This is a genomic window from Snodgrassella sp. CS2, from assembly GCF_050310315.1.
In the GTDB taxonomy this organism is placed as follows: Bacteria; Pseudomonadota; Gammaproteobacteria; order Burkholderiales; family Neisseriaceae; genus Snodgrassella; species Snodgrassella alvi_E.
In genome coordinates this window covers 1-57,671 of the sequence record NZ_JBNPBA010000003.1, presented here as the reverse complement: position 1 = coordinate 57,671, position 57,671 = coordinate 1, and the positions used below count along the sequence as shown (strand labels likewise).

General features: G+C 42.3%; 54 protein-coding genes (1 of these 54 running past the window's edge). 29 read left to right on the top strand and 25 right to left on the bottom strand.

Annotated elements, in window-relative coordinates:
• Together metW and metX are read right to left on the bottom strand one after the other, a co-directional pair.
• Positions 1–222, bottom strand: partial view of a methionine biosynthesis protein MetW gene (gene metW, locus ACQP6D_RS05580; protein ID WP_100141529.1) — the start only. It extends 375 nt beyond the left edge of the window; only the first 222 of its 597 coding nucleotides appear in the window; it begins with the start codon at positions 220–222; the stop codon falls past the left edge of the window.
• Complete coding sequence (gene metX / locus ACQP6D_RS05575) at positions 219–1,358, bottom strand: homoserine O-succinyltransferase MetX (protein ID WP_267408822.1); 1,140 nt, start codon at positions 1,356–1,358, stop codon at positions 219–221. Before metX ends, metW begins: the two co-directional genes overlap by 4 nt.
• Before the next feature lie 80 nt (positions 1,359–1,438).
• On the opposite strand from metX, the gene ACQP6D_RS05570 reads away from it, so the two are divergent.
• Entirely contained in the window at positions 1,439–1,615 is a 177-nt protein-coding gene (locus tag ACQP6D_RS05570) for a protein MIGRI (protein WP_416384666.1), read from the top strand.
• Positions 1,616–1,673: 58 nt separating this feature from the next.
• Here the strand turns inward: ACQP6D_RS05570 and ACQP6D_RS05565 are convergent, their stop codons facing one another.
• Positions 1,674–2,651, bottom strand: coding sequence for a malate dehydrogenase (locus ACQP6D_RS05565; protein WP_267389975.1), 978 nt, complete (start codon positions 2,649–2,651; stop codon positions 1,674–1,676).
• 223 nt (positions 2,652–2,874) lie between these two features.
• Here ACQP6D_RS05565 and ACQP6D_RS05560 point away from each other — a divergent pair, with 223 nt between their 5' ends.
• The 11 genes from ACQP6D_RS05560 (at position 2,875) to ACQP6D_RS05510 (ending at position 15,216) form a co-directional block, all read left to right on the top strand.
• Positions 2,875–3,642, top strand: a complete 768-nt coding sequence (locus tag ACQP6D_RS05560) for a GntR family transcriptional regulator (protein ID WP_267389977.1) — start codon at positions 2,875–2,877, stop codon at positions 3,640–3,642.
• A gap of 139 nt (positions 3,643–3,781) precedes the next feature.
• Entirely contained in the window at positions 3,782–4,162 is a 381-nt protein-coding gene (gene sdhC / locus ACQP6D_RS05555) for a succinate dehydrogenase, cytochrome b556 subunit (protein ID WP_427857654.1), read from the top strand.
• Entirely contained in the window at positions 4,159–4,506 is a 348-nt protein-coding gene (gene sdhD / locus ACQP6D_RS05550) for a succinate dehydrogenase, hydrophobic membrane anchor protein (RefSeq protein WP_267389978.1), read from the top strand. The genes sdhC and sdhD overlap by 4 nt, the downstream gene beginning before the upstream one ends.
• A gap of 2 nt (positions 4,507–4,508) precedes the next feature.
• Entirely contained in the window at positions 4,509–6,278 is a 1,770-nt protein-coding gene (gene sdhA / locus ACQP6D_RS05545) for a succinate dehydrogenase flavoprotein subunit (RefSeq protein ID WP_100141523.1), read from the top strand.
• Positions 6,279–6,290: 12 nt separating this feature from the next.
• Entirely contained in the window at positions 6,291–6,995 is a 705-nt protein-coding gene (locus ACQP6D_RS05540; protein ID WP_100141522.1) for a succinate dehydrogenase iron-sulfur subunit, read from the top strand.
• Positions 6,995–7,252: a succinate dehydrogenase assembly factor 2 gene (locus ACQP6D_RS05535; RefSeq protein ID WP_100152102.1), complete on the top strand. Its 258-nt coding sequence runs from the start codon at positions 6,995–6,997 to the stop codon at positions 7,250–7,252. Before ACQP6D_RS05540 ends, ACQP6D_RS05535 begins: the two co-directional genes overlap by 1 nt.
• Before the next feature lie 73 nt (positions 7,253–7,325).
• Entirely contained in the window at positions 7,326–8,609 is a 1,284-nt protein-coding gene (gene gltA, locus ACQP6D_RS05530) for a citrate synthase (RefSeq protein WP_100141520.1), read from the top strand.
• Positions 8,610–8,807: 198 nt separating this feature from the next.
• Positions 8,808–11,630, top strand: a complete 2,823-nt coding sequence (locus ACQP6D_RS05525) for a 2-oxoglutarate dehydrogenase E1 component (protein WP_427857653.1) — start codon at positions 8,808–8,810, stop codon at positions 11,628–11,630.
• A gap of 66 nt (positions 11,631–11,696) precedes the next feature.
• Positions 11,697–12,920, top strand: a complete 1,224-nt coding sequence (gene odhB / locus ACQP6D_RS05520) for a 2-oxoglutarate dehydrogenase complex dihydrolipoyllysine-residue succinyltransferase (RefSeq protein ID WP_427857652.1) — start codon at positions 11,697–11,699, stop codon at positions 12,918–12,920.
• 147 nt (positions 12,921–13,067) lie between these two features.
• A complete protein-coding gene (gene lpdA, locus ACQP6D_RS05515) occupies positions 13,068–14,480 on the top strand; it encodes a dihydrolipoyl dehydrogenase (RefSeq protein WP_100141517.1) in 1,413 nt (470 codons plus the stop codon).
• 175 nt (positions 14,481–14,655) lie between these two features.
• Positions 14,656–15,216 carry a TIR domain-containing protein gene (locus ACQP6D_RS05510; protein WP_267389982.1) on the top strand — a complete coding sequence of 187 codons (561 nt, stop codon included), beginning with the start codon at positions 14,656–14,658 and terminating at the stop codon, positions 15,214–15,216.
• 46 nt (positions 15,217–15,262) lie between these two features.
• On the opposite strand, the gene ACQP6D_RS05505 is transcribed toward ACQP6D_RS05510, so the two are convergent.
• The 5 genes from ACQP6D_RS05505 to ACQP6D_RS05485 form a co-directional block, all read right to left on the bottom strand.
• Entirely contained in the window at positions 15,263–15,673 is a 411-nt protein-coding gene (locus ACQP6D_RS05505) for an RNA-binding S4 domain-containing protein (protein ID WP_267403326.1), read from the bottom strand.
• A gap of 108 nt (positions 15,674–15,781) precedes the next feature.
• Positions 15,782–17,011 carry a nicotinate phosphoribosyltransferase gene (gene pncB / locus ACQP6D_RS05500; protein WP_427857651.1) on the bottom strand — a complete coding sequence of 410 codons (1,230 nt, stop codon included), beginning with the start codon at positions 17,009–17,011 and terminating at the stop codon, positions 15,782–15,784.
• Between the two features lie 83 nt (positions 17,012–17,094).
• On the bottom strand, positions 17,095–18,006 hold the full coding sequence (locus ACQP6D_RS05495) for a PaaI family thioesterase (RefSeq protein ID WP_427857650.1): 912 nt from the start codon (positions 18,004–18,006) through the stop codon (positions 17,095–17,097).
• Between the two features lie 83 nt (positions 18,007–18,089).
• Positions 18,090–18,896 (bottom strand): segregation and condensation protein A, encoded by an 807-nt coding sequence (locus ACQP6D_RS05490; RefSeq protein ID WP_427857649.1) that lies wholly within the window; start codon positions 18,894–18,896, stop codon positions 18,090–18,092.
• Between the two features lie 8 nt (positions 18,897–18,904).
• The gene (locus ACQP6D_RS05485) at positions 18,905–19,681 is read right to left on the bottom strand and encodes a tRNA threonylcarbamoyladenosine dehydratase (protein ID WP_427857755.1); all 777 of its coding nucleotides are present in this window, start codon (positions 19,679–19,681) and stop codon (positions 18,905–18,907) included.
• A 102-nt stretch (positions 19,682–19,783) separates the two neighbouring features.
• Between ACQP6D_RS05485 and ACQP6D_RS05480 the strand changes: the two genes are divergently transcribed.
• Positions 19,784–20,254: a universal stress protein gene (locus tag ACQP6D_RS05480; RefSeq protein ID WP_100141511.1), complete on the top strand. Its 471-nt coding sequence runs from the start codon at positions 19,784–19,786 to the stop codon at positions 20,252–20,254.
• Between the two features lie 175 nt (positions 20,255–20,429).
• Here the strand turns inward: ACQP6D_RS05480 and ACQP6D_RS05475 are convergent, their stop codons facing one another.
• The 4 genes from ACQP6D_RS05475 to trkA all read right to left on the bottom strand — a co-directional run bounded on the left by ACQP6D_RS05475 (position 20,430) and on the right by trkA (position 25,911).
• The gene (locus ACQP6D_RS05475) at positions 20,430–20,972 is read right to left on the bottom strand and encodes an isochorismatase family protein (protein WP_267389988.1); all 543 of its coding nucleotides are present in this window, start codon (positions 20,970–20,972) and stop codon (positions 20,430–20,432) included.
• A gap of 109 nt (positions 20,973–21,081) precedes the next feature.
• Positions 21,082–22,965, bottom strand: coding sequence for a transglycosylase SLT domain-containing protein (locus ACQP6D_RS05470; RefSeq protein WP_427857648.1), 1,884 nt, complete (start codon positions 22,963–22,965; stop codon positions 21,082–21,084).
• A gap of 32 nt (positions 22,966–22,997) precedes the next feature.
• Positions 22,998–24,503, bottom strand: a complete 1,506-nt coding sequence (locus tag ACQP6D_RS05465) for a TrkH family potassium uptake protein (protein ID WP_100152094.1) — start codon at positions 24,501–24,503, stop codon at positions 22,998–23,000.
• Positions 24,504–24,513: 10 nt separating this feature from the next.
• Positions 24,514–25,911 carry a Trk system potassium transporter TrkA gene (gene trkA, locus ACQP6D_RS05460; RefSeq protein WP_267389990.1) on the bottom strand — a complete coding sequence of 466 codons (1,398 nt, stop codon included), beginning with the start codon at positions 25,909–25,911 and terminating at the stop codon, positions 24,514–24,516.
• 367 nt (positions 25,912–26,278) lie between these two features.
• On the opposite strand from trkA, the gene ACQP6D_RS05455 reads away from it, so the two are divergent.
• The 5 genes from ACQP6D_RS05455 (at position 26,279) to ACQP6D_RS05435 (ending at position 32,792) form a co-directional block, all read left to right on the top strand.
• Complete coding sequence (locus ACQP6D_RS05455; RefSeq protein WP_427857647.1) at positions 26,279–27,181, top strand: M48 family metallopeptidase; 903 nt, start codon at positions 26,279–26,281, stop codon at positions 27,179–27,181.
• A gap of 260 nt (positions 27,182–27,441) precedes the next feature.
• Positions 27,442–30,027, top strand: a complete 2,586-nt coding sequence (gene acnB / locus ACQP6D_RS05450) for a bifunctional aconitate hydratase 2/2-methylisocitrate dehydratase (RefSeq protein WP_100152092.1) — start codon at positions 27,442–27,444, stop codon at positions 30,025–30,027.
• A gap of 334 nt (positions 30,028–30,361) precedes the next feature.
• Entirely contained in the window at positions 30,362–31,294 is a 933-nt protein-coding gene (cysK, locus tag ACQP6D_RS05445) for a cysteine synthase A (protein WP_100141505.1), read from the top strand.
• 434 nt (positions 31,295–31,728) lie between these two features.
• Entirely contained in the window at positions 31,729–31,947 is a 219-nt protein-coding gene (locus ACQP6D_RS05440) for a DUF2867 domain-containing protein (protein WP_427857754.1), read from the top strand.
• Between the two features lie 347 nt (positions 31,948–32,294).
• On the top strand, positions 32,295–32,792 hold the full coding sequence (locus tag ACQP6D_RS05435; RefSeq protein ID WP_100141503.1) for a prokaryotic membrane lipolipid attachment site family protein: 498 nt from the start codon (positions 32,295–32,297) through the stop codon (positions 32,790–32,792).
• A gap of 134 nt (positions 32,793–32,926) precedes the next feature.
• Here ACQP6D_RS05435 and ACQP6D_RS05430 read toward each other — a convergent pair whose 3' ends face one another.
• The 3 genes from ACQP6D_RS05430 to ACQP6D_RS05420 form a co-directional block, all read right to left on the bottom strand.
• Positions 32,927–33,418 carry a peptidylprolyl isomerase gene (locus ACQP6D_RS05430; RefSeq protein WP_267389994.1) on the bottom strand — a complete coding sequence of 164 codons (492 nt, stop codon included), beginning with the start codon at positions 33,416–33,418 and terminating at the stop codon, positions 32,927–32,929.
• Positions 33,419–33,471: 53 nt separating this feature from the next.
• Positions 33,472–34,452, bottom strand: a complete 981-nt coding sequence (locus tag ACQP6D_RS05425; RefSeq protein WP_427857646.1) for a class 1 fructose-bisphosphatase — start codon at positions 34,450–34,452, stop codon at positions 33,472–33,474.
• Positions 34,453–34,525: 73 nt separating this feature from the next.
• Complete coding sequence (locus ACQP6D_RS05420; protein WP_427857645.1) at positions 34,526–35,374, bottom strand: 23S rRNA (adenine(2030)-N(6))-methyltransferase RlmJ; 849 nt, start codon at positions 35,372–35,374, stop codon at positions 34,526–34,528.
• 187 nt (positions 35,375–35,561) lie between these two features.
• Between ACQP6D_RS05420 and ACQP6D_RS05415 the strand changes: the two genes are divergently transcribed.
• Positions 35,562–36,248, top strand: a complete 687-nt coding sequence (locus tag ACQP6D_RS05415; protein WP_427857644.1) for a glutathione S-transferase family protein — start codon at positions 35,562–35,564, stop codon at positions 36,246–36,248.
• Between the two features lie 54 nt (positions 36,249–36,302).
• On the opposite strand, the gene ACQP6D_RS05410 is transcribed toward ACQP6D_RS05415, so the two are convergent.
• From ACQP6D_RS05410 to ACQP6D_RS05385, 6 genes are all read right to left on the bottom strand, one after another.
• On the bottom strand, positions 36,303–37,364 hold the full coding sequence (locus tag ACQP6D_RS05410; RefSeq protein ID WP_427857643.1) for a hypothetical protein: 1,062 nt from the start codon (positions 37,362–37,364) through the stop codon (positions 36,303–36,305).
• Between the two features lie 214 nt (positions 37,365–37,578).
• Complete coding sequence (gene mscL, locus ACQP6D_RS05405) at positions 37,579–38,028, bottom strand: large conductance mechanosensitive channel protein MscL (RefSeq protein ID WP_267403350.1); 450 nt, start codon at positions 38,026–38,028, stop codon at positions 37,579–37,581.
• A gap of 154 nt (positions 38,029–38,182) precedes the next feature.
• Positions 38,183–38,995: an enoyl-ACP reductase FabI gene (gene fabI / locus ACQP6D_RS05400; RefSeq protein ID WP_100141497.1), complete on the bottom strand. Its 813-nt coding sequence runs from the start codon at positions 38,993–38,995 to the stop codon at positions 38,183–38,185.
• A 149-nt stretch (positions 38,996–39,144) separates the two neighbouring features.
• A complete protein-coding gene (gene trxB / locus ACQP6D_RS05395) occupies positions 39,145–40,101 on the bottom strand; it encodes a thioredoxin-disulfide reductase (RefSeq protein WP_100141496.1) in 957 nt (318 codons plus the stop codon).
• Positions 40,102–40,209: 108 nt separating this feature from the next.
• The gene (locus ACQP6D_RS05390; protein ID WP_427857642.1) at positions 40,210–40,401 is read right to left on the bottom strand and encodes a zinc-finger domain-containing protein; all 192 of its coding nucleotides are present in this window, start codon (positions 40,399–40,401) and stop codon (positions 40,210–40,212) included.
• Between the two features lie 88 nt (positions 40,402–40,489).
• Positions 40,490–41,413 carry a branched-chain amino acid transaminase gene (locus ACQP6D_RS05385; RefSeq protein ID WP_100152085.1) on the bottom strand — a complete coding sequence of 308 codons (924 nt, stop codon included), beginning with the start codon at positions 41,411–41,413 and terminating at the stop codon, positions 40,490–40,492.
• Between the two features lie 328 nt (positions 41,414–41,741).
• Between ACQP6D_RS05385 and ACQP6D_RS05380 the strand changes: the two genes are divergently transcribed.
• The 3 genes from ACQP6D_RS05380 to pyrF all read left to right on the top strand — a co-directional run bounded on the left by ACQP6D_RS05380 (position 41,742) and on the right by pyrF (position 44,136).
• Entirely contained in the window at positions 41,742–42,092 is a 351-nt protein-coding gene (locus ACQP6D_RS05380; protein WP_100141493.1) for a lipopolysaccharide assembly protein LapA domain-containing protein, read from the top strand.
• Positions 42,085–43,269: a lipopolysaccharide assembly protein LapB gene (lapB, locus tag ACQP6D_RS05375; RefSeq protein WP_100152083.1), complete on the top strand. Its 1,185-nt coding sequence runs from the start codon at positions 42,085–42,087 to the stop codon at positions 43,267–43,269. Before ACQP6D_RS05380 ends, lapB begins: the two co-directional genes overlap by 8 nt.
• Before the next feature lie 138 nt (positions 43,270–43,407).
• Entirely contained in the window at positions 43,408–44,136 is a 729-nt protein-coding gene (gene pyrF, locus ACQP6D_RS05370) for an orotidine-5'-phosphate decarboxylase (RefSeq protein WP_427857641.1), read from the top strand.
• 75 nt (positions 44,137–44,211) lie between these two features.
• On the opposite strand, the gene ubiM is transcribed toward pyrF, so the two are convergent.
• Complete coding sequence (gene ubiM, locus ACQP6D_RS05365) at positions 44,212–45,426, bottom strand: 5-demethoxyubiquinol-8 5-hydroxylase UbiM (RefSeq protein WP_427857640.1); 1,215 nt, start codon at positions 45,424–45,426, stop codon at positions 44,212–44,214.
• A gap of 167 nt (positions 45,427–45,593) precedes the next feature.
• Between ubiM and ACQP6D_RS05360 the strand changes: the two genes are divergently transcribed.
• The 4 genes from ACQP6D_RS05360 to prmB all read left to right on the top strand — a co-directional run bounded on the left by ACQP6D_RS05360 (position 45,594) and on the right by prmB (position 48,368).
• The gene (locus ACQP6D_RS05360; RefSeq protein WP_427857639.1) at positions 45,594–46,220 is read left to right on the top strand and encodes a Smr/MutS family protein; all 627 of its coding nucleotides are present in this window, start codon (positions 45,594–45,596) and stop codon (positions 46,218–46,220) included.
• 98 nt (positions 46,221–46,318) lie between these two features.
• Positions 46,319–46,867, top strand: coding sequence for a DUF2062 domain-containing protein (locus ACQP6D_RS05355; RefSeq protein WP_427857638.1), 549 nt, complete (start codon positions 46,319–46,321; stop codon positions 46,865–46,867).
• A gap of 1 nt (position 46,868) precedes the next feature.
• The gene (locus tag ACQP6D_RS05350; RefSeq protein WP_267408846.1) at positions 46,869–47,378 is read left to right on the top strand and encodes a type IV secretion protein Rhs; all 510 of its coding nucleotides are present in this window, start codon (positions 46,869–46,871) and stop codon (positions 47,376–47,378) included.
• 84 nt (positions 47,379–47,462) lie between these two features.
• Positions 47,463–48,368, top strand: coding sequence for a 50S ribosomal protein L3 N(5)-glutamine methyltransferase (gene prmB, locus ACQP6D_RS05345; RefSeq protein WP_427857637.1), 906 nt, complete (start codon positions 47,463–47,465; stop codon positions 48,366–48,368).
• Between the two features lie 51 nt (positions 48,369–48,419).
• Here the strand turns inward: prmB and ACQP6D_RS05340 are convergent, their stop codons facing one another.
• The 3 genes from ACQP6D_RS05340 to clpB all read right to left on the bottom strand — a co-directional run bounded on the left by ACQP6D_RS05340 (position 48,420) and on the right by clpB (position 53,289).
• Entirely contained in the window at positions 48,420–48,890 is a 471-nt protein-coding gene (locus ACQP6D_RS05340) for a CYTH domain-containing protein (RefSeq protein ID WP_427857636.1), read from the bottom strand.
• 87 nt (positions 48,891–48,977) lie between these two features.
• On the bottom strand, positions 48,978–50,138 hold the full coding sequence (locus ACQP6D_RS05335) for a serine hydrolase domain-containing protein (protein ID WP_427857635.1): 1,161 nt from the start codon (positions 50,136–50,138) through the stop codon (positions 48,978–48,980).
• Positions 50,139–50,715: 577 nt separating this feature from the next.
• The gene (gene clpB / locus ACQP6D_RS05330; protein WP_427857634.1) at positions 50,716–53,289 is read right to left on the bottom strand and encodes an ATP-dependent chaperone ClpB; all 2,574 of its coding nucleotides are present in this window, start codon (positions 53,287–53,289) and stop codon (positions 50,716–50,718) included.
• A gap of 811 nt (positions 53,290–54,100) precedes the next feature.
• On the opposite strand from clpB, the gene ACQP6D_RS05325 reads away from it, so the two are divergent.
• The 3 genes from ACQP6D_RS05325 (at position 54,101) to ACQP6D_RS05315 (ending at position 56,483) form a co-directional block, all read left to right on the top strand.
• A complete protein-coding gene (locus ACQP6D_RS05325; RefSeq protein ID WP_143558419.1) occupies positions 54,101–54,403 on the top strand; it encodes a hypothetical protein in 303 nt (100 codons plus the stop codon).
• A gap of 415 nt (positions 54,404–54,818) precedes the next feature.
• The gene (locus tag ACQP6D_RS05320) at positions 54,819–55,811 is read left to right on the top strand and encodes an AfsA-related hotdog domain-containing protein (RefSeq protein WP_427857633.1); all 993 of its coding nucleotides are present in this window, start codon (positions 54,819–54,821) and stop codon (positions 55,809–55,811) included.
• 15 nt (positions 55,812–55,826) lie between these two features.
• Complete coding sequence (locus ACQP6D_RS05315) at positions 55,827–56,483, top strand: HAD family hydrolase (RefSeq protein ID WP_367418533.1); 657 nt, start codon at positions 55,827–55,829, stop codon at positions 56,481–56,483.
• Positions 56,484–57,671 lie beyond the last annotated feature (1,188 nt).

Here is a 57,671-nt window from a genome sequence, read left to right as displayed (position 1 = left end):
TGCTTCCAGATCAGCCTGTATGACATTGATACCACGTTGCATGGCCGCCAGAACGTAGTCTGTGGCAATTTCCAGTCCATAACCCTGACAATTTTTGTGTTTAACCAGTGCAGCCAGCAATTCTCCATCTCCGCAACCTAAATCCAGAACACGGCTATTTGGAGTTATCCAGTCGAAAATTAGTTGTAAGTCACCACGCAATGGCGTAGTAGAAGTGTTCATAATGTAAGTTCGCTAGCTATGTTATTGAAGTAAATGCGGATGGCGGCCTGATAATCCTTGTCTTCCATTAAAAAAGCATCATGGCCGTGAACGGAGTTAAGCGCGATATATTGTACAGGTTTGTTGGCTGCCACCAATGCGTCCAGCAATTCCTGTGATCGTCTGGGTGAAAAACGCCAGTCACTGCTGAAGCTGGCCAGAAATATTTTAGCTTGAATTGTTGAGACTGCGGCTACCAAATTGCCATCAAAATCTTTTGCCGGATCGAAATAATCCAGAGCTTTTGTCATTAGTAAATAACTATTGGCATCGAACATTTCGGCGAATTTGTCACCCTGATAACGTAGGTATGATTCTACTTCAAATTCGACATTGTAATCATATTGATAATTTGGCTGACGCATTTGCCGGCCAAATTTTTTGCCCAAACCGTCTTCAGCAAGGTAAGTGATGTGTCCCATCATTCGTGCAATGCGCAAACCACGACGTGGAATTTTTTGTTGTTGTACGTAGTGACCCTGACAGAAGTCGGGGTCAGTCAGTATGGCTTGTCGAGCGACATCGTTGAAAGCAATATTCTGGGTAGATAAACGGGGTGCTGAAGCGATAATCAGCGCATGGCGTAATCGTTTTGGTTGATCAATGGCCCATTGTAGTGCCTGCATTCCACCTAGACTGCCACCCATGATAGCAGCCCATTGCTGGATACCTAGCCGATCGGCCAGCATAGCTTGGCTTTTCACCCAATCTTTTACAGTAACTATTGGAAATTCAGCACCATAAGCCTGTCCGGTAGTGGGATTGATGCTTAAAGGTCCGGTGCTGCCATGGCACCCACCCAGATTGTTCAGTCCCACGACAAAAAAACGATTGGTATCAACTGGTTTGCCAGGACCAACCATGTTATCCCACCAGCCGGGATGTTTATCATCGCGATTGTGGTAACCTGCAACATGATGATTTCCAGACAACGCATGGCAAATCAGTACCGCATTGCTTTTATCTGCATTTAGACAGCCATAGGTTTCTATCATTAGCTCAAAATGTGGTAAAACGCTACCATTCTGCAGGGTGAGCGGGCAGTCAAAAAACAGCTTCTGAGGGGTGACAAGGCCTATACTGTCTATTTCTTTCATGAGAATATGTAAAAGAATAGAAAATGGGCATTATAACGACTTTACGTTGTTTGCACAGAATTACATGTTTTGGAAAGTAAATGATTGGACGATTACTGCGTCTGTTGATAATTGTTTTGTTTTTGGTGGTGATATACAGATGCGTACTGAGAAAGCGGAATAGAGAATCAATAAATTACTGGGTGAACAGTCTGGCGATAATATTGTTAAGTATGGCAGCGCTGATATGCTTGTTATATGTGCTAAAAGGAGACTGAAGCTTCGCTAAGATAAAACGGCCAGCAATTAGTGCTGGCCGAAAACAGGTTTGAAATGTTAAATTAAATTGCTGACTTCGGCTTTTTCTTCTTCAAGCTCGGCCAGAGTCTGATTAATGCGTTGCTGGCTGAATTCATCTATTGGCAAATCTTTGACGATAGTGTACTCACCATTTTCGCAGGTCATCGGGAAGCCAAATACCATTTCTTCCGGAATGCCATAAGAACCATCAGAAGGCACGCCCATAGTAACCCATTCGCCGTCAGTACCGATTACCCAATCATGAATTTGATCAATGATGGCATTGGCCGCACTAGCTGCAGAGGAAAGGCCACGTGCTTCGATAATTGCTGATCCCCGCTTACCAACTTTAGGCAGAAATTCGTTCTCATACCAGCTTTGGTCATTAATCATCTCTGCTATATTTTCGTTATCAATGGTGGCAAAGCGATAATCTGCATACATGGTGGGACTATGATTGCCCCAAACGCATAATTTACTGATTTTACTTACTGGCTTACCCGTTTTTTCTGCCAATTGACTGAGTGCGCGATTGTGATCCAGACGCATCAGGGCAGTGAAATTTTTAGCGGGTAAATCGGGCGCCGATTTCATGGCAATGTAAGCATTGGTATTGGCTGGATTGCCAACCACTACTACTTTAACATTGCGGCTGGCTACTTTATTTAGCGCCGCACCCTGAGTTGCGAAGATTTCGGCGTTTGCTTGAAGTAAATCGCTGCGTTCCATTCCTTTGCTGCGCGGGCGAGCGCCCACGAGAATGGCAATATCCGCATCTTTAAATGCTACTTCCGGATCATGAGTTGCAAACATATCAACCAGCAGGGGAAATGCACAATCCTGCAATTCCATCATGACACCCTGTGCAGCAGTCTGTGATTGTGGCAAATCAAGCAGTTGAAGAATAACCGGTGTATCGGTTCCAAGCATATCGCCGCTGGCGATACGGAATAGCAGAGCATAACCAATCTGGCCAGTAGCACCCGTTACGGCAATGCGTACAGGTTTTTTCATAACTTGTCCTCTTAATTAATAAATAAACACGACAACAAATAGTTTTTCTTGTCTTTACAAGGTGGTTGATAATGCTGCACCACAAAATTATGGTCGGTATGATAGCAAAATTTTGTTCAAAATTAAATTAATTGACGTAATGGAATGATGTTTTTTGAGAATATTTTAGCAATTTTTGTGATATCTTATGTCTTATATAAGACTTTGTTTACTTGAGTTAGAAATGTCGTACAATAGATTCAAACTTAATCCGCTTAAAAGGCATATTCCTCTATATCAGTCTGTCATGAAGCGGGTAGTACACCTACTTGTGGATGGCGATTTCAAACCTGGCCAGCCTCTTCCAAGCGAATGGAATCTGGCAGAGCAGTGGAAAGTCAGTCAGGGTACGATACGTAAGGGTCTGAGTGAATTGGCGGCGCGTGGTATTTTGCAGCGCCAGCAAGGGGTGGGTACTTTTGTTACTAAGCAAAACTGGGATTGGGGTTGTTTTCCTTTTACGGAAATACCTGCCTTACACAAGGATAGGCTGGAAAAAATCTGGCCTGTGGCTGAAGTATTGAGTCTTGCGGTTGCCGCTGCTGATGAAGAAACGGCTGAGCAGCTGGGTATTAAGGTGTCAGAATCTGTTTGGAAAATTATGCTGCTGTGGCGTACTGGTTATACAGAGGTGGCAGTAGATGAAATGTATTTACCTGTTGCATTATTACCGGATTTAAATGTACGTTTTGTGCGTCGCCGCGGTAGTTTTTATGCTTTTTTGTTGATTGAATATGATGTTCTGGTGGATACTGCGCAACAATGGCTCTGGCAGACTTCGCTGCGTGCAGAAACAGCCAAACTGTTAAAAGCGGATGTGGTTACATCTGCACTTTGTCTGGGGCGCCTAAGTCAGAGTGTTGACGGTGTAGCGTATGAGTGGCGCCGGCGTTATTTACAATTCGGAAGTCAGGCTTTGCAGCTTTCATTAAAAAGCTCAGCAGATTTTTGAAGACTGAATTGTAAATAATTTATCTGTTGTTTTTTGACTGGTTTGTTAAAAACTGGGTCAATTGCAGTAAATTTCGGTTTGAGGCGGCGTGAGTCGCTGGTTTTGAGTTAAATCTTCTAATAATCAAGAGGAGTTACCGATGCAAAAGGAAAGGCCAGTTTATCTGGATATTCAAAAGATACGATTACCCATTCCGGGTATTGTATCTATTTTTCATCGTTTCAGTGGTGTGGCACTGTTTATCTGTATTCCGGTTTTATTGTGGCTGTTTGCAGGTACGCTGTCCCATGAATCTGCGTTTAATACTTATCAGGCATTAGTACACCATCCTTTGGTTAAGTGCATTCTTTTTGTGCTGTTGCTGGCTTACGTTTATCACAGTCTGGCCGGTATTCGCTTTCTGCTTCTGGATATACATAAAGGTACAGAACTGAAAACAGCACGAGCTTCTGCCAAAGCTGTGGTGTTATGTGCAATTGTATTGACCGTTATTATTTATGGAGCGTGTTTATTATCATGATAGACCGTAAATTAGCTGGCGCGCACTATGGCTTGCGCGACTGGATTATGCAGCGCATCACCGCTGTCATCATGCTGGTGTATTCAGTGCTGTTTTTAATCATGATCATCTGTTTACCCCATACTTATCAGGATTGGCGCTGTTTTTTTAGCCTGACTTGGGTGCGCGTGGTAACTCAGATATTTGTGCTGGCACTGGTGATGCATGCCTGGATTGGTATTCGTGATTTATGGATGGATTACATTAAACCGGCGGGTTTACGCCTGTTTTTACATGTGGCTACTATTTTATGGCTGTTAGGCAGTCTGATTTATTCTGTTAAAGTGATTTGGGGGTTAGCATGAGTATGCCCAAGAGTTTGCCGGTACGTCGTTTTGATGCAGTAATTGTTGGCGGCGGTGGTGCAGGGCTTCGTGCGGCTCTGCAATTATCTAAAGCAGGTTTAAATACAGTGGTGCTATCTAAAGTTTTCCCAACTCGTTCGCATACGGTTGCTGCTCAGGGTGGTATTTCCGCCTCGCTGGGTAATGTGCAGGAAGACCACTGGAGCTGGCACATGTACGATACCGTAAAGGGTTCTGACTGGCTGGGTGATCAGGACGCAATTGAGTTCATGACTCGTCGTGCACCTGATGCGGTGGTAGAGCTGGAACACATGGGTATGCCATTTGACCGTGTTGAATCCGGCAAAATTTATCAGCGTCCTTTTGGCGGGCATACTGCCGAATTTGGTAAAAGAGCTGTCGAGCGTGCTTGTGCCGTGGCTGACCGTACTGGCCATGCCATGCTGCATACTTTGTATCAGCAAAATGTTCATGCTGAAACTCAGTTCTTTGTAGAGTGGGCAGCGCTGGATCTGATTCGGGATTCGGAGGGTGTGGTCATTGGTGTCGTTGCCATGGAAATGGAAACTGGTGAAGTTTACATTCTGCATGCTAAGGCTGTGCTTTTTGCAACTGGCGGTGCCGGTCGTATTTATGCTTCCTCTACTAATGCCTATATGAATACCGGCGATGGACTGGGGATTGCAGCTCGTGCAGGTATTCCATTGGAAGACATGGAGTTTTGGCAGTTCCACCCTACAGGTTTGGCAGGTGCTGGTGTGCTGATTACTGAAGGCGTACGTGGTGAAGGTGGAATCTTGCTAAACAGTGAAGGTGAGCGTTTTATGGAACGCTATGCACCTACTGTAAAAGACTTAGCATGCCGCGATGTAGTGTCTCGTGCGATGGCTATTGAAATTCATGAAGGCCGTGGTGTCGGTAAAAATAAAGATCATGTTTTGCTAAAAGTGGACCACCTAGGTGCGCAGAAAATTATGGAAAAATTGCCGGGTATTCGCGAAATTTCCATTCAGTTTGCCGGTGTGGATCCGATTAAAGACCCGATACCGGTGGTGCCAACCTGTCACTATATGATGGGTGGTATTCCGACCAATTATCATGGTCAGGTAGTTATGGCCAAAGGTGATGATCTGGAAGCTCCTGTACCTGGTTTTTATGCTGCAGGTGAGTGTGCGTGTGCATCTGTGCACGGAGCCAACCGTCTGGGTACTAATTCTTTACTTGATTTGGTGGTGTTTGGTAAAGCGGCCGGTGACCACATGATTGAGTATATTAATCAGCAGGTTGCTCATCGTGAATTGCCAGCTGATGCCGGTGAGAAAACCTTGGCACGTCTCAGCCGACTGGAAAATCAGACGAATGGTGAAGAAGTGTCTGATGTTCGTACTGATTTGCAGCGTTGTGTACAGTCGCATGCTGGTGTGTTCCGCACCGATGCCTTGTTAAAAGAAGGCGTAGATAAAATCAATGAGATAGCTACTCGTGTGGCTAAATCTCAGATTCACGATAAGAGTAAGGTTTGGAATACAGCACGACTTGAAGCGCTGGAACTGGATAACCTGATTGAAGTGGCTCAGGCTACACTGGTTTCTGCTGCTGCACGTAAAGAATCACGTGGTGCTCATGCTTCTGATGATCACCCTAAACGTGACGATGAAAATTGGATGAAACACACATTGTATTACGCTGAAGATCAGCATCTGGAATATAAACCAGTACACACTAAACCTTTGAGTGTGGAATATATAAAACCGGCTGAACGCGTTTACTAAGGAACTATCAAGATGGAAAAAATCCGCTTCCAGGTGTACCGCTATAATCCCGATGTGGATGCTAAGCCGTACATGAAAGATTATGAACTTGAAATTGAACCAACCGATGTCAAACTGCTAGATGCGCTGATTAAGCTGAAAGCACAGGACGATAGTCTGTCTTTCCGCCGCTCCTGCCGTGAAGGTATCTGTGGTTCGGATGGTATGAATATCAATGGTAAAAACGGGTTGTCCTGTCTGACGGATATTCGTAGCCTGAAGCAGCCGATTGTGTTGAAACCTTTGCCGGCCTTACCTGTAATCCGAGATTTGATTGTTGATTTTACGCAGTTTTTTAATCAATATCATTCTATTAAACCTTATCTGGTTAATGATACAGCAGCACCAACGCGTGAACGCTTGCAAACACAGGCTGAGCGTAAGGAGCTAGATGGTCTTTATGAATGTATTCTTTGTGCTTGCTGCTCAACTTCTTGCCCTTCATTTTGGTGGAATCCCGATAAGTTTGTAGGTCCCTCTGGTCTGCTCAATGCTTATCGTTTTATTGCCGATACTCGTGATACGCGTACTAATGAACGACTCGATAATCTTAATGATCCATATCGCTTGTTTCGCTGCCATACGATTATGAATTGTGTGGATGTTTGTCCGAAACACCTTAATCCGACTCGAGCCATAGGCAAGATTAAAGATTTAATGTTAAGAAGAGCAATTTGATGCAACACTTTGATGATAATGCCAAACGCCGCATTCGTTGGTTAGCTCGCAGGGGTCTGCTGGAACTAGATATTATTCTAGGCAGATTCATGACACAGGTTTTTGACCATTTGTCGGATAGTGAGCTGGCAGCTTTTGTGGCGTTAATGGATTTGCCGGATCCGGAAATTCTGGCATTAATCAATAAAGCGGAAGAATGTGCGTACCCTGAATTTGAGCCTGTTCTGGAAAAAATCAGACAGGCTGAGAGGTTGTGAAACGCCTTACTTTTGTTAATGTATTTAAGTTTAGATTATTTAAATAGAAAAATTGAAAATTAAGGAGTTAGGGATGACCAAGAACGCTATACTCAACGTCGAGGGGCAAGAGCCTTTTGAAATGCCAGTGTTATCTGGTACGCTGGGACCAGATGTGGTTGATATTCGTAAACTGTATGGTACTACCAACATGTTTATGTTTGATCCAGGTTTTACTTCAACCGCATCCTGTGAATCGAAAATCACCTTCATTGATGGTGAAAAGGGGCAGTTATATTATCGGGGATATCCCATTGAGCAACTGGCAGAACAGAGTGATTATTTGGAAACCTGTTATTTGCTTATCTATGGTGAATTACCTAATGCAGTCGAAAAACAGAAATTTGAACTGGGTGTTTTGCGTCATAACATGGTTCATGAGCAATTAACTTGGTTCTTCCGTGGTTTTCGTCGTGATGCTCATCCTATGTCAATGATGGTGGGGGTTGTAGGTGCATTGGCGGCGTTTTATCAGGATAGTCTGGATATCAGTAATCCTGAGCATCGTCGGATCGCTGAATACCGTATGATTGCCAAGGTTCCGACACTTGCGGCCATGTGCTATCGCTATTCAAAAGGTTTACCTTTCAATTATCCGCGTAACAGTCTGTCTTATACTGGCAATTTCATGCATATGATGTTTGCCAAGCCAACTGAGGATTATGTGGTTAATCCTGTGCTAGAGCGTGCTTTGGACCGGATTTTTATTCTGCATGCTGATCATGAGCAGAATGCTTCCACTTCTACTGTACGTCTGGCCGGTTCTTCCGGAGCCAATCCCTTTGCCTGTATTGCAGCAGGTATTGCTTGTTTGTGGGGTCCGGCTCATGGCGGTGCCAATGAGGCTGTACTGAAAATGCTGGATGAGATTGGTGATGTATCCCGCGTTGAAGAATTTATGCAGGGAGTTAAAGAAAAACGTTATCGTCTGATGGGTTTTGGCCACCGTGTTTATAAAAACATGGATCCTCGAGCCAAAATCATGAAACAGACTTGTGATGAAGTGCTTAATGAGCTGGGTTTACACGATAGTCCTAAATTCAAGCTGGCAATGGCTTTGGAAAAAATCGCATTGGAAGACCCTTATTTCATTGAACGCAAGCTTTATCCAAATGTAGACTTTTACTCTGGTATTGTTCTGAGTGCATTGGGCATTCCTACAACGATGTTTACTGTTTTGTTTGCTCTTGCGCGAACAGTAGGCTGGGTTTCACATTGGCATGAAATGATTGCTGACCCACATCAGAAAATCGGCCGTCCAAGGCAGTTATATACTGGAGCCGGCCGTCGCGATTATCTACCTGTAGATAAACGCTAAATTTAGATGGTGCATTCAGGCAGCTTTTTAGCTGCCTGAAACATACTAATGCTTCATCCCCATGTGTTTGCGTGGTGATCTGGAATCGGTATGTTGATATGCGGTAATCTGGAATCGGCATTCGATTCTCGAGTTGAATATTGGTAGGGGATAGTTATATTCCTGTTTTATAGTTTAAGGTAAAAAAGGGTTTTTACCATGATGGAAGAAAAAACCAGTCTTTCTTATTTATACGGTGCCAATGCTCCTTATATAGAGGAGTTATACGAGAGCTACCTGAAAGATAGAGATTCAGTTGATGAATACTGGAAAGATTATTTTGACAAAGTGGCTGCTTTGCCGGGCTATGTTGCCAAAGATATACCGCAATTACCGATTCAAGAGTCGTTTGTAAATCTGTCCAAACAGCATGGTGCTGCACAGGGCAGTGTTGATTTAAATATGTTGCAAAAGCAAGTATCAGTTTTAAATCTGATGAATGCTTATCGTATTCTGGGCAGCCGTAATGCTAATCTGGATCCGTTGAAACGGCGTCCAAAAGAATATCTGGCTGAGCTGGATCCGGCACAGTACGGTCTGACTGCTGCTGATATGTCTACTAAATTCTATACTGGCAGTGATTTTTCCCGCAGCCAGCAGCTGCCTTTGTCTGAAATTATAAATAAACTGGATCAGACATATTGTGGTACGGTTGGTGTGGAATTTATGCACATTACTCGTCCAGATGAGCGTAACTGGGTGCAAGATCGTGTAGAAAAAGATTTATCTGCCGGTAGTTATACTCCTGAACACAAACGCCGTATTCTGAAGCAGCTTACTGCTGCTGAAACCCTAGAGCGCTACCTGCATACTCGCTATGTGGGTCAAAAACGTTTTTCTCTGGAAGGTGGAGAAAGTACTATTGTTGCGCTGGATTATCTGATGCAGCATTGTGGCAGTCAGGGTGTAGAAGAAGTCATGATTGGTATGGCACACCGTGGCCGTTTGAACGTGCTGGTTAACATCCTAGGCAAAGAACCTCGCGATTTGTTTAGCGAGTTTGAAGGTAAATATACTACGACGCTACCAAGTGGTGACGTGAAATACCATATGGGCTTCACATCTGACTTGGCTACTGGTAATGGTCCGCTGCATGTTTCTCTGGCATTCAATCCATCTCATCTGGAAATTGTGAATCCGGTTGTGGAAGGTGCTGTACGTGCACGTCAGAAACGCCGTGGGGAATCAGGTCGTAAAGCAGTATTACCGGTATTGATTCATGGTGATTCTGCGTTCATTGGTCTGGGTGTGAATCAGGCTAATTTCAACCTGTCTCAAACCCGTGGTTATACCACCGGTGGCACGATTCATATTGTGATTAATAATCAGATTGGTTTTACGACTTCTGATTTACGCGATACCCGTTCTACCGTGTACTGCACTGATTTGGCTAAAATGGTTGATGCGCCGATTTTCCATGTAAACGGTGATGATCCTGAAGCAGTGAGCTATGTAATGGGACTGGCGATGGATTATCGTAAGTCTTTCGGCAAAGATGTTGTTGTGGATATCGTTTGCTTCCGCAAACTGGGCCATAACGAGGGTGATGACCCGATGCTCACGCAGCCTATGATGTACAACAAGATTCATCAGCATCCGGGTACCCGTGCATTGTATTCAGACCGTCTGGTAAATGAAAATGTGATTAGCAAAGAAGCAGCTGATGGAATGATTCAGGCTTATCGTGATGCGCTGGATAAAGGTGAGCATGTAGAACAGACCACGCTGACTGATTACAACCACAAGCATGCTGTAGACTGGACACCATATATTGGTACTCACTGGAATCATCCGGTAGAAACCGGTATTCCTGAGGCTGATATTAAACGTCTTACTGCTAAATTTACTGCGCTGCCTGAGGGCTTTACGCCACATAATACTGTTAAAAGAATGTTGGCTAACCGTGTTGCTATGGCAGAGGGTACTCAACCTGTTGATTGGGGTATGGCTGAAACACTTGCTTATGCAAGCTTAGTAACCAATGGTAATGGTGTACGTATTTCTGGTGAGGATTCCGGTCGCGGAACTTTCTCACATCGCCATGCTGTGCTGCATGATCAGAAACGGGAAAAAAGTGATGCTGGTGCTTACGTACCATTGCGTAATTTGAGTGATAATCAGGCTTCTTTCTTGGTAATTGATTCCATTCTGAATGAAGAAGCTGTATTGGCTTATGAATATGGTTTTGCTTGCAGTGCTCCAGATCGTTTAGTTATCTGGGAAGGTCAGTTTGGTGATTTTGCCAATGGTGCACAGGTTGCCATTGACCAATTTATCACTTCAGGTGAAACCAAATGGGGTCGTCTGTGTGGTCTAACGGTGATTTTACCGCACGGTTATGATGGACAAGGTCCTGAGCACTCTTCTGGTCGTCTGGAACGCTGGCTGCAATTGTGTTCTGAAGAAAATATTCAGGTGGTAATGCCGTCTGAAGCTTCGCAGATGTTCCATGTGTTGCGTCGTCAGGTATTACGTCCGTATCGTAAACCTCTTGTTATTTTCATGTCCAAACGTCTGTTGCGTTTCAATGAGTCTATGAGTCCGCTCAGTGATTTCACTGAAGGCCATTCTTTCCGACCGGTAATCGGTGATCAGGTTGAGGGCAATGAAAATACTGTTAAGCGTGTGATTCTGTGTGCCGGTCAGGTGTACTACGATATCAATAAAGCACGTATGGAACGTGATTTAGGCAAGGATATCGCGATTGTGCGTGTTGAACAGTTGTATCCTTTCCCTTACGAGCAACTGGCTGCTGAACTAAGCCGCTACCCGAATGCTACTGAAATTCTGTGGGCTCAGGAAGAACCGAAAAATCAGGGTGCATGGTTCCAGATCCGTCACCGCATTGAAGCGATTGCCAACAGCAAGCAGAAAGTTATTTTTGCCGGCCGTCCTGCCAGCGCCTCTCCAGCTGTGGGCTATATGAGCAAACATGTTGCTCAGCTGAAACAATTGGTTGATGATGCTCTGGAATTGAAATAATCCGAATCTGTAATGAATAACCGGCCACCTGTGTGGTGGCCTTTGGCCCTTTTTTAGGAGTAATCCATGATTATTGATGTAACCGTTCCCATGCTTCCGGAAAGTGTGACTGAAGCCACCCTGATGACCTGGAATAAAAAAGTGGGTGAATTCGTACAGCGTGATGAGAACCTGATGGATCTGGAAACGGATAAAGTTGTGTTGGAGCTTCCTGCTCAGCAAGCAGGTAAGTTGGTCGAAATTATTGAAGCAGATGGTGCTACTGTGACTGCTGGTCAGTTACTGGCCAAAATTGATACTTCAGCTACTGCTGAAGCATCTGCGCCAGCAGCCGCTGCTGCCCCTGCGGAATCTGCCCCTGCTGCTGCAACTTCTGCTCCTGCTGCTCCGGCAAATCAGTCTCAGGCTGGTGTAGCTATGCCTGCAGCTGCTAAGCTGGCTGCGGAAAAAGGTGTGAATACTGCTACGATCCAAGGTTCTGGTCGTGATGGTCGTGTATTAAAAGAAGACGTTGCTGCTGCAGCCTCTGCATTGGCTGCTGCTCCGACCATGGCTACTACTAAAGCTGCTACACCTGTGGCTGCCGGTGAGCGTGTAGAACAGCGCGTACCGATGTCTCGTCTGCGTTCACGAGTTGCTGAACGTTTGCTGCAGTCTCAGCATGAAAATGCGATTCTGACTACATTTAACGAAGTGAATATGAAGCCGGTTATGGATTTGCGTAACCGTTATAAAGAACAGTTCCAGAAAGAATATGGTATTAAACTGGGCTTTATGTCTTTCTTTGTTAAAGCTGCAGTGGCTGCGTTGAAGAAATACCCTGTGGTTAATGCTTCTATTGATGGCACTGATGTTGTTTATCATGGCTATTTTGATATTGGTATTGCTATTGGCAGTCCTCGTGGTTTAGTTGTGCCTATTTTGCGTGATGCAGATCAGATGAGCATTGCTGACATTGAGCAGGCCATTCATGATTATGCAGTTAAAGCTAAAGACGGTAAGCTGGCTCTGGAAGACCTGACTGGCGGTACATTCAGTATTACCAATGGTGGAACATTCGGTTCTATGATGTCTACACCGATTATTAATCCACCTCAGTCTGCTATTTTGGGCATGCATGCAACCAAAGAACGTGCAGTAGTAGAAAATGGTCAGGTAGTGGTACGTCCGATGATGTATCTGGCTCTGTCTTATGACCATCGTCTGATTGATGGCCGTGAAGCTGTGTTGACACTGGTAGCTATTAAGGATGCGCTGGAAGATCCTGCTCGCTTGTTGCTGGAACTGTAATTTGATTTGCTGGCTGCCGTATTCTCAAATTATGGCAGCTTGATGAAGATAAACCGTAATGCTGGCCACACCGAATCAAATGGCGTTTGTGCCACATTGCGGTTTTATTTTATCAGTCAGAAATATTCATGATTGAAAGGAATTTTAATGTCTCAATTTGACGTTGTGGTAATCGGTGCTGGTCCCGGGGGTTATGTTGCAGCCATTCGTGCGGCTGAGCTGGGTTTTAAAACTGCCTGTATTGATGCTGGTTTAAATAAAAAAGGGGATGGTCCGGCTCTGGGTGGTACTTGTCTAAATGTAGGTTGCATTCCTTCTAAAGCCTTGCTGCAGACCAGTGAGAATTACCATGCCGCGCAATCTGAATTTGCTGAACATGGGATTGATGTTCAGGTTAAGGGCTTTGATGCAAAAAAAATGATTGAACGTAAAGATGCTATTGTTAGTAAGCTGACAAATGGTATTGGTTTTCTGTTCAAAAAAGACAAAGTTGAAAGTATTTTTGGTAAAGGTTCTTTGGTTGGTCAGGCTGATGGTTTATGGCAGATTGAAGTAGATGCCAATGGTAACAAACAGCAGGTTACAGCTAAGCATGTGATTGTTGCTACTGGATCTGTACCGCGCCCGCTGCCAATTACTGAAATTGATAATATTAATGTATTGGATAATGAAGGTGCGCTGAATCTTGAAGCTGTACCAACTAAGCTGGGTATGATTGGTTCTGGTGTGATTGGTCTGGAAATGGGTTCTGTATGGAATCGTCTAGGCTCAGAAGTAACTATTCTGGAAGCAATGCCTACTTTCTTAGCTGCTGCTGACCAGCAGGTGGCAAAAGAAGCATTTAAGGTTTTCACTAAAGAGCAGGGTCTGAACATTCATCTGGGTGTAACGGTGAATGAAATTGTTAAAGCTGAAAACAGTGTGACGGTTAAATATACTGTTGGCGGTGAAGAAAAAACCGAGTCTTTTGATAAGTTAATTATTGCGATTGGCCGTATTCCAAATACCAATGGTTTGAATGCTGAGGGTGTTGGCCTGCAAAAAGACGAACGTGGTTTTATTGTAGTGGACGATGAATGCCGTACTAATCTGCCTAATGTTTGGGCGATTGGCGACGTAGTACGAGGCCCGATGCTGGCTCATAAAGCGTCTGCTGAGGGTGTGGCAGTGGCTGAACGTATTGCTGGTCAGAAACCGTTTGTAGATATGAATACCATTCCTGCTGTGATGTATACTCATCCGGAAATCGCTTGGGTTGGTCAGACTGAGGAGCAGTTGAAAGCTGCTGGCGTGAAGTATAAAAAAGGTCAGTCTAGTTTTGCTGCAAATGGTCGTGCGCTGGGTATGGGGCAGGCAAAAGGTTTTGTTAAGATTCTAGCCGATGCGGAAACTGATCGTGTGCTGGGTGCGCATATCATTGGGCCGGTGGCTTCTGAGCTGATTGCCGAAGCAGTAATGGCTATGGACTTTAAAGCCTCTAGTGAGGATATTACCCGTATTGTTCATGCCCATCCGACTTTGTCTGAAGCTATGCATGAGGCTGCTTCTTCTATTAAATAAATATTAGAAGTAAGTATCAACCGCATCCTCTGGGATGCGGTTTTTTTATCTTAATTATTACATTTGATTATATGTGTTTGTATTTTAAAGTTTTTTAAGTGGGATTTTGTTTATATTTACTGTAATATTTAGCGATGTGTGGTGATGGTCTGGATAATAATTGAGGAGAAATGTTATGCCCAGTAATTACAGTATTTTTTATGTTGATGAACCATTTAATGAGTATGCGGCGGGGGCGTTAATACAAAGAGACTATTTTTTTTATAATCAGCTGAAAACGTGGAAAACTCAGGATGAGCAATTTCTGTTTGATGATATTCATGCTAAAAAATATGATGTACGCGACGGTAGCGATTGGGAAGGGGTGTTAAAGCCACGTATTAAAGAGCGTTTAAACCGTGCAGATAATATTATTTTAATATTAAGTGAGGATACTTTTCAGTCACGCAGTTTGAAAGAGGAACTTGAATATGGAATCGGGCGTTTGAGGCTACCGGTAATTGTGATTTATACAGAAATACGCGAAAAGAAAGATATGCTGGTTAGTGGTAAAAATAATATGAACTTTAAGGTTCACTATTTCTGGAATAAGTTACCGCTTTTTAAAAAGTTAAAATCACAGGTGCCGGTGTTGCATGTTCCATTCAATAAAGAAATGGTAGCTAAGGCGCTTAAAAAGAGTAATTTTGTTAGGAATACCCACATTAAGCCTAATAATTATATGCTTACTATGTAAGATGAGTAGGGTACTTGCTTTATCCGAGCTGCTGTTGAATTTATATTCAGTCTTCCCAGTGTCTTTTTACCTTATCCAGCGCTCTGCGATCTCGTTTGGTTGGCCGACCATCGGGATAAGCAGCACTTATCTGGCTGGCCTGTTTGAGGGCTTTGAGTTCTGCACGTTTGGTGGCGACGCTTTCGTCTTCATTGTAGAGTAAACGTGCTTCAGAGGCGGGTCGGCGCATGTGATTGAGTTGTTGAACCTCAATTTTATAGGGCAATGAGTTAAGCGTCAGGTCTATACTGTCACCTACCTGAATATTTTTGCTGTTTTTCACTTTGGCTCCGTTTACCAAAACGCGTCCGAGCTCGATGTGTTTCTGAGCCAGAGCTCGGGTTTTAAAAAAACGTGCTGCCCATAGCCATTTGTCCAGTCGCATGCTGTTGGTGCTGGCATCGTTATTTCTGTTCATTTTTGGTGTGTCCTATATAGGTGTGTTTTTTAAATGATTTAAAGCCGGTAAAAAAGTAACTTTTCTATCTGAGTTGCTATTATAAATAATACACTGGCTTTATTTTGTTTAATATTTGTTGATATCTGGTATATCGAATACTTGGCGCAAATAAGCCAGAAATGTGCTGTTATCAGACATGGTTTTGCCAGGTGAATCAGAAATTTTGGCTACAGACTGGCCATTGCATTCTACCAGTTTTAATACGATGTTTAATGGTGTCAATCCCATGTCACAGGTGAAGTTAGTACCAATACCGAAGCTGGTTTTAAAGCGTTTGTTAAAATGGACGTATAGATCCCATGCCCGCTGTAAGTCGAGCCCATCACTGAATGTTAACATTTTGGTACGAGTGTCAATGCGTAGTTTCCGATAATGGTTGTAGGCTTTTTCACCCCAGATATACGGATCGCCGCTGTCATGGCGCAGTCCATCAAACAGCTTTGCAAAGTATAGGTCGAAATCGCGCAGGAAAGCATCCATTCCGACTACATCAGTTAAAGCGATACCTAAATCGCCGCGATATTCATGTACCCATGCTTCGAGAGCCGCTTTTTGGAAATCACGTAAACGTACATCCAGCGCCTGAAAGGCCTGAAGGAATTCATGTGCCATGGTGCCGATAGGTATTAGGCCAAATTCTTTGGCTATGTGAACATTGCTGGTACCGCGAAATACGTTGGGAGCGGCTTCGCGAAGGGTTTTTACGACATGTTTCTGCCATGTATAACGATAGCGTCGGCGGGTACCAAAATCGGAAACAATAAAAGGTGAGCTATATTGTTGCTGTTCATTAGCATATTGGTGTATCAGCTCAGCTTTATTTTTTAATCGACGTTTTCCTTCAGCAATTATTTCAGGAGTTTCTAGACGACGGAAGTAAAGTTCATTGACTATCGACAAAACAAATATCTCAAAAAACATGGCCTGTATGATCGGGCCTTCTATGCGGATATTAAGATAATGATTGTTATCGATACTGGTACTGATAAACCGACGTTTTAACTGAAACAGCTCCATGTAGTCGACAAAATCGCTTTTGATGAAGCGTAGGCTTCGCAGATATAGTAATTCATCTTCGTTGAATTTCATCTGGCATAGACGATCTAATTCCCAGTCAAGCTCTTCCAGAATATCTCCAAGCGGGTAAGCGGTTTCATGGTTATTGCGACAGCGAAATTCATAAACCCCAGTAGCTTGTGGAAACTGGTGCAGGACTACCTGAAGCATGGTGAATTTATACAGGTCTGTGTCCAGTAAGGACTGGATAATCGGCGGGCGGTTGGTATCAATAGCCATAACGCTGGGTCAACTCACTAAAATATTGCTGTTACAGAAATTGAATAACTGAATTTCTGAAATGGACAAACAATTGATTTTCTTTATTCAACTACAGGCATTTGTATCTGTGCCCGAGCAAAAGCTATAGGCTTTTCAATTCGGCTTTGCCACATGGTTGCGGTGACCTGTGAAATGTGCTTACCTGCATGAATGATCTCACATCGGGCATAACTGTCCTCTGGCCTGCCACTCAGTAAATAATCAGTTGAATAGTCAATAATTCGGGCTGGTGAAGAAAGATTTAACTCTTCCATCACATGTAAATTTATACAGCTTTGTAAAAAACCACCAATTAGGCCGCCATGTAATGCCATCTGTATAAAATCACCTATATGGTCTTGAGAAAAAGGTAGACAATATATGCGTCTATTTTCGCTATCTGTACCGATTTTTAGATTAATGGCTTTGCTGTAGGGCATCAACTCATAAGCTCTTCTTTTCAATTCTGCGTCATGATTAATTGTGGCTCTCTTTAATTCGGATCGCTCATTTTTGAGCTGTTTCACTGTTACCTGTAGCTCTGAAAGGGATATTAGTCTGTGAACAAAGGTAGCCATGCCCAGCGCAAAGGGTTGGGTTTCATCTTTTTGATAGCAATGGCTGCGTATATAGGCGATCTGTCCTTCGGTTTTGTAACAATGTGCACGTGCGTGAATAGCTTGTCCGGATACAGGTTGTTTCAGGTAATCGATTCGCATATCTAGTGTTGCTATAGATTCAAACCGTTCGAACTGGGAGGCAAGAGTACAGGCTGAAGCCATATCTACTAGCGTCGTAATAACACCACCATGGATATTGCCACTTTCTTTGTTTTCCAGCAGTTCATCTCTCCAGTCAACAGAGATGACAGGTTCATCGGATGTGCATTCACCATAAATTTTTAGCCAACGGCAATGAGGTAAATCCAGACAAGTATTAAAAGCGGTATTAAATATAGTAGGGTTGACAGCCATGACTTTATCCAGATATATAAATTTATTTATATTAGGGTTTTTCAATAAACTTGTCACTATGTGACTGGTCTCTGATGTGGCGCTTAATTGTCAGTAGATTCATTACTGGCAGCTCTAATTGATATCGGATCATCTGTTTGTTGCTGAGTAATGTACACCAAACCTTCTTTTGCGAGCTCCAGCAGTGCAATGAATGTGGTAACGACCAAAGCCAAACTATCATTACGGCAGAAAAGTTCGGTGAAATAACATTGCTGCCGAGTTTGCAGGTGTCGCAAAACCATGCTCATCTGGGCACGTACTGACAGGGTTTCTTTAATTACATTATGGCTGCGATTGTGCTGTGAACGCGCCAGAATCGCTAACCATGCGCGGGTTAAATCAGCCACCTGTACCTGAGGTGGCTGAGTGACGGCAATGAGTTCTACTGGTAGCCATGCCCAGCCGAAATCTCGTCCAGCACGAGGTAAGGCATCGAGTCCGGCTGCGGCCAGTTTCATCTGTTCATAAGCAAGCAGGCGGCGAACCAGTTCTGCGCGCGGGTCAGCAACTTCTTCTTCCGCGGCCGGTGGAGCAGGAAGGAGCAGGCGAGTTTTGATTTCAATCAGTACTGCTGCCATTAGCAGATATTCAGCCGTTAAATCCAGCTCATGCTGCTCCATCTGCTGAATGTATGAGAGATACTGTTCGGTTATGGTGAGCATTGGAATATCGAGAACGTCGATATTTTGTTTTCGGATCAAATATAACAATAAATCCAGCGGTCCCTCGAAGCTTTGTAAAACTACTTGTAATGCATCGGGTGGGATAAACAAATCCTGAGGAATTTCAGTGACAGCTTGTCCGAATAAAATGGCAACAGTGTGTTCTGCTGGGTTAACGGTATTCATGCTTGAGCTCAGGTATGTCTGCATAGATGATCAAGACACGCCTGTGCGCAACGCAGGCCGAAACTGGCTGTGACCACCATGGAAGCACCATATCCAGCGCAGGAAAGACCCTGTGGAGCGCTTGATTCTGTCTGGCAGCTACCTGCTTGTGGCGGAGTAATATTTTCGCTCGAATAAATGCAGGGTATGTGCATCTTGTTTGCCGGCTGGCGACTGAAACCATGCCGTTTGCGCAAGGTGTAACGCATACTGGCCAGCATGCGGTCATTAGTTACACGGCTTAAATCAGCACTTTGAATTAGGGCGGCATTTTTCTGTCCGCCGGCGCCGCCGGAAACAATAAATGGTTGGTGCTGTGCGATAAAGTAAGTAGCCATGGCTGCCTTGACACGCACCTGATCAATAGCATCAATAACAAAATCAAAGGGTTGTTTGAATATCTGGCTAATATTGTCAACCTCGACGAAATCTTCGATGCAGTTAATCTGACAATCGGGATTAATGTCGGCAATGCGTTCGGCCAGTGCTTCTACTTTTGGCTTGCCAATCAGGCTGATTAAAGCCGGTAGCTGTCGGTTGATGTTGGATTCAGCTACGTTGTCCAAATCAATCAGTGTAAGAGAGCCGATACCACTGCGTGCCAATGCTTCTGCAGCCCATGAGCCAACGCCACCGAGACCAACAATGCATATATGTGCAGAGGCGAATCGTTGTAAGGAGTCTTTGCCGTATAATCGTGCAATACCACCGAAGCGGCGCTGATAATTTACTGAGGAATGGAACATCTGCGACACGTAGTAAAATCCAAAAAGCCGTTTTTAGCAGGTAGTGGTATTATACTGTATCTGCCTGATGATTCGAATTGCAAAAACGATAAGGAGAGTTTCATGTACAAACATTTACTTGTGGCGGTGGATGGCAGCCATACTTCAGAAAATGCTCTGGAGCATGCTATTGGACTGGCTAAAAGTGAAGAAGCAGAATTAACAGTGGTAAATGTGGCCAATCCGACTGAATATATGGCGCTGGCACCTGAGTTTCTGCAGCATGAAAGTTACGAAGCGGCTGCATTGTCTGAAGGGAATACTGTTCTGGACGATGCGGTAAATAAGGCTTTGAAACAATTGCCGCAGGACAGAGTACACCGCCATTTGCTGATAGCTAATAAAGGAGCAAAGGAAATGGCTCAGATGCTGGTGGATTATGCTGACGAAAAAAGTAGTGATCTAATTATTTTAGGTACACATGGCCGCAGTGGTCTAATGCATTTGCTTATGGGTAGTTTTGCTGAAACAGTGATGCGTGAAACTAATTTGCCGCTCTTGATTATCCGGAGTGATACTAATGGGGAAGGTTAAAGGCTAACGCTGGTTTATTCAGAAATTGAGATGGATATATTATCCTTTAAATGAAGCTGAATCTGGGGTGATACGGATTCGGCTTTTTATTTTGTAATATTGTGCTGAGGATGAAAATAAAACTGCACCCATTTTTTATTAAGGGTGCAGTGGTAATGTGAGGACTCAGATTAAATTAACGAATGAATTTTTTGTGAATTTCTCGAAATTGTGGATTATTGGCTGAACCTAGCCATTCAAATGCTATCATTTCTCGGCTAACTATATTGCATCCATTAGACTGCATGCGAGACAGACCCAGCTCCAGATCACGTTGACGGCGAGAACCTACGGCATCGGCTACAACAAATACTTCATATCCTTGCGAACGTAGGTCCAGAGCTGTTTGTAATACACAGATATGTGCTTCTATACCGGATATGACAATCTGGCTTGCATTTTGCAGATTATCAGCTGTAAGTACACCAGCAGAATATACGGAAAAGCTTTGTTTTTGTACAATTTTAGCCTGCGGCGCAGCGGTAATGATTTCTTCACGGGTAGAGCCAATTTTATCGACACAGTGTTCGCTTATGATGGTTGGAATGGCCATATCATTTGCCAATTCGGCCAGCCATACATTGCTGTTTAGTAGTTCATCGGTGTTGCTGATGGCTGGCAGCAAGCGTGTCTGTAAATCAATCATTAATACGGCGGAGCGTTTGCGGTCTAACAACATAATTTGCTTTCCCAAGGGTTGAGTAATTTACATGATAATTATGCATTATTTGTAGGTAGCGGAGAGTAAGTACGGGTTAAGGCTGGCAAGGCTGGTAAGTGCCAGCAGGTTACCGTGCCGGTACGGTACCCATACGTTCTGTCAGCGTGGTACGCTGTTCGCCAAAAAGGTTGGCATAATAAGTGGTATTGGCCATAACATTTTTGACGTAGGTACGGGTTTCGTCAAATGGAATAGTTTCGGCATAAATGGCCCCTTCCAGAGGTGTATTTGCCTGCCATCGGCGAGCGCGGCTAGGTCCGGCATTGTAGCCGGTGGTGGTGAGCACTTCATCGCCAAACTGTTTGCGTACATTGCCCATATACCAAGTTCCCATACGGATATTGCCGCGCATGGTATACAGCTCATTACTATCCATACCTAGCCGGCTGGCGATGTCACGGGCTGTAGCCGGCATCACTTGCATCAGGCCGGCTGCACCAACGTTGGAGCGGGCGCCGATCATAAAGCGGCTTTCTTGGCGGATTAAGCCATATACCCACGCAGGGTCTATACCGGCTTCTTGAGCAAATGGTACGGCGAGCTCTTTAAATGGCGCCGGATAACGCAATTCGTAGTTGAGGAGGTTATCCGCTTTATCTGCACTGTAAATTCCCATTTCATAAAAACCATTGTTTTCTGCAAGGGTGGCAGCTGCGATTTGGGTGTCGTCGTTGAAGTTACGTGTAGCATAACGCCATTCTTGCTGAGCCAGTCGGCGCATTGGCCAGTTATTTTCTGCTTGTGCGGTTTTAAATAATGTCAGCGCACGGTGGATATTACCGTCCGCTGCTATTCTGTTCTGAACTTGCTGGCTGCTTTTGCCCACAGTGCTGCTGGTGTTGGCTTTGCTGCCCAAAGCTTCTTTAGCTAGCAACGCATAAAAATTATGTCCGCGTTGAGCTGTTTTTTGGAATATGGCGTTCGCCTGACTATTTTGCCCCAATGAGTGGTAACTGCGAGCCAGCCAATATTGCCACGTAACTTGCTGCTGTAGCGCTGTTGGCATGCTGAGGATGATGCTATTAAGTTTTTGCCAGCGCTGCAGACGCAGTGCTGAGCGAGCATACCATTCCCACATTTCGTTATTCATCTGTGATGGGGTGGCTCGGTCAAAATAATTCAGAGCTTTAGCAGAATTGAGATTGTTTGCTTGAGCCAAGCCCAATTGCGCCCAGCCGAAGCCAATTTGTTCTTTGGTGAGACTGGCAGATAGTTGCTCTAGGGTGCTAGCGGCACTGTCTTTGTTACGATTATCCTTATTGATAACTTGATACAGTAAAGCTTCTTGTGCGCCCTGACTTCCACCGGTGCTGCTGCCCAACGGATCTGGTAAGGGACTGCCTAAAGCTTGAGCTAAATTACGTGCATTAGTAATTTGATTCAGTGCCAACAGGTTGCGTACACGTCGCCACCCATTTTGGGCACTAATTTGTTGACGTGCAGCAGCCTGTTCAAGCCAGCGATTGCATCCTAATGGAAGATTGCCGGATTCCATGCTCAAACTGGCTAATAACTCATTGTCATTATCTATGCCTGCTTGTTCGGCATAGCACCGTGTTTCCAGATCGCGGAAATTTTTATCCAGAAAATCATATTGCTGGCGGAATACTGTCCAGTTGCCACGTTTACCTAACTGCTGTAACCAACTATTGCGTATGCTATTGCTCATGGCACTGTCAGGCTGATGAGCCAGAAACTGAGCCGGTAAAATGTCATCGCCATTTTTGGCTGCTTTAAGTGCATTTTGATATTGCTGAAAACTGCTGATGACTTTGTCCGGTGCTTCAGTGGCTTGCGTGCCAGGCAGGATGGCTTGACCACTGTTTTTGTTGATGGGCTGAAGTGCGACTTCGTGCTGATTGCTGCATGCGGTAAGGAGCAGCAAAGTGCCGGAAATGAGATGCTGTTGGTTAGTCAGTTTTGCTTTCAGCATCTTTAAGTGTTTAATCAATTTTTTTCCTTCAAATTTTCTCAAGTTGTATTTTATTTTTTCCAGTAAGCAGGGGTAAACAAGATAAAGACGGTAAATATTTCCAGACGTCCGAGCAGCATGATGATGATGCATAACCACTTCTGAAGGTCTGAAAGAAAAGCAAAATTATTGGCTGGACCCACAGTACCCAGCCCAGGGCCTGCATTGGTGATACAGCTGATTGCGGCTGTCAGGGCAGACAGAAAATCCATTCCACTCATCATCAAGGCAAAGCTGAATAATATAATGGTGATTACGTACACAAACACAAAGGCCATCACTGTTAAAGCTCGCCGGTCGGGAATATGGCTGCCGTTAATTTTAACCATACTTACTGCATTGGGATGCAGCATCAGCAGCATTTCGCGCAAACTGAATTTAAAGAGTACAAGCGCACGCACTGTTTTAATACCACCGCCGGCTGATCCGCCGTTAGAAAGTATGTTGGCCAGAAAAAACATCCATAAGGAGGCGATTAATGGCCATTTGGCAAAATCGGTATCGGAATAACCATTTGCCAGCCCGATGGATATTAAATTGAAAGCCGTATATCGAAATGCTTCACCCAGCGAATAAAAACTATGCCACCACAAATACAAGCTGATGCCAATGATGCTGAACAACAAAACAAATAATAGTACACGTACTTCTTCATCACGCCAGTAATAACGTAATGATTTTTTTTGTAGTGCATTAAAATGATTAGTGAAATTAATAGCACCTAGTATGGTGGCAATGCTAAGAATAATTTCAATCGGTACAGAATTAAAATAGGAAATGCTGTTGTCGTGTGTAGAGAAACCACCAAGGGAAAAAGCAGACATGGCGTGACAAACCGCATCAAACCAGCTCATGCCGGCCAGACGTAAAGCCAGCAGAGTAACGAATGTAAACAATACATACACGCTCCATAAGCGTTTGGCCGTTTCTGAAATACGTGGTGCCATTTTGCTGTCTTTGTTTACACCCGGTATTTCTGCTTTAAATAATTGAGTTCCGCCTACGCCTAGCATCGGCATGACGGCTACGGCCAGCACAATAATCCCCATACCGCCCAGCCAGTTGAGCATATGACGCCAGAAATTCAGTGACGGGGCAAGTGTATCCAGACTGGTGATGATGGTGGCACCGGTGGTGGTGAGACCGGAAATGGCTTCAAAATAGGCATTAGTAAAACCCAGTCCGGGCAAATAAATATAAAAGGGTAGGCAGGCGATCAGGGCAAAACCAATCCATAGCATAAAAACCAATGTATAGCCATCACGCGGGCGCAGTTCACGGTTATAACGCATCGTCAGCAGCCAAGTCAGCGCACACACACTCATGCTAATAGCAGCCGTAACTGCAAATGCTGAAAACACATGATCCATGTACAGTAAAGAGACTACTGTCGGTGCCAGTAGCAATAATGAAAATAAAAAACCGGTTTTGGCCACAATATGAGCAGTGGGCGCAATTTTGTTGACAAAACCTGATGCCTTATGATGCACAGTAAAGCGGTTGCTGAAATGGCTCATAACATGCTGCCTATGCAAAAAAGCCCAGTTTAACCTGAATCATTTTTTCTAGATCCTGCACCGCTTTGCGCCGAGCCACGAAAAAGATTACATGGTCTCCATCTTCTAATACTGTATCCTGATGGTACATAGTGATATTTTCATTACGTACTACTGCGCCAAAATAACACCCCGCGGGCAAACGTAATTGAGACATGGTGCGGCCGATAAGTTTAGAAGTATGGCGGTCACCGTGCAATACAACTTCAATGGCTTCTGCCGAGCCGCGGCGTAATGGATACACTGCCATGATATCGCCCAAATGTACATGAGTCAGAATAGAACCAATAGTAATCAGATGCGGTGAAATTACAATATCGATAGCACTGCCCTGCAATAAATCCACGTAACTGGAACGATTGATAATGGCCATCACGCGTTTGGCACCGAGGTTTTTTGCCAACATGGCCGACATGATATTATTTTCATCATCGTTGGTCAGTGCACAAAATACATCGATTTCATCAATATATTCGTTTTCCAGTAGGCTTTCATCCGAAGCATTTCCTACCAGAACCAGCGAATTGTTGAGGTTTTCAGCAAGCCATTCTGCACGATTTTGTTTGCGTTCGATAATTTTAATATCTAATCTAGCTTCCAGCTGTTTAGCCACGCGGTAGCCAATATTGCCACCACCGGCAATCATAATGCGACGTGTCCGCTTGGTAACTGGACGTAGTTCGCGCATAATGTTTTCCAAATAAGCAGTTGGCGTTAAAACAAAAACTTCATCACCTTCCTGCAGGATAGTGCTGCCAGTGGGAACCAGCAAACGGTTATTGCGGTAGATGGCGCAAATTTGGCAATCCACGCCTTCTTCCAAATGCTGTTTCAGTGCACTAATAGGTTGATTAATCAGCATACCACCATTTTGAGCGCGGATGACAAGTAAACGGATTTTGTCGTTGGCAAATCGCAGTATTTGTAAGGCACTAGAATGCAGTAGCAAATTAACTATCTGTTCGGTTACAAGTTGTTCAGGGCTAATGGCTTCGGTGATGTTAAATAAGTCTAAACTGGTTTTGTATTGATTGTTGCCTGTTTCAAATTCAACGAAATCACTGTAGCGTACTCTGGCAATACGATTTGGCGTATTGAAAAGCGCATAAGCAATTCGGCAGGCAGCCATATTGGTTTCATCATTTTGGGTCAGAGCCAGAATCATGTCAGCATCCTGAGCACCGGCTGTAGACAAGACAGACGGCCACGCGCCGTTGCCGACAATGGTTTGTACGTCTAGTCGCTGATTGATTTTCTGTAAAGCAGTTTCATTGACGTCAATAATAGTGACATCATTATTGGGCATTCTGGCCAGATTGCTGGCAATGGTCGAACCTACTTGTCCACAGCCTAAAATAAGGATTTTCACGTAATTTACATCATCTCTGTGGTAATCAATAGCATTGTAGCCTTTGTGGTGCCGCGTGCAAATATTGGTGTAAAACCGCGACACAAGTATAAAAAAGCTGGCTCTAATCATTTTGTTATATTTGTTCTGTTGCAAAGACGGATGTTACTAATAATTTGCTGAATATTATTAATTTTGATGGATAATCTGAGCCATTTATCTTTGTTTGTATTTTATACGCATAAGTATTGTTATGCGTACATGCTATAAGAGTGGTTTTAAAATTAAATAAACACCATATAATAAAACCATTTTTTACATTTATTACTCAATGTAAGACATTAAAAAGTGATATTTTTTCAACCAGTTGTATTACCGTGGATAAATCATGTATTCAATCAAACGGCAATCTAAACTAATTGCACTGGCTGCCATGCTTATAGCTGTAAGTGGATGTGCGCAGGTGGCTGATGTGATGGGCTATGACACCCAAACTCTTAATAGCAGTGCGGCCAAAAGCTATACTCAGATGATAGGTAAGGCTAGAGCAGAAGGGGTGATTGAAACCAACACACCTGTTGCCAGAAGGGTACGCAATGTATTTCAACGACTGGTACCATACGCCAATCAAGCAAATACTACTGGTGTTCCTTTTGACTGGCAGCTTAATGTTATCCGTAGCAATGAAGCTAATGCTTTTGCCATGCCAGGAGGAAAAATGGTGGTGTATACAGGCATTGTTGATCGTCTGAATTTAACCGATGATGAAATTGCTGCGATTATTGGGCATGAGATGACGCATGCATTGCAGGAGCACAGTAAAAAAGCCGCTGGTCAGCAAATTTTGACTAGCGTGGCATTGGAAGTAGGCAGTGCAGTGGTGCAATCTAAAACCGGTGCCAATGCAGATAATGTCGGTGTGTATAAAGATGTGCTAAGTCAATATGGCTTGACTTTACCTTTTTCCCGTTATCAGGAATCTCAGGCAGATGCAGGCGGTCTGAGGCTAATGGCACAGGCGGGCTACAACCCCAATGCTGCTATAACAGTATGGGAGAAAATGAATAAGGTTTTGGGCAACAATAGTGGTACTAGCCTTTTGTCTACCCATCCGAGCAATAATGCACGCATTAGCTCTCTGAAAAAAATGCTGCCGGAAGTTATGCCGATTTATGAGCAGGCCAGACTAAATCAGCCGGCTTTGCAAAATCCTACCGGTCGCAGCCAGTATAGTCAGGCGGGCTCAAGCTTGCGCAAAAATGCCAGTGGTAAGAAGAGAAATCGTTTCTAAGATTTTTCAGAAAGTTTGAAATATTAAAAATGGTGTAATCAATGTGAAATCACCATGATGGTATTCATTTTTATTACTGTATAGCAGCCTGTAACGGGCTGCTTTTATTTTAATCTTTACATTTTCTAATATTGACTACATCAGACTACAAATTGTTTCAATCGCCCCTGTTTTCGGTTATCATTCATATTATTGCATTAGTAATGCATAATAAATCTACAAGAAAAACTTAAAAAACCATTACATTAAGGATGTTCAAGATGTTAGAAGCCTACCGCGCAGCCGCCGCTGAACGTGAAGCACTGGGTATTCCGCCTCTGCCGCTAACAGCGAAGCAAACAGAAGAGTTGGTTGAATTACTAAAAAATCCTCCCAAAGGGGAAGAAAAATTTCTGGTTGATTTACTGTCACATCGAGTGCCGCCTGGTGTAGATGATGCTTCTAAGGTCAAAGCATCTTTTCTGGGTGCTATTGCGGAGAAAACCGTAAGTAGTCCATTAATCACGCCCGTGTTTGCGGTAGAGCTACTGGGTACCATGTTGGGTGGTTACAACGTTCAGCCTCTGATTGAGTTTCTGGATAATGAAGAGTTGGCGGCTACTGCGGCAAATGCTTTAAAGCATACTTTGCTGATGTTTGATGCTTTCCATGACGTGGAAGAAAAAATGCGAGCCGGTAACCGGTATGCAAAAGAAGTAATAGAGTCATGGGCTAATGCTGAATGGTTTACTTCTCGTGAAAAAGTACCGGAAAAAATCACTGTTACCGTATTCAAAGTAGTTGGTGAAACCAATACTGACGATTTGTCACCGGCACCGGATGCATGGAGCCGGCCAGATATTCCGCTACATGCACTGGCTATGCTTAAAAATCCACGTGAAGGCATACATCCAGATAAACCAGGTGAAGTAGGCCCAATTAAACAATTAGCTGAGTTGAAAGCCAAGGGTAATCTGGTGGCTTACGTTGGTGATGTTGTAGGTACTGGCTCATCACGTAAATCAGCTACTAATTCTGTAATCTGGCATACCGGTCAAGATATTCCGTATGTACCGAATAAACGGTTTGGTGGAGTATGTTTAGGTGGCAAAATTGCGCCAATTTTCTTTAATACACAGGAAGATTCAGGTGCGTTACCGATTGAAGTAGATGTATCCAAACTCGACATGGGCGATGTAGTGGATATTCTGCCTTATGAAGGAAAAATTATCAAAAATGGCGAAACTGTCGCCGAATTTGAGCTCAAATCTCAGGTTATTCTAGATGAAGTACAGGCCGGTGGCCGCATTAATCTGATAATTGGCCGCGGTCTGACTGCAAAAGCTCGTGACGCATTAAGTCTGGGACATTCTGAAGTATTTCGTTTACCACAGGCTCCTGCACCGAGCACAGCTGGATTTAGTCTGGCACAAAAAATGGTTGGCCGTGCTTGCGGCTTGCCGGAAGGACAGGGTATTCGTCCGGGTACCTATTGTGAACCACGAATGACTACTGTTGGTTCGCAGGATACTACCGGCCCGATGACACGAGACGAACTGAAAGACCTGGCTTGTCTGGGCTTTAGTGCTGATTTGGTGATGCAATCTTTCTGTCATACCGCAGCCTATCCTAAACCAGTGGATGTCAAAACCCACAAGGAATTGCCAGTATTTATGTCTTCTCGTGGCGGTGTAGCTTTGCGTCCTGGTGACGGAATTATTCACTCATGGCTAAACCGGATGCTGTTGCCGGATATGGTGGGTACTGGCGGTGATTCACACACACGTTTCCCTCTGGGTATTTCTTTTCCTGCTGGATCTGGTTTGGTAGCATTTGCTGCGGCTACTGGCGTGATGCCATTGGATATGCCTGAATCCGTATTGGTACGCTTCTCCGGTAAAATGCAGCCAGGTATCACCCTGCGAGATTTGGTAAATGCCATTCCTTTGCAGGCTATAAAAGAAGGACTTCTCACCGTAGCTAAAGCAGGTAAGAAGAATATTTTCTCTGGTCGTATTCTGGAAATTGAAGGTTTGCCGGATTTGAAAGTAGAGCAAGCATTCGAACTGACTGATGCTTCTGCGGAACGGTCTGCTGCCGGCTGTACAGTGAAACTGCATAAAGAGCCGATTGAAGAATATTTGAAATCCAATATAGTGCTCTTAAAAAATATGATTGCCGATGGCTATCAGGATGCCCGTACGCTGAAACGCCGTATTCAGAAAATGGAACAATGGTTGGCTGAACCGAAATTACTCGAAGCCGATGCGGATGCAGAATACGCTGCCATTATTGATATCAATATGGATGAAATCAAAGAGCCGATTCTAGCCTGTCCGAACGATCCTGATGATGTAAAAACTTTGTCTGATGTAGCAGGTACACATATTGATGAAGTATTTATTGGCTCTTGTATGACTAATATTGGTCATTATCGTGCAGCTTCTACTTTGTTAGACGGTAAAACAGATTTACCTGTACGTCTGTGGGTGGCTCCTCCGACCAAAATGGATGCCAAAGAACTTTCTGATGAAGGCTATTATGGTATCTTGGGTCGAGTAGGTGCGCGGATGGAAATGCCAGGCTGTTCTTTGTGTATGGGCAATCAGGCGCAGGCACGTGAAGGTTCTACTGTAGTTTCCACTTCGACTCGTAACTTTCCAAACCGATTAGGTAAGAATACGCAAGTTTATCTGAGCTCAGCAGAGCTGGCGGCAATTTGCTCTAAACTCGGACATATCCCGAACATCGATGAATATCGCGAAAATATTGCCATTATTAATGATAAAGGCATCGAAATTTATCGCTATATGAACTTTAATGAAATTCAGGATTATGTAGATGTAGCAGCCAAGGTAGATGCTTAATAACGGCATTTTATCAGTGGCCTATAAAAGGACTACCGCAAAGGTAGTCCTTTTTTTAAATGGCGCTAAAAATTAAACTTTAAGCTTTGGCTGCTGGATTACTTAAATTAGCCATCAACTAAGAAATTATATGAATTATTCAGCGGCTTACTGCTATAATTAATCACCTCATTCTAAGGTAATAATCAGAAAAAATCATATTTCAGCAGACATTCCCTTTTTCACCGCCTATATAAATATTAATTGTATTAACCCACTGATAAATTATTTAGATTGAAAGTGGTTTTAATCTATGATGATAATCAATGCAGTTTCTCATAACAAAGGATAGACAATGAATATCGCCTCTAGCATCACTGACCTGATTGGTAACACCCCGCTGGTACAACTCAACCGTCTGAGTGCCGGTTTACCGGGCAAAGTGGTGGTTAAACTGGAATTTTTTAATCCCGGCAACAGTGTCAAGGACAGAATTGCAGCTAGCATGATTGATGCGGCAGAAAAGGCGGGTAAGATTCATTCTGATACGGTGATTGTGGAACCAACCAGTGGTAATACCGGTATTGGACTGGCAATGGTATGTGCCGCACGTGGATATAAATTAATTATCACTATGCCGGAAACCATGAGTAAGGAGCGGCGCATGCTATTGCGTGCATACGGTGCAGAACTGGTATTGACACCCGGAGCAGAAGGCATGTCAGGCGCGATTGCACGTGCACAGGCTTTTGTGGATTCAGATCCACAGAAATATTTTATGCCACAGCAGTTTGAAAATCCGGCAAATCCAGAAATTCATCGTGAAACTACTGCACAGGAAATTTGGCACGACACTGATGGTAAAGTAGATATTTTTGTTGCTGGTGTTGGTACGGGTGGTACTATCACTGGCGTAGGCGAAGTTTTAAAAGAAAAAAAACCTGAAGTTGAAGTATATGCTGTAGAACCCGAAGCTTCTGCCGTATTGTCTGGTGGCTGCAAAGGACCACATCCGATACAGGGTATTGGTGCCGGTTTTGTACCTAAAATCCTCAATACCCATGTTTATGATGGCATTATTCAGGTTCCGAATGATGTTTGTTTTGATACTGCTCGTGCAATGGCTTCCAAAGAAGGTATTTTAGTGGGAATTTCATCTGGTGCAGCGGTATGGGCAGGCTTGCAACTGGCAGCTAGACCGGAAAACAAAAATAAACTAATTGTGGTATTGATTCCTTCTTATGGTGAACGCTATCTTTCTACGCCATTGTTCGCAGATTTAGCCTAAGTTTTAACCCTATGATTGCAACCGAACCGGAAAAAAGGTTCGGTTTTTTTTTATGCAGTTAAAGCTGTGATACAAATATTATAAATAAAAGCATATTTTTTTAACTAACTTCTGAAACAAAAGCAGCATAAAAAATTAATTGTCTTATGAAAAAAACAAAAGCTTTCTTTAGAAGGATTCAATGGTTTATTGAGTAACATAACATTAGTAGACGAAAAGATTGATTATTTAAGCTACCAGTCTCTGGAAGTCTGCAAAAATGTCACTGTCTACGAAGCTTATGAATTGAAGACTTTTCACCAACCCAAATGGTTGGCAGGGCTTTTTAAAATAAGGGATTTTTTGGGAAAAAGAATCGGAATCAACCCAATTAATAGATTCAATAAATTGGAAGGAACAGAGCCGGACATAGGCAGTAAAGTCTATTTTTCACAATTATTGAAAAACAAAAGGACACGCTTACATTAACAATAAGGGATCATCTCGATGTTTGTTTATGTATTCGTATTATAAAAACTAAAGATTATATAAATAAATTATATGTCATTATTTCAGTTAAGATTCATAATTTTTGGGGAAAATTATATATGGCACCTGTTTTTATTATCCATCCTTATATTGTTTATAAATTATTCAATAATACTCATTCCTAGAAAAAAGAATGGTTATATACATAAAAAAAACATGTTGGTTCTTGTTTAGTTCATAAATCAGAAATAGATGGTGTTTATTCATGAAAAAAATATTGTATTAATTAATAAAATTAAAAGACATAATTTTTAATGATTTAATTCTATAAATCTATAAAAAATCAGTTACTTAAATCTGTTTATAAGCAGTGTAAATGTAAAGGCCAGCATGTGGATATGCTCAGAACTTTACCATTGGAGAAGCAAAAGACGTCGCTTGCACACTCTTTTCTGATATCATGTACAGCCACACGCTCAAGCTAGCTAGCTTTTATTTTTGTTTTAAGCAATATACGTTGAGTAAACAAATGATGAAAAAAACATTAGCATTATGTGTCGTAGCAGCATTTTTAGGTGGTTGTTCATCTATAGATGTACCTTTATCCGCGAAGCAGGCAAATAAAGAAGTCAAACCGGTACAGGTAGTTGACGGCACTGCAGTAAATAATGAGTATCATCTTGCCAGCAGCCACTGGTCTGATGTGGCCAAAATCCGCGATGAGGCTACCCGTTTAAGTTTTCAGGTTTCACAGGGTAGCATAACCAAAGTGCAGGCCGCACAATTGCTGGATCAGTTTCGTTTGGCTCAGGTAGGACATAATATGGTAGACGATGACATGTTTGCCATTTATTTGCGTAGTGCTGTAGAAAGTCAGCAGGGTACGATTGATACTGCACAATCCAAGGCCTATATACAGAATGCTTTGTCTGGCTGGCAGCAGCGTTGGCCGGTAATGCGTTCTAAACCAGCCAATCCAGCTTTTACAAACTTCCTTATGGAAGTGATGAATATGAAGCCGCTACAATAAATAGGCAAAAATAAAATACCCTATCTGTTGAAAGATTGGGTATTTTTGTGCGTTCAAAATTTTTATCCTATAATTTTATACGCATATTTATATTAAAAAAGCAGCCGGTCATGGCTGCTTTTTTGTTGTGCTAATTAAACAATTTCAGCTTTTTCAATTACTACATTTTCTACTGGTACATCCTGATGGCCGCCATGATTACCAGTTTTAACACTTTTTATTTTATCAACTACATCCTGTCCTTCAACCACTTTACCGAATACGGCATAACCCCAGCCGTGTAAATCAGGTTTGGTGTGATTCAGGAAGTCATTGTCTTTTACATTGATAAAAAATTGTGCGCTGGCTGAGTGAGGCTGCATGGTGCGTGCCATAGCGATGGTATATTGGTCATTTTTCAGGCCATTATTCGCTTCATTCTCAATTGGTTCATGTGTAGGTTTTTGTTGCATGTCTTTGTCGAAACCGCCACCTTGTATCATGAAACCATCGATTACACGGTGAAAAATGGTGCCATCATAGAAACCTTCACGTACATAGCGTTCGAAGTTGGCTGCGGTTTTCGGTGCTTTGTCATGGTCTAATTCGATGCCGATAACGCCGAAATTGGTAGTTAATTTAATCATGGAAATCTCCAGACGGGAGTGAAACAAAAAGTTGCAGCTTTTAGCTGCAATGGTTAATTTGCTTGATGCATGGCAGTGACGTAATCCACTTCTTCTTTGCTACCAAGTACGACAGCAACTCGCTGGTGTAGTCCATATGGCTGGATATCAAGAATATTTTGTTTGGTATCAGTGGCCGCACCCTGTGCCTGTTCAATTAACAGACTCATGGGATTAGCTTCATACATTAATCTCAGCTTGCCTGGCTTGTCAGGATTACGATTATCCTGCGGGTAAGTAAAGATACCGCCGCGCATTAGAATACGATGCACTTCCGCTACCATGGATGCAACCCAACGCATATTATAGTCTTTACCGCGGTTGCCAGTTTTACCAGCTAGCAGTTCGGCTATATATTTCTGCATTGCCGGCTGCCAGTGACGCTGATTGGACATATTGATAGCAAATTCGGCTGTAGTAGCTGGTATTTGCGGATTTTTCTGTGTCAGCTGAAACTGGTTTTGTTCATTCAGGGTAAACATGGCGATGCCATGTTTCAGCGTCAGTACCAGTATGGTTTGTGGACCATACAGAACATAGCCGCTGGCCAGCTGCTTACGGCCGCACTGTAAGAAGCTTTCGGTAGTCAGGGCACCAGTGGGTTTTGCCAGCACCGAAAAAATGGTACCGATGGAAATATTGACATCAATATTGGAGCTGCCATCAAGTGGGTCAAAGAGAACCAGAAATTGACCATCGCTATTAGCAGTGACAAAGGAATCTTCTTCTTCACTAGCCAGACCGGCGATGGCTGGATTGGAAGACAATGTGTCAATCATTATCCGGTTGGACAGTACATCCAGCTTTTTCTGCTCTTCGCCCTGAATATTGCCAGTATGAGCGCTACCCAATATATTATCCAGTGCACCTAAGCGGATTTCGCGGTTAATGAGTAGACACGCATTGCTGATGCTGGTGATAACTTCAGGTAATAATGGTGTGACTGCATAGTTTTGTTGTTGCTGATACAAATAATCAGACAGTAAAACGGACATGCAAATACTCCCTTTTAAAATTCTAGGCCATTATACAGTAGCCTTGTTTGCTTGACTGATAAGCAGATGATTTTCAGGCAATGTGAGACTGTAAAACAAAATGGGCACTGTTATCCTGTGCCAATAGCTGAGTTAATGCTGGTAAAACTTCTGCTAATTGCTGAGGCAGGGTGTAAGGCGGATTAATAATAAACATTCCACTGCCATGCATACCAAAACCGTCTGGCTGCGGGGATTTAACGTGAAGTTCTGCTTGTACAAAGTTATCTGGAACTAGTTTTTGCAGTTTCATAGGTAACTTCTGGCTTTCTGCGCTGCCAAGACAAGGATACCAGACCATATAACAGCCGTTAGAAAATTTTTTTATTGCAGCTTTAAGTGTATCCACAACCTGCTGATAATCATGTTTTACTTCATAGGGTGGATCGATTAATACTACTGCGCGACGGCTTGGTGGCGGCAGCATTGACAATAAACCCTTGAATCCATCATCACAAAAGACCTGAACTCGGTTGGGCAATTTTATATTGCGCATATTACTTCGTAATAATTCTGCATCTGTTGGATGTAATTCAAACAGTCTCAGACGATCTTGTTCACGAGCCACTGCCTGAGCAAGCCATGGTGAACCACAATAATAATTTTCTGTATCTGGTAGGCTGGCTATAACTACTTCACGGAAAGTTTGCAGACTGGCATCCAGATTTTCTTTATCTAAAATTCTTTTAATTCCCTCACGGTATTCGCCTACTTTTTGAGCCTCTTTGCTGTTCAGGCTGTATAGACCTGCTCCAGCATGGGTGTCTATATAGCAATATGCTTTGTCTTTAAGCTTAAAATATTCTAGAACTGATATCAGACAATAATGTTTTAGAATGTCGGCATGATTACCGGCGTGAAATGCATGACGATAGCTGAGCATGTACGTGTGACTGTTGTAAAGACTAATAAATTTGAGTTCTTATTGTACCGATTGTACCGAATTTATGCATTAGGGTGAAAGATTCAGCTTTCATTGTTTATGGTATAAATGTTCTAATATAATAGAAAAAAAGGGTAAATAAATTAATTATTTTGACAAATATTTTTCTATAAGGAAAACATGAGCGATGAGCTATTCTCTTTATATCGGTAATAAAAATTATTCAACTTGGTCTATGCGACCTTGGCTAGTGATGAAACATTTTCAGATAGATTTTACTGAAATAATGGTTCGTTTTGACAACTTCGATGCCGATTCAAAGTTCAAACAAACCATTTTGGCATTGAATCCTTATGGTACGGTACCGATTTTATCAGATAATGAACTGGTGATAAGCGATTCTCTTGCTATCTGCGAATATCTGGCCGAACGGCATCCTCAACTTCCTTTATGGCCTCAAAATTATAAAATTCGCGCTAAAGCAAGAAGCGTAACGGCCAAAATGCACAGTGGGTATAGTCATATACGCCAGCATTTAGCTATGAATATTGAGGCAGTCTTACCTGAAATCGGGCAGATAAAACTTCGTGATTTTCCAACACTCAGAGATGAAATCAATTTTTTAGATAATCATTTATCATTTTTACTTACAGAATCTGATAGCTCGTATCTGTTTGGTAATTTTAGCATTGCAGATGCATTTTATGCTCCGATGTGCTTGAGATTGAAAGGATATCAGATACCTGTTTCAAACGTTCTGAAACATTATATAGAAACTATATGTACTACCGAAGCGGTGGCTGAGTGGATTGCTGAAGCTCTTGAAGAAAAAGATTTTGTCGTCATGGATGAACCTTATCGTATCTGCCGCTGAAATAAGGATTGATATAAAAATGCCGGTAAGCTTAATCAAGTTACCGGCAATTATTTATTTATTCAGACTGCTTTTTATCTGCAAAGCCAGTTGAGGGTTCCACATCGCACCGGTTGCACTCATCACTGCATCAGCTCCGGCTGCTCGATAAGCCAGATAATGCTCTGCATTGCTGACACCACCTACGCCGATTATGGCAAAGTGATTATTTAGTCGGGTTCTTAATCTGTGCAAACGTTCTACCATTTCTAGGCCAGCCCAGCGAATAGCATCACCACAAACCCCGCCTGTAGGTCGGTTTTGTCCCAACGCTGGTTTTCCATCTGCATTTACCGGCCTGGCTGACAATGTGTTGATGGTACTGTAACCATCTACCACACCGTCCAATACGTGCAGCAACGGGTAAATAGCTTCATCATTAGCAAAATAAGCAAGTTTAAGAAATAGGGGTTTATCAGGTACGGCGTTTTTGATTTCCTTGGCTATGCGTTCGACCTTAGGGAAATCAAAGCACAATAATTGGTTTACCCCTTCATTGGGACAGCTTAAATTGGCCTCTAATATGGGGGCTTCGGTTTCTGCTACAAGAAGGGCAGTTTTGGCATAATCTCTTTCGATACTGGCTTCATTACCTGCGGTGCCTTGAAAACTGCCAATCAGAAATTGCCCTTTATGTGCAGCATTTACAGCTGCAGCCATATCAGGCTGCCAGATATCAGGATTAAAGGAAGGCACGCCAAAAGAATTGGTAATTGATAACGGCGTGGTGTAATTGGTATCAGCTAAAACTGTATCTACGCCGGCAGACAATTGGTTCTCAGGGTGCACCGATAATACATTAGGTAACGGATGGCTGGCATGTGCACGGCTACGTACGGTTTTGTACACACATAAATCAAAACCATAGTTAAATGCTGCTTTGATAAAGCTGGCATTTAGTAATGGACCTGCAGGAATACCGAAAGGCAAATTCACTTCCAGATTTAAAAAAGTTTCTGGCTGCTTTTTCTCTGGTATAGATGGTGGTGTCAGACTGAATGCACCAAAAGGACCTTGCTGATAGTTTTCTTCATAGCTTAGAAGAGGGTTATAAAATGGAGTGGGCTGATTCTGCATTGTTGTTCCTGTTGGTCTGATTGATTTATTCTGGTAAAACAATTTACATGAGCATTTAAGGCGAATCTGGTGTCATTGTGGCGTGCAATATGCTCATTTGGTTTTGGCGCAAAAAAAGCTACAGGGTTTATGTAGCTTTTGCATATCGGGTATGAATCAATTAATTAATTGTGTGCAGTGTACACTAGGTTTGGATGCTGATTAATCTTTTAAATTAATTTAACTCAGAAGTGCAATTCGGACAACGTTTTGCTTCAAGCGGAATTTCGGTACAGCATTCAGGACATTGCTTGGTATGGCTTTGCTGTGGTGGGCTTTTATGCAGACGATTGATCCCTTTTACCACCATAAAAATAGCAAAGCCAACGATAATCAGGCTAATAACTGTATTAATAAATAAACCAATATTAATGGTCACGGCTCCGGCTGCCTGAGCGGCACCCAGTGTCTCGTAAGGACCGGGGGCTTTGGAACCATCACGCAAGGTAAAGAACAAATTGGAAAAATCTACTCCGCCAATTAGTAAGCCAATAGGGGGCATGATTACATCGTCAACCAATGATTTAACCATATTGGTAAATGCAGTACCGACTACCATACCAACAGCGAGATCAATGACATTGCCTCGCATTAAAAAAGCTTTAAACTGTTCTAAAAATTTCATATTTGCCTCCATGGTTGGCTTATAAATGAAATACTTGCACATTTATATTAGCGCGATTAAACCAGCCGGCATGCAGGGAAAGCGTTATGCAGTGTAAAAATAATAAAAGCTGCCTGATTCTGAATTCAGGCAGCTTGGAACAACCTTTTGTTAATCAAGCATTATTGTGGGTACTGACTAGATCTTCCGGTACACCCAATGCATTGATGCTGTAGCCACCGTCAACATAGGTGATTTCTCCAGTGATGCCAGTAGCTAAATCGGATAACAGAAAAGCTGCCGTATTGCCCACTTCTTCAATGGTAATATTCCGGCGAATTGGGTTTTGTGCTGAAACGTGGGACAGTAGGCGGCTGAAATTGGCAATACCAGAGGCAGCCAGGGTTTTAATCGGGCCGGCAGAAATGCCATTGCAGCGGATACCTTCCTGTCCCAGACAAGCGGCAGTAAAGCGGATACCAGCTTCCAGCGAAGCTTTAGCCATACCCATTACGTTATAATTAGGAATGGCACGAACTGCACCAAGATAGGTCAACGCCAGAATGGCACTGTTATGACCAGTCATTAACGGGCGTGCCGCTTTGGCCAGTGCAGGCAGACTATAGGCAGACACTTCATGGGCTGTCATAAAGGCTTCACGGGTAATGCTATCGAGAAAATCACCGTTTAAAGCCTCTTTGGGTGCAAAAGCAATGGCATGTACCAGTCCGTCTAGTTGCGACCAGCTCTGACCGAGGTCAGAAAATAACTGATTGATTTCATCATCACTCTGCACATCGCAGCGGTATACCAGTTCTGAGCCGAGGCCGGCTGCCATTTTACGTACCCGTTCTTCGAGTTTGTCTACGACATAGGTGAAGGCCAGTTCCGCACCCTGTTCGTGACAGGCTTTGGCAATACCATAGGCAATAGAGCGTTCCGATATCATACCTGTGATGAGGATTTTTTTGCCTTGCAAAAAGCCCATATTTATTATCCTTGAACGTGATTTGTGTTAGCTTAAAGCCCGCATTATAACTAATATTTACTTTTAGGCGAAATGCTAGTATAGAGTTGAAACTTTAAAACCGGCCGCAGGCTACTAAGCCGATAGGCCGGTAATATCTGAAAAAATTATTAGCTGCTTAAGCCGGAAAGATAATGGTCTGCATCCAGAGCTGCCTGACAGCCGGAAGCGGCGCTGGTAATGGCCTGACGGTATATGTGATCTTTTACGTCGCCAGCAGCAAATACACCTGGAATATTGGTAGCACCTACATTACCTTCATTGCCTCCTTTGGTAATGAGATAGCCGGTGGCATCCATATCCAGCTGGCCTTTAAAAATCTGTGTATTGGGTTGGTGACCGATGGCAATGAAAATGCCGTTTACGGCCAGAAGCTCACTTTCATTGTTTGTATAGTTGATTCTTACTGCGTTGACGCCAGAATCGTCACCCAGAATTTCGTCTACATTGGCATTGAGTTTCAGAATAATTTTGCCTTCTTTTTCCCGTTCCAGTAGCTTATCAATCATGATTTTTTCGGCACGGAAACTTTCTCGTCTGTGAATAACGGTTACAGTACGGGCGATATTGGCTAAATAGAGTGCTTCTTCAATGGCTGTATTACCACCACCTACCACTGCTACATCCTGATCTTTATAGAAAAATCCATCACAGGTGGCGCAGGCGGAAACGCCACGGCCGGCAAATGCTTCTTCACTAGGTAAGCCGAGATATTTAGCCGATGCACCGGTGGCAATAATTAATGCGTCACAGCTATATGTTCCCATATCACCGGTGAGAGTAAATGGACGCTGCTGCAACTGTACCTGATTAATGTGATCGAAAACTATCTTGGTACCGAAACGTTCAGCGTGAGCCAGAAAGCGTTCCATCAGTTCTGGACCTTGTACGCCATTCACATCTGCCGGCCAGTTATCAACTTCTGTAGTTGTCATCAGCTGACCACCCTGTGCCATACCGGTAATCAGAGTAGGATTCAATCCAGCACGGGCAGCGTATACGGCTGCGGTATAGCCGGCAGGTCCGGAACCGAGAATGATCAGACGGCTGTGTGTGGTTTCTGTCATGACAAATCCTTCTTATGCTTGCAATGCTTGAGTGAAAAATTACTAATTACTGTACCACAATACCCGCGGTTGATTAATATTGACACTACTATGCAGAATAATTATTTATCAATGGTGCTGTTCAGCAATCCCATTCAGATGATAATGCTGGCCGCAATATGGGCATTCTATGCTGCTGTTTGACTGAATAGGTAAGAATACGCGTGGATGACCATTCCAAGTTTCGTTTTCTGGTCCGCTGCATATCAGTGGTAAATCATGCGGAGTGATGGTGATCATAGATGGAGCTGAATGACTCATTATATTTTCCTTACATCGGCAATAAGACAAAAAAATCCAGCAGGCTTGATAGGCGGAAATACCTTTATTCAGGCCTGCTGGCTGAGTTTTAGTCAATATAGGTTAACCATGATTCATATTTAGCATTTTTGCCGTGAACGATGTCGAAGTATCGCTGCTGGATTTCAGTTGTCAGAGGACCACGTGCGCCGCAGCCGATTGTGCGTCCATCAACTTCACGGATAGGGGTAACTTCAGCTGCGGTACCAGTAAAGAATACTTCATCGGCACAATAAACTTCATCACGGGTAATGCGTTTTTCAGTTACCGTTAACTGCATATCTGCAGCAATGGCCATTACAGTACGACGTGTAATGCCATCGAGTGCGGCATCCAGTGCTGGCGTGTAAAGTTTACCATCATTGATAATAAAGACATTCTCACCTGAACCTTCTGCTACAAATCCATTAGCATCTAACATAATGGCTTCATCGTAGCCATTACGGGTGGCTTCGGTATTGGCCATAATAGAATTCATGTAGTTGCCATTTGCCTTGGCTTTAATCATGGTGATATTAGGGTGATGTCTGGTAAATGAACTGATTTGCACGCGGATACCACGCTGCATGCCTTCTTCACCAAGATAAGCACCCCATGGCCAAGCTGCTACTATGACTTGTACATCATTCTGATCCGGAGCTACCCCCAGTTTGTTAGAACCATAAAAAGCCATAGGGCGGAAATAGCAGGAGGACAGTTTGTTGGCCTTTACTACCTCAATGTGAGCCTGATTAATCTGTTCTTGTGTATAGGGCAGGTGCATGCCGGTAATTTTTGCAGAATTAAACAGGCGTTTGGTGTGATCCTGCAAGCGGAATATAGCGGCACCTTTTGAGGTTTCGTAGGCACGGACACCCTCGAATACGCCCATGCCATAATGTAATGTGTGTGTTAAAACGTGTGTTTGGGCATTTCGCCAGTCGACAAGATTACCGTTAAACCAGATAAAACCGTCGCGATCGGCCATAGACATAGTAAAACTTCTCCAAAATAAGACATTAAGCTGCGTGGCCGAAACTCAGCTCTGCATGGGATAGGGCAAAACTGGGTCTAAGACTTGGGCAGTGCAAGAATCAATGTAACAACAGCCTAGGGTCTTAGCTTTAGCCAGTGGTTGCTGTTACTTTATGTAAACATAAATATTATACACTGCCTGTTTTGCTTGCCAATGCTGAAAACATGGGCTGCTTTTGCTAAAAAGCCGTGAAATCGTTTAAACTGTGTTGTTTCTCGGCTAAACAGGCTGTTATCTGGCATATGATTGTTTTTTCTGAAAACAGTACTTTACGGGGTAGACGGGTATGAAGATTATTTACACATTAATAAAGATAGTGGTGTTACTGGCTTTGCTGTTACTGGCTGTAAGTAATACACAACTGATTACATTTAATTATCTGCCTGGGCAGATGCTGAATTTACCGCTGATTGTACTGTTGCTGATATTTTTTATTATTGGTGCGGTGTTTGGGGTGTTTGCTATGTTTGGTCGTCTGTTAAGACTGCGCAGTAAGGTTAATCAATTGCAGGTTAAAATTGATAAGCAAACGAAAGCTGCCAGTCAGTCAGTTCATACTGAAACTATTGCCACCAATGCAGGTGTGAACGGCCAAAATCATTCTGAAGAGCAGAAGGTAAATAATCAGCATGGATAGCAATGATTTTTGGATGTGGCTGGCGCCAGTTTTTTTATTACCGGTATTTTTTGCTATGGGTTGGTTTGCAGCACGTGTGGATATGCGAGCTGTGCTGAAACAGGCAAAAGCTATTCCAGAAGGATTTTACAAAAGTTTGGATGCGCTGGCGGAACACAAAAGTGCGGTTGCGGTACGTGAACTTGCTGAAGTAGTGGATCAGCAGAATGATGCCAGACAGAGTACATATGAACTGCATCTGACACTAGGTAAGCTGTATCGCCAGCGCGGAGAAAACGATAAAGCCATTGCTCTGCATCAAAGCTTGCTTGAATTACCAGAAACCATCGCAGAACGACGAGATACTGTTGCTTTTGAGCTCGGACAAGACTATCAGGCGGCCGGACTAGTGGATCGTGCAGAACAAATATTGGTTGGTTTGCTTGATGGCAGTAAGGCTCGGCAGGCACGACAAATTCTACTGAATATCTATCAGCAGGATCGCGACTGGGAAAAAGCAATTAAACTCGCTGAAGAGTTAAGCACTGGTGATCAGACATATCAGTTTGAAATTGCCCAGTTTTATTGTGAGCTGGCTCAGCTGGCTTTATACCATTCGGAATACAATAAAGCGCGCGAATATATTTTTCAGGCTTTGGCGGTAAACCGTAAATGCTGCCGTGCTAATATGATTTTGGGTGATGTAGAGCTGAAACAACATAACTATCAGGCTGCGATAGATGCTTATAGTGCAATAGAAAAGCAAAATTATGAGTATCTGAGTCAGGTAGGTGAGCGCCTGTATGATGCTTATGATGGTTTACATAAAGCTGCCGACGGTATTGAAGTTTTGATTGGATTTGCCCAGACCTTTCCTCAGTTGGATTTATCCGGTGTGATTTATGAAAAGTCAGTACCTATATATGGTGAGGACAAAGCCACGGAGATTGTTATTGATCTGGTACGGCGCAAACCTACACTCACGGGAACTTATCGTTTGCTCGGGGTTTTGCAGAATAGTATAAACCCGAAATGGAAAGCGGAAGTGGATATGATGCGTTCGGTAGTGGGAATGCAGATGCAAAAATCTGTGATGTATCGTTGCCGACACTGCCATTTCAAATCACAAGTGTTTTTCTGGCATTGCCCAGCCTGCAATAAATGGGAAACGTTTACGCCAAACCGCATTGATATTTAGTTTGCAAGCTGACACAGATTGGTTAAGGCAGACTTAGCGTTTAGTTATCTTTTTTATAAGCAGAACCACTCAGACGGATAACCTTCTTCTGACAAGCTAAGTAGTTCTTATTATTTTGTAATTTTTTCTATATAAAGTATGAATCCATTAATGCTAGATACCACGTTGATTAATCAACCAGCTAAGCCAGTTATTGTGGCGCTGGATTTTGCCTGTGCGGAAAAAACGCTTGAATTTGTGCAGCAGCTGGAACCAAGTTTATGTCAACTCAAAATCGGCAAAGAGTTGTTTACCGCTACCGGACGGTATCTGGTGGAACAATTGGTGTTGCAAGGCTATCGAATATTTCTGGATTTGAAATATCACGACATTCCCAATACTGTTGCTTCTGCCTGTAAGGTGGCTGCTGACATGGGTGTATGGATGGTAGACATGCATGCTTCGGGAGGGCGCAGAATGATGGAAGCTGCAGCCGAAGCGGTCAGCAATTACAGTCAGCCTCCATTATTGATTGCAGTAACAGTTTTAACCAGTATGATCCAGTCAGAGCTGGCTGAAACCGGCATGAACCTGCCAATTGATGAAGCGGTTGTTCGTTTGGCTGAATTGAGCCGTCAAGCGGGTATGAATGGCGTAGTTTGCTCTGCACAGGAAGCCACTTTATTGCGTCAGCAGCTGGGACAAGAGTTTTTATTGGTTACACCCGGTATTCGTCTCAGTACTGACATCAAAGACGATCAGCGTCGAATCATGACGCCTAAAGCTGCTTTGGCTGCAGGCAGCAGCTATTTGGTTATGGGGCGTCCAATTACTCAAAGTGAGCATCCTTCGGCATTGTTACAGCAAATCAATCAGGGTCTAATTTAGCTCAGAAAATTTTATGTAATTATGCCTGCTAGAAATTAATTACAGCAGGCATTTTTTCATAATATTATCTGTATATCAGCCAGTGAGCTGTTTGCTGATGAGTTTTTTCACTGGTGGTAGATTATTGCTGATGCGTAATACCAGAGATCGCATCAGCCGAGCAGGATGGCTGTCATTGGTGAACAACGACACCATGGCATTGGTGCCATGATAAAGCATCCGTGTATGCGGCATATGCTGGCGCTGGTATTGTGCCAATAGGGTTTGGCTGCCAATGTCTTTACCTTTCTGTACCGCTTCAATGATTAGTTTAGACAGGATACCAACTCCACTCAGCCCTAGATTGAAACCATGGGCGGTAACCGGATGCATACCTACTGCGACATCACCAATCAGGGCACTACGGTGGGCATAGAATGCATTGGCGTGAACGCCAACAAGCGGGTAATGATGCACAGTGCTGACCAGATGCATGTCACCCAATTTGCCTTTGAGCTGCTTGGTAATATCTGCCGCCAGTTGTGCAGGAGACATATTTAGAATTTCACCAGCGCGTTCATTATTAATGGTGACCACGCAGTTGGTCATATTTTCTTCTAAGGGCAGCAAGGCCAATGTACGGCCATAATGGAAACATTCCAGAGCAGTATGCTGATTGCTCAGGGTATGACGCATGCGGAATACAATCACCGTACGTCCGAAATCATGAATCTGAGCGGATATACCTAATTGACGGCGAGTGTTTGAAAAGCGGCTATCAGCAGCAATGAGCAATCTGGCGCTGATGGTTTGCCCGTTATCCAGAGTGGCTTCGATGTGGTTGCTATCTTCATTTCTGACATCAATAATGCTATGTCCCCCAATCAAGTTGATGTTTTTATATAGGGTGACAGCTTCATAGGCCGCACGGCGGATATGATGATTACTGATTAGGAAACCTAAAGTATTCGCTGGTTTACCGCGTGCCATAGTAGGTTGTTCGAAATGTAGTTGATAATTCGAGTAACCATTGATTACTTTGGCATCACGCAAAGGATAAATTTCATTTGCCGGTACTTTGTCCCACATATCCAGCTGTTGCATGAGTTCCTTTGAGTAATGGGTCAGGGCAATTTCCCTGCCATCAAACGGTGGTTCTGCCAGCGTAGCCGAATCTTGCTTTTCTACTACGGTAATTGATAGTCCTGATGGTGCCAGTGCACGTGCCAGACTCAATCCTGCCGGACCGGCACCGACAATAATGACATCAGTTTCTTTACCTGAGCTTGGAGAGACATTAGTTGCCGTCATAAAATCTGTTCCTGAATGAATATATTTTATACAGCACTAGGATAACTGAAAATCAGCACGAATCCTATCTTAAACGCTTACAAAGTTAATAAAGGTCAAGCTTAACTTGGAGTTTGCGCCTCTGCTAAAATCATGGAAATGGTATTTAGATATGAATGGTTACTCATATGGCTGAAAATTCATTTCAAGAAAAGTTGCAACAACTGGGTAAACTGGCCAGAGCCCAGCGTCAGGCTGAAGAGCAGCAACGGGCACAGCAAGCAGCAAAGCGTCAAACAGATATCACTTTCAGTGAAGCGATGGGTAAGGATATTGTGCCGTTAAAAGCCAGAAATCAGTTTCAGCATCCACGTGACAATAGTCCGATTAAACCGCGTCAGAAGCAGGAAGAGCTGCTGGATACGGAAAGCTATTTTTATATTGGTGAAAATCAGGAAGATAGTGCACCTGTGGTGTTTAGTAAAAATGGCCGTGGTATGGCTGATATTAAACGTTTGCAAGCCAGACATTGGCCGATAGTGGCTTATGTGGATTTACATGGTTACAGACAAGAAGAAGCACAGGAAGTGCTTAACGAATTTATCGCATATATACAGCAATACGGTGTCGTGGGCGAAATTGTTCATGGCAGTGGTCTGGGTTCCAAAGACTATCAGCCGATATTAAAAATGCTGGTACGGCGCTGGCTGATGGCCCATCCCGAAGTTCTTGCCTATGCTCAGCCTAATGAGCGCAATGATGGTGCGGTGTATGTATTGGTTAAAAAGAAACATCGTATGCAGGAGAAAAATTAATTTTTGCAGATGAAACAAAAAAGGTTCCGACTTCATCAACTCAGTTAGATCTGTATGGGAATATTTAACAATGCAGCTTTCTTGTCCCGAGAGATGTAATGCGTAATAAAAAGGCTAAATGGATACGGCACATTAAATACAAAATGCCGACACAAGCTTCATTATTTGCCTTGCCTTGGTTTAAGCCATTCGCACGCTGGTTTGACCGACCCTATTTTTGGCAGCTTAATCGTGAACGGGCTGCTTCGGCAGTGGCTGTTGGAATGTTTTGTGGTCTGATGCCGGGTCCAACACAATTTTTTACCGCACTTATTGTGGCTTACCTTGTTCGTACACATTTACCACTGGCATTGTTAACTACACTCTATACTAATCCGTTAACTTATGTGCCTCTTTATTACTGTGCTTATGAAATAGGTGCCGGTCTGATGTATGGGCAATGGGGTGTAGAAATGCCTGCCTTGCCGGCTTTAACCATTGGTCATCTGGGTTCGGAGCTCTGGCAATGGGTGATACAATTTGGCAAACCTTTGCTTGTTGGCGTACCTGTACTAGGGATGATTCTGGCTGCTCTCGGCTATTTTTTGGTCTGGAATGGTTGGAATTGGGTAGCGTACAGAAAAACACACCGTAATATCCGGAATTAATATGATAGAGCGTTCGTTAACAGATAATGAATTGCGTCTGGTTACAAATTTACTTGGTCATGCAGCTAATTGGTCAGAAGTAAAGATTGTTTTCGGAGCTTGGTGGCAGTTTCATCAGCATGCAGCCATTACCTGCGGCAATCGTATTTATTTTCCAGCTGCTTATTTCACAGATGATTTTGTAGCCACCTCTTTAAGCCGGCAAGCATGGCTAATTCATGAATTAATACATGTATGGCAGAGCCAGCATGGTTTTCCGGTTTTATTGGCCGGTGTCTACCTGGCAATGAAAGCAGGTTATCATCACCGCCGTGCCTACCGTTATCCGCCTTTGAATGAAATTAAATACTTCGGCCAGCTTAATATGGAGCAGCAGGCACAACTGGTACAAGATTATTTTCTGGCACTGGCCGGTGATAGTAGACACCATTCGCATCTACTCTATTTCCGTCGTTTGCTGAAGCCGTTTGTCAATCATCCGCATAATCAGCGCTTACTCCCTCATTACTGAACGTACAGCAAGCCAGAATAGCCTCCGAAAGATTCCCGCACAAGCTGATATAATCTGCATTTGATTTTATTGCCGGAGTGATTCATGTCTGTATTTGATGCAGCTGCACAGCAATTGCATAGTGTACGAGATTTTTTACGTTTTACTGTCAGTCAGTTTGAAGAAGCCAAACTGTTTTTCGGCCATGGAAATAATAGTGCCTATGATGAGGCTGCCTATTTGATTTTGCATACCTTACATTTGCCGCTGGATACTCTGGAGCCTTTTTTAGATGCGCGGTTACTGGATACAGAAAAAGGTACCTTGCTTCATCTGGTACAGCGCCGTATCAGTGAGCGTATACCTGTAGCTTATCTAACCAATCAGGCTTGGCAGGGCGAATATGAATTCTATGTGGATGAACGTGTGATTGTGCCACGTTCATTTATTTACGAACTATTAGGCGAACCTCTGCGGTTATGGATTGAATATGACGAGCTGGTACACAGTGCACTGGATTTGTGTACTGGTAGTGGGGCGCTGGCAATCCAGATGGCGCATTGCTATCCAGATGCGGTAATTGATGCTGTTGATATCAGTCTAGATGCGCTTGAAGTAGCCGCAATTAATGTAGAAAACTATGGATTGCAGGAACGAATTAATTTAATTCATACCGATTTATTTACTGGTATAGACAATACGTATGATTTGATAGTTTCTAATCCGCCATATGTGGATGCAGCGTCTGTTGAGCAGCTGCCGGAAGAATATTTACATGAACCTGAGCTGGCACTTGGCAGTGGTGAAGATGGGCTGGATGTAACCAGACAAATCATTCAGCAGGCTGCTCGTTATCTGAATCCTCATGGCGTATTAGTGGTAGAAATTGGTCACAATCGAGAAATACTTGAGCAGGCATTTCCAGAGTTGCCATTTACATGGCTATCCACTAGCGGGGGTGATGGTTTTGTATTCTTGTTAAGTCGTGAACAACTGTTGGGTGAAGAATAAACTACACATCTATGGTCAGTTAAGCCAGTTTGGCTTCAATAAAAGTTTACTCTACCATTGGCTAAATGGCTTGCTGACCAGATTACTGTTGTAATAGCGTGGATCATCTGATACTTCCTCGCCAATCCACTCTGGCAAAATAATTTCATCCTGTGCATGGTTTAGTTCCACTTCAGCCACAATCAGTCCTTGATTAACGCCTAGAAATTCATCAATCTCCCACACAAGACCATTCAATGGTATGCAATAACGATATTTTTCAATAATAGGTTGTTCGGCCAGATGCTGAATCATATATCGTGCTTCGTCCAACGGTATAGGATATTCAAATTCTGTACGCGTAATGCCTTGAGTTGTACTTTTAATGGTTAGCCATGCTTCATTATCACAGCAACGCACACGCACTGTGCGCTCCTTGATGGTGGAAAGGTAACCCTGACAATAATGTTTTGCAGGTACCAGACCCCGCCAGTTATTGCCTGTTACCAGAAATTTACGTTCAATCTCTTTTGCCACAATCATTTTCTTTCATCTAATATATACAAGAAAAAGCACCAGCAACCGTGTTTTAGCTTGCTGGTGCAGTGGTCTTAAGCTTAATAATAGCAGTTAAGAAGCCAGTTTGTTGGCAATGGCATTAAACATCAGTGAAGCTTCCAATGGCTGCTCCAGCATAGAAGGCTCAGCTTTCGGCCATGTAGACCATTGTACAATAACCAGTTTCTGCGCCTGATTAACCATTATAATCTGCCCGTAAATACCCAGAGCCCACATGGTATCTTTACTGTTTAGCCCAGTTTTGGGTGCTACATCAGCAGCATTAGCCGGTACACTATTATTCCACCATTCATAACCATAAGTACCTTCTGGATGTAGCTTGCTTACTGAATTTTTTGCCTGATTCCAGCTACGCGCATCTTTTACCCAGTTTGCCGGCAGAATCTGCTGACCATTTGGTAGTTTGCCGTTATTCATTACAAACAGGCCAAATTTACCCCAATCCTCAAGTGTGGCATTAAAACCATGAGCACCGACATCATGTTTGTCTACTGCATAACTATGCCATACACCATCACGACTCATGCCAAAAGGCTGCCAGATTTTATCCTGAAGATATTTGGCAATATTTTCACCAGTGGCTTTTTCAAGAGTATCACCTAGCAACCATGCGCCACCTGAAGAATAAGACCAAGCTGTACCTGGTTTGGCGTAGGCTTTACGTTGTGGGTTTTTAACTAAATTGTTGACACAGGTATAAGTGTTGGGATGTGCTTCACATTGGGTTAGCTGCGCAAAATCAGATTGAGGATTGGTGTAGTCTTCGTTCCAGTTAACACCAGAAGTATGTTGCAACAATTGACGAATTGTAACGTTTTCCCATGCAGTACCACGTACATCAGGATTATATTTGACTACCTTATCATCTAGAGATTTGATTTTACCTTCTTTAAGAGCCACACCCACTAGGGTGGATACAATCGATTTACCTACAGACCGGGACGTCCATAAAGTTGTTGGGTTATTACCGTTGGCATAATAATCCCAAACCACTTTACCATCTTTTATAACCATCATACCGGTTACATTGTTGCGTTTTAAATAGTCTTTCAACAGATAAGACTGGCCATGAAGCTGATAACTTACCTGATTAAGATTTTGTGTTGCACGTGGTAAAGGTTTACCGCCTGCTGCATGAAATACATCACCAGCATACGAGCGGTAATCATTACGAAAACCAATTGCACGCTGCTGCTGATTCCAGGTCAGCATGTTTTTAACATTTGGCAGTTTTTTGTCAACAGGTGTAGGGCAGTTATTCAGATGTAGCGTTTTACAATTATTCTGAATTGTGCTTGCCTGAGTGTTAAAGGCGGCTGAAAGACATAATGTTAATAGCGCTATTTTTATTGTTTTTAAAGAAGAGTGCATATAAATCTCCCAAAAAATATCACAACTATAAAAAGTAATGCACCGCTAATATATTTAAAAGCGATAATAACATTATCTTACTTTTAAAATAGAGTTGTAAATATGTTAATAAATTATATTTTAATGAATACAGACCTAGTAGAGATTAAAATCAAAGTTTTTGAATGATATTAATAAATAAAATTCTGAAAATTAATAATTTTAATTATTTAAACGAATATAGTTTAAATATTAGAATACATTAATGAGAATTCATTTTTAAGATTGTTGAGAAATTAGTTAATAATAAAGATGTGGTTAGAAACTGACTATTTCGTGACCCATCAATCAAATTCTGATCATACAAAATTTATGCTTATACAATTGTTATGCATTATTAAAAAGAAACCTGCTTTTGAGCAGGTTTCTTTTACAACAATCAGGCAAACGTCAGAACACCATCCTGAGCAGTTAGCATAATCGTACTGTCAGGTGCGTAATCACCAGCTAATAATTCCTTAGCCAGCGGATTTTCAATTTCCGTCTGGATAGCGCGTTTCAAAGGACGGGCACCGTATACAGGGTCGAAACCCACTTTAGCCAGTACATCCAGAGCAGCATCGTCAACTTGCAAGTGCAAATCCATTTTTTCCAAGCGGTTGCGCAGCCCTGCGAGCTGAATATTTGCAATTGCACGGATATTAGACTGATTCAAACTATGGAAAACCACCACTTCATCAATACGGTTTATCAGTTCAGGGCGGAAGTATTGTTTCACTTCTTCCATTACAACCGCTTTAATGGCTTCGTAATCATCACTCGCCATCTTCTGGATTTCCTGACTACCAATATTAGATGTCATCACAATTACCGTGTTTTTGAAATCGACAGTACGTCCCTGTCCATCTGTCAAACGCCCATCATCCAGTACCTGTAACAAAATGTTAAAAACATCTGGGTGGGCTTTTTCCACTTCATCCAGTAACACAACACTATAAGGATTACGTCGTACCTGCTCGGTCAGGAAACCGCCTTCTTCATAACCAACATAGCCGGGAGGCGCACCAATCAGGCGTGCTACAGAGTGTTTCTCCATATATTCCGACATGTCTACACGAATAAGATGAGTTTCACTGTCAAACAGGAAGCTAGCCAGTGTTTTGCATAGCTCTGTTTTACCTACACCGGTAGGTCCAAGGAATAAAAAGCTGCCGTAAGGTTTATTAGGATCAGCCAGACCAGAACGTGAGCGGCGAATTGCATCAGCTACAGCTCTAACAGCTTCATCCTGACCTACCACACGTTCATGCAATACTTCTTCGATTTTCAGTAGTTTTTCACGTTCACCAGCCATCATTTTCGATACAGGGATACCTGTCATACGCGATACAATTTCTGCGATTTCTTCCGAGCCAACTTTAGTGCGTAACAGTTTGTTTGGCTGTGTATCATGCTGACCGCTGTCTGCTGCCTGTAACTGAGCTTCAAGTCGTGGCAATTCCTCATATTGCAGCTTGGCCACGTCCTCCCATTTGCCCTCACGTTTTAGTGCATCCATACGAACTTTAAGATGATCAATCTGTTCTTTAATGGTTACACTGCCTTGGGCTTTAGCACGCTCGGCTTTCCAGATTTCATCCAGATTGGCAAATTCACGCTTAACGTTATCCAGTTCTTCATCCAGTAAAGCCAGACGTTTTTTACTGGCTTCGTCATCTTCCTTCACCAAAGATGCGCGCTCAATTTCTAGCTGAATTTCTCTCCGTTTCAGCTTATCCATGCTTTCCGGCATAGACTGACTTTCCACCTTAATCAGTGAAGCAGCTTCATCAATTAGGTCAATTGCCTTATCGGGTAGAAAGCGGTCAGTAATATACCGGTTAGACAATTCAGCTGCGGCCACAATAGCCGGATCGGTAATTTCTACACCATGATAAATTTCATACCGTTCCTGCAAGCCACGCAAAATTGCAATAGTATCTTCAACCGTAGGCTCTTTCACCAGCACCTTCTGAAAACGCCGTTCCAAGGCTGGGTCTTTTTCAATGTACTGGCGGTATTCATCCAAAGTTGTTGCACCAATACAATGCAATTCTCCACGCGCCAAAGCTGGCTTGAGCATATTACCTGCATCCATGGCTCCATCAGCCTTACCAGCACCAACCAGAGTATGAATTTCATCTATAAAAATAATCGTATTGCCTTCATCTTTAGCCAAATCGTTCAATACAGCTTTAAGCCGTTCTTCAAATTCTCCTCGGAATTTAGCACCGGCAATCAAACTCGCCAAATCCAGCATCAGCAGCCGTTTATTGCGTAAAGAGTCTGGTACTTCATTATTAACTATCCGCTGAGCCAAGCCCTCAACAATAGCAGTTTTACCTACACCCGGTTCACCAATCAGTACCGGATTATTTTTGGTACGCCGTTCCAGCACCAAAATAGTGCGCCGGATTTCATCGTCTCGTCCGATTACAGGGTCCAGTTTGCCGGCACGGGCTTTTTCTGTTAAATCTGTTGTATATTTTTTCAGTGCTTCACGTTGGTCTTCTGCATTAGGATTATCCACACTTGCCCCCCCACGTACGGCATCAATAGCCATATTTAATTTATCTTCAGTAGCGCCTGCTTGTTTCAAAATACGGCCGCATTGTCCATTTTCCTGTACCGCAGCTAGCAAAAACAATTCACTGGCGATATACGCATCATTGCGCTTGGTAGCTGCCTTATCCATCAAGTTCAAAATGTGCTGTAACTCGGTACTCGGCAGAATTTCTCCGCCCTGACCAGATACCTTAGGCAAACCATTAATAGTGGTTTCAATTTGCTGTTTCACTTGTGCCAGATTGGCTCCAGCCTGTGTCAATATTGCAGCGCTGCCACTATCCACATCATCAAGCAAGGCTTTCAATACAAAAACAGCCTCAAGATATCCGGCATCCTGACCCAAAGCAATGCTCTGAGCATCCTGCAATGCTTGCTGAAACTTTGCTGTAAGCTTATCGAATCGCATCAGATTTCCTTCATTAAAATTTTAATTAATAGATATATTGGTATTAGAAAATTAATGTCAAGACCTAAAATGGCTAAAATAGAGTCTAATTTATAACTTGCTGATTTATAAATTTAATAAATAGTGATGTTATTAACAGCCTAGATTGAACAATTCCTTACACCTAAACAGCATTGAATTATCACTATATTGTATTGATAGATTGTTTCCATAATGATAAGAAACAATTGATTTTATGAACATCATTGCCCCAACTTCGGAACCAAAACTGTATCAAACTTCAAAGCATAATCAGACATGCCTCTTTCCTTAGTAACGCGCAATATTTAAAAATTAAGCAAAGTTTGTGCTACATCATAAAAATATAAAAATTTATATAAATCATATTGTAAAGAATATTTATATGCTAAATACATTTTATGCTGTTAGGGCAGATGCCTGACTAAAATTTCACAAAATTTGTGAGTATATCTGTGGATAACTTAAAAAAAACAAGATGAATCAATCCAATTTTAAGGTGCTTAAAATTTAAGCAGAAAAACCATCCAATATACAAACCAATCAGCAACAACAAATCAATTTCTTATTTTGAAACATAAATATCAATAGATTCATCCAATTAATTCAATGCCACTGGAGATTTGACTTGTAGCTTCAATACAACTTGAGCATAAATTTGTCATATACTCATTTTTCCAACGCGTAAAAGATTAAATGGTGTAAAATTAATTATTATTATGAATATCAAAATAAGACAGCCATGAGAACCGAAGAATTTAATAAGTGCCGTGAATTTCTTGAAGGGCAAATCATGCGCACGCCTGAAAACAAAGAATTAATTGCCACATATCAAAAGCTGCTGGAGCTGAAGAGCATATACGATACTGAAATTCACATTTCCATGCTCGATAAGAAAGCACGCAAAATGGAGTTTCAGCAACAAGTCCAGTCAGGCAGTGTTACCGTTGCAGAAACTCATGAAGACGGTATGGACATTAAAGATGATTCTCAAAATTATAACCAGCTGCAACATAACCAAACTAATTTAATGGCTAATCAGAAAAACTGGTACAACTATCAACGGATACAGCATCATCACTTTGGCAACAACTAAAAAGCATTACACGAACCTACATCATCCAGCCATAGATATTAATCATAGAGTATTGGCAATCAAAGGAAGTTTTTTCTTAATTAAAGAAAAAACTTCCATTTTATATTTACTGTAATACTCAAAATAACACTGCAAGCTAAATATAAAAAAACAACGATTCAGACACAATCAGAAAGCTAGTTAATATAAACTTCTTAATATTATGTGTGGCTACCAAACGGCATTGAAAAGAATTGATAACTGCAAAGTATCCGAAAATAAAATTCCAAGCAAGCCTGAATATAAATACTTAATAAAAATTTTTTTGAAAATTTACAACACATTAAAATAATTCACGGATTATATTTGCCACCTATACAAAACATAATAATAATCAATTGCAGATTAATATAAAATTTTAAATAGGGGCTGAAAAATGGATTTACAGCATGAAAATAGTGTGGGGACAAAGGCATATTCTGCTCAATGCATTAACAAAAAATTGGTACATAAACGTGCCATAAGTGAAGTGTTTATCACTTCAATAAAAACTACCAAACAAGATCAGTTTCTGGTCACGGCACAGCTTCCGCGTACGCATATGTATTTCAATGATAATCTTACGGGATATTATGACGCGATATTGCTACAGGAAATATTTCGGCAGGCAGCCATTAGCATCACACATCAATTCTATCAGATACCATTTTCCAATATTTTCATCATTGATAACACACAATTAGAAATTAAAAATCATCAATTGTTAAAAATGATTAACTATCCAGCTGATGTGTTTATAGACATTAAAATACTGACATTTAAAACCAAACGCGATACTTTAACCGGTCTAACATTAAGTGAACAACTTTATATCAACAATTTACCGTGTGCTCATTCACAGACCACCATGCACTGGCTAAACCAGGCACTATGGACCAAATTAAGAAAAAAAACAGCCATTCAATTTGTTTCGCTTGGTAACAATTATTATTCTGAAAATTATTTTCCTCTTCCAGCATTTATGGTTGGTAAAAACCTGAGTAAAAATGTCGTAGCAACCAACCTGATTGAAAATCACGCAACTATTCAAACAACTTTAGATTTCGATCCCGGCTATTCGGCACTTTGTGACCATGAAGTAGACCATATTTCAGGCATGGTCTTAGTAGAACTTTGCAAACAAACAGCTCTTATCGCTATCAGAAAATGTTTTCAACTACCGGCAAATCTGCTTGAGTTAATCTCTTGCTGCCTGAATTTCAAAGCCTTTTGTGAATTAGGGTCAGATGTAGATTGCGTGATAGATAAAGCAAAAATGGTACTGGATACCTCACAAGAAAATCAGACCATTACGTTCCCTATTGTGATAAAACAGAAAGACAAAACAATGGCGAGTGTTGACGTCACCTTTAAAATTTTATCCCATTAAAGCAGAGTCATTATCATGAATAAGCCTATATTCTGGTTTGATTTCGGGGGCGTACTTACGCCACCAATTAAAGCAATTATCTATCAATACCAGCAGAAAACCCAATTACCAGCAAATATCATGTTGCAAGCCGTAAAAGACACTGCTGCTGAATTTGGCTATACAGGACTCGAGCCTCTAGAAATTGGTTTAATCAGTGAGCAAGAGTGGGGCAGACGGGTAAAAAACAGATTGACCCAGCTCCAACCAAATATTGACACTTCAAAAGCCGATCTGGAACATTTCGGGCGTCAATGGTTTGAAAATATTCAACCAAATACTCTGATGATAGATAAAGTTCGGCAACTAAAGAAAGCCGGATTCACCATAGGTTTATTAACCAATAATGTCAGAGAATGGGAAGCTTACTGGCGGCCTATGATAAACCTTGATGACGTGCTGGATATAATAGTGGATTCTTGTAAGGTTGGCTGCCGAAAGCCAGACCAGACCATCTTTCAAATAGCTGAGCAACAAGCCAACACAACTGCGCAACACTGTATCCTAATTGATGACACAGAAGAAAATTGTGTAGCTGCTCAAAAAAGAGGATGGCAAACTATTCATTTTATTGATAATGACCAAGTATTAAAGGAAATCAGTTATTTAACTGCAAACAAAAGTTTAGAATAATAATTTCTTTTCCTCCTATTAAGTTTAATATCAACATCTGGGCAATTGCAATTCAATATAGTGATTTGTCACCCAATATTTTCCAGATAATTCATATAGACTTCTTAAAAGAGCTGATTTTAATTGGAGGAGAAAAAAGATATAAGAAAGGCTCGCCAAGTCTGAATACGCAGACTGTAAGTATGTCTCTTACATGTATTGCTTATTTCTCCCCTCATTCATAAAACCAACTCCATACAAATAGCATATTTGAAATTTTTCAGATTTCGAAATTTCAGTAACCTTCACGATGCGATTTTTCAAAGTTACTACATCATGAGTAGAATCAGGTTATTTACCCCTATTTAATCAATTAATCTCATTATCTTTTATGGCATATGGCTCATATTTTAGATAGGCAATCAAGAGATAATGCTAATATTGTTGCTAAAAATTAACAGTTCATTAATGCTAAAGTCTTTATCTGAAAATAATATTGAATAAAATTTGAATAAAAATATTTATTATATATATCATAATGTTATTATAATATTTATTTAATTTGTTAATATCATATATGCATATTAGTAGTAATTAAATAGACTAAATTCCATTGTTCTTAATAAAAATTAATATTAAAAAGCAATCATGACGATTATAATTTTTGGAAACTTTCTGAAACAATTGTCTTCCTGTTACTAATATTTTTATAGATTTGTCCATTATTGTAGTTGCAATAAACAGAAGTCTAACCTCAAGTAATTTTCTTTATAAATTATGTGGAAATAAAACAGTATTTGAAATCTTCAGACTAATTGCTTCATTTTTAGCATAGGGGCAGCATTCCACAACGCAATATTTTTTATAAACCAGCCAGATTAAATGAATAAAAATCTCCATAAAATCATATTCTCTACTCTTAACTATCCATTTAAAGACGAAAATACCAGCCTCATTATTAAAGGCAATATTGCCTATCTTGAGAGCTACATGGATCACAGGCAGTCATAATTTACTTTCATATTTAAAGAGCAAAATGTATCTACAAAAAATCGTATTGCTTATCAATTTCTTGGCTAGTGGTCTTATAAGTGTTTACGCCTCGCCGGTAACAGAAGTAGCTTCCCAGCTAGACCGTCAGCAGCAACAGCAAATCATTCGCGAACAGCAGCGTCAGCAGCAGTTTCAGCAGCAAATGCAGCCCGAAGT

Excerpts from the sequence above, each read along its gene's own strand:
- metX (WP_267408822.1), bottom strand. The coding sequence starts at position 1,358 with ATGAAAGAAATAGACAGTATAGGCCTTGTCACCCCTCAGAAGCTGTTT.
- ACQP6D_RS05570 (WP_416384666.1), top strand. The coding sequence starts at position 1,439 with ATGATTGGACGATTACTGCGTCTGTTGATAATTGTTTTGTTTTTGGTG.
- ACQP6D_RS05565 (WP_267389975.1), bottom strand. The coding sequence starts at position 2,651 with ATGAAAAAACCTGTACGCATTGCCGTAACGGGTGCTACTGGCCAGATT.
- ACQP6D_RS05560 (WP_267389977.1), top strand. The coding sequence starts at position 2,875 with ATGTCGTACAATAGATTCAAACTTAATCCGCTTAAAAGGCATATTCCT.
- sdhC (WP_427857654.1), top strand. The coding sequence starts at position 3,782 with ATGCAAAAGGAAAGGCCAGTTTATCTGGATATTCAAAAGATACGATTA.
- sdhD (WP_267389978.1), top strand. The coding sequence starts at position 4,159 with ATGATAGACCGTAAATTAGCTGGCGCGCACTATGGCTTGCGCGACTGG.
- sdhA (WP_100141523.1), top strand. The coding sequence starts at position 4,509 with ATGCCCAAGAGTTTGCCGGTACGTCGTTTTGATGCAGTAATTGTTGGC.
- ACQP6D_RS05540 (WP_100141522.1), top strand. The coding sequence starts at position 6,291 with ATGGAAAAAATCCGCTTCCAGGTGTACCGCTATAATCCCGATGTGGAT.
- ACQP6D_RS05535 (WP_100152102.1), top strand. The coding sequence starts at position 6,995 with ATGCAACACTTTGATGATAATGCCAAACGCCGCATTCGTTGGTTAGCT.
- gltA (WP_100141520.1), top strand. The coding sequence starts at position 7,326 with ATGACCAAGAACGCTATACTCAACGTCGAGGGGCAAGAGCCTTTTGAA.
- ACQP6D_RS05525 (WP_427857653.1), top strand. The coding sequence starts at position 8,808 with ATGATGGAAGAAAAAACCAGTCTTTCTTATTTATACGGTGCCAATGCT.
- odhB (WP_427857652.1), top strand. The coding sequence starts at position 11,697 with ATGATTATTGATGTAACCGTTCCCATGCTTCCGGAAAGTGTGACTGAA.
- lpdA (WP_100141517.1), top strand. The coding sequence starts at position 13,068 with ATGTCTCAATTTGACGTTGTGGTAATCGGTGCTGGTCCCGGGGGTTAT.
- ACQP6D_RS05510 (WP_267389982.1), top strand. The coding sequence starts at position 14,656 with ATGCCCAGTAATTACAGTATTTTTTATGTTGATGAACCATTTAATGAG.
- ACQP6D_RS05505 (WP_267403326.1), bottom strand. The coding sequence starts at position 15,673 with ATGAACAGAAATAACGATGCCAGCACCAACAGCATGCGACTGGACAAA.
- pncB (WP_427857651.1), bottom strand. The coding sequence starts at position 17,011 with ATGGCTATTGATACCAACCGCCCGCCGATTATCCAGTCCTTACTGGAC.
- ACQP6D_RS05495 (WP_427857650.1), bottom strand. The coding sequence starts at position 18,006 with ATGGCTGTCAACCCTACTATATTTAATACCGCTTTTAATACTTGTCTG.
- ACQP6D_RS05490 (WP_427857649.1), bottom strand. The coding sequence starts at position 18,896 with ATGAATACCGTTAACCCAGCAGAACACACTGTTGCCATTTTATTCGGA.
- ACQP6D_RS05485 (WP_427857755.1), bottom strand. The coding sequence starts at position 19,681 with ATGTTCCATTCCTCAGTAAATTATCAGCGCCGCTTCGGTGGTATTGCA.
- ACQP6D_RS05480 (WP_100141511.1), top strand. The coding sequence starts at position 19,784 with ATGTACAAACATTTACTTGTGGCGGTGGATGGCAGCCATACTTCAGAA.
- ACQP6D_RS05475 (WP_267389988.1), bottom strand. The coding sequence starts at position 20,972 with ATGTTGTTAGACCGCAAACGCTCCGCCGTATTAATGATTGATTTACAG.
- ACQP6D_RS05465 (WP_100152094.1), bottom strand. The coding sequence starts at position 24,503 with ATGAGCCATTTCAGCAACCGCTTTACTGTGCATCATAAGGCATCAGGT.
- ACQP6D_RS05455 (WP_427857647.1), top strand. The coding sequence starts at position 26,279 with ATGTATTCAATCAAACGGCAATCTAAACTAATTGCACTGGCTGCCATG.
- acnB (WP_100152092.1), top strand. The coding sequence starts at position 27,442 with ATGTTAGAAGCCTACCGCGCAGCCGCCGCTGAACGTGAAGCACTGGGT.
- cysK (WP_100141505.1), top strand. The coding sequence starts at position 30,362 with ATGAATATCGCCTCTAGCATCACTGACCTGATTGGTAACACCCCGCTG.
- ACQP6D_RS05435 (WP_100141503.1), top strand. The coding sequence starts at position 32,295 with ATGAAAAAAACATTAGCATTATGTGTCGTAGCAGCATTTTTAGGTGGT.
- ACQP6D_RS05430 (WP_267389994.1), bottom strand. The coding sequence starts at position 33,418 with ATGATTAAATTAACTACCAATTTCGGCGTTATCGGCATCGAATTAGAC.
- ACQP6D_RS05425 (WP_427857646.1), bottom strand. The coding sequence starts at position 34,452 with ATGTCCGTTTTACTGTCTGATTATTTGTATCAGCAACAACAAAACTAT.
- ACQP6D_RS05420 (WP_427857645.1), bottom strand. The coding sequence starts at position 35,374 with ATGCTCAGCTATCGTCATGCATTTCACGCCGGTAATCATGCCGACATT.
- ACQP6D_RS05415 (WP_427857644.1), top strand. The coding sequence starts at position 35,562 with ATGAGCTATTCTCTTTATATCGGTAATAAAAATTATTCAACTTGGTCT.
- ACQP6D_RS05410 (WP_427857643.1), bottom strand. The coding sequence starts at position 37,364 with ATGCAGAATCAGCCCACTCCATTTTATAACCCTCTTCTAAGCTATGAA.
- mscL (WP_267403350.1), bottom strand. The coding sequence starts at position 38,028 with ATGAAATTTTTAGAACAGTTTAAAGCTTTTTTAATGCGAGGCAATGTC.
- fabI (WP_100141497.1), bottom strand. The coding sequence starts at position 38,995 with ATGGGCTTTTTGCAAGGCAAAAAAATCCTCATCACAGGTATGATATCG.
- trxB (WP_100141496.1), bottom strand. The coding sequence starts at position 40,101 with ATGACAGAAACCACACACAGCCGTCTGATCATTCTCGGTTCCGGACCT.
- ACQP6D_RS05390 (WP_427857642.1), bottom strand. The coding sequence starts at position 40,401 with ATGAGTCATTCAGCTCCATCTATGATCACCATCACTCCGCATGATTTA.
- ACQP6D_RS05385 (WP_100152085.1), bottom strand. The coding sequence starts at position 41,413 with ATGTCTATGGCCGATCGCGACGGTTTTATCTGGTTTAACGGTAATCTT.
- ACQP6D_RS05380 (WP_100141493.1), top strand. The coding sequence starts at position 41,742 with ATGAAGATTATTTACACATTAATAAAGATAGTGGTGTTACTGGCTTTG.
- lapB (WP_100152083.1), top strand. The coding sequence starts at position 42,085 with ATGGATAGCAATGATTTTTGGATGTGGCTGGCGCCAGTTTTTTTATTA.
- pyrF (WP_427857641.1), top strand. The coding sequence starts at position 43,408 with ATGAATCCATTAATGCTAGATACCACGTTGATTAATCAACCAGCTAAG.
- ubiM (WP_427857640.1), bottom strand. The coding sequence starts at position 45,426 with ATGACGGCAACTAATGTCTCTCCAAGCTCAGGTAAAGAAACTGATGTC.
- ACQP6D_RS05360 (WP_427857639.1), top strand. The coding sequence starts at position 45,594 with ATGGCTGAAAATTCATTTCAAGAAAAGTTGCAACAACTGGGTAAACTG.
- ACQP6D_RS05355 (WP_427857638.1), top strand. The coding sequence starts at position 46,319 with ATGCGTAATAAAAAGGCTAAATGGATACGGCACATTAAATACAAAATG.
- ACQP6D_RS05350 (WP_267408846.1), top strand. The coding sequence starts at position 46,869 with ATGATAGAGCGTTCGTTAACAGATAATGAATTGCGTCTGGTTACAAAT.
- prmB (WP_427857637.1), top strand. The coding sequence starts at position 47,463 with ATGTCTGTATTTGATGCAGCTGCACAGCAATTGCATAGTGTACGAGAT.
- ACQP6D_RS05340 (WP_427857636.1), bottom strand. The coding sequence starts at position 48,890 with ATGATTGTGGCAAAAGAGATTGAACGTAAATTTCTGGTAACAGGCAAT.
- ACQP6D_RS05335 (WP_427857635.1), bottom strand. The coding sequence starts at position 50,138 with ATGCTGACCTGGAATCAGCAGCAGCGTGCAATTGGTTTTCGTAATGAT.
- clpB (WP_427857634.1), bottom strand. The coding sequence starts at position 53,289 with ATGCGATTCGATAAGCTTACAGCAAAGTTTCAGCAAGCATTGCAGGAT.
- ACQP6D_RS05325 (WP_143558419.1), top strand. The coding sequence starts at position 54,101 with ATGCGCACGCCTGAAAACAAAGAATTAATTGCCACATATCAAAAGCTG.
- ACQP6D_RS05320 (WP_427857633.1), top strand. The coding sequence starts at position 54,819 with ATGGATTTACAGCATGAAAATAGTGTGGGGACAAAGGCATATTCTGCT.
- ACQP6D_RS05315 (WP_367418533.1), top strand. The coding sequence starts at position 55,827 with ATGAATAAGCCTATATTCTGGTTTGATTTCGGGGGCGTACTTACGCCA.